This window comes from Actinomadura sp. 9N407, assembly GCF_044326315.1.
In the GTDB taxonomy this organism is placed as follows: domain Bacteria; phylum Actinomycetota; class Actinomycetes; order Streptosporangiales; family Streptosporangiaceae; genus Spirillospora.
On sequence record NZ_JBIRAW010000016.1, the window covers coordinates 56,772 to 112,942 of the forward strand.

Here is a 56,171-nt window from a genome sequence, read left to right on the forward strand (position 1 = left end):
CGAGCATGGTGGCGACGAACCGCTCGTGGCCGGGGACGTCCACGAAGGCGATCCGCTCGCCGGAGGGCAGGCCCGTCCAGGCGAAGCCCAGGTCGAGGGTGAGCCCGCGGCGGCGTTCCTCGGCCAGCCGGTCGGGGTCGGTGCCGGTGAGGGCGCGCACGAGGCTGGACTTGCCGTGGTCCACGTGCCCGGCGGTCGCGACGACCTGCATCAGTTCCCTTCCCGGGAAGCCAGGACCGCGGCGCGGAGCGCGGGGTCGCCGGCCGGGTCGGTGGAGCGCAGGTCCAGCAGGAGGCGGCCGTTCTCGACCCGCCCGATCACGCGCCGGGCGCGCAGCGGGCGCTCGTACGAGGGAGGCAGCGACACCGCCGCGCTGGGCAGGCCCACGCCGGGGGCTCCCCCGCCGCCGACGGTCGCGGTGGAGTCGGCCGCGAGCGCGTCGACTCCGCCGGTGGAGAGTGCCTCGGCCAGGGACTCGGCGCGTTCGCGCAGCCCGGCCGGGTCGGCGTGCAGCATGCGCGCCACCGGTGGACGGGGCCCGCGGAGCGTGGCCTCCAGGGCCGCGAGGGTCATCTTGTCCACCCGCATCGCCCGGTAGAGGGGATGGCGGCGCAGCCGTTCGACGATGCCGCTCTCGCCCAGGATCAGGCCCGCCTGCGGGCCGCCGAGCAGCTTGTCGCCGCTGGCGGTGACGAGGGCGGCTCCGGCGGCGAGCGCGGTGGCCGCGTCGGGCTCGTCCGGCAGTACGGGGTCGGGCGCCAGGAGGCCGGAGCCGATGTCGGCGACGACGGGAACGCCGAGCCCGGCCAGCTCGCCGATGCCGGGGGCCGCGGTGAAGCCCTCGATCCGGAAGTTGGACGGATGGACCTTCAGGATGAAGCCGGTCCCGGGGCCCACGGCGGCGGCGTAGTCGGCGGCGGTGGTCCGGTTGGTGGTACCGACCTCGCGGAGCCGGGCGCCGGTGGAGGCCAGCAGGTCGGGCAGCCGGAACCCGTCGCCGATCTCGACCAGCTCGCCGCGGCCGATGACGATCTCGCGCCCGGCGGCCAGCGCGGTGGCGGCCAGCGCGAGCGCGGCGGCGTTGTTGTTGACCACCTGGACGGCCTGCGCGGCGGGGCAGGCCTCGCGCAGGGCCGCCAGGGCCCCCTCGCCGCGCGGGCCGCGCCGGCCGGTGTCCAGGTCGTACTCGACGTCGGCGCATCCCGACGCGGCGGCCACCGCGTCGCGGGCGGCCTCCGACAGCGGGGCCCGGCCCAGGTTGGTGTGCAGGAGCACGCCGGTCGCGTTCACGACCGGGCCCAGGCGGGACGCGCGCTCGGGCAGGGCGGCCACGGCGGAGTCGGCGACGCGTTCCGGTGGTATCTCGCCGTCCCGGGCGCGCTGCCGCGCCCGGGCCACCGCCGCCTTCACTATCGCCGGGCCGAGCCGGCGGCGGGCCGCCTGCAGGCGCGGGTCGGCCAGGACGGTGTCGGTGCGGGGTACGAGTCGGCGGAGGTCCACGCCGGACAACCCTATGGACGGCCGGGCCTGTAGCGAAAGCGGAACGTGACCGCAGTATGTGATGTGAATCTCTCAGCCGGGACGTGAAGCGATCACCGCCGGGGCGACGGCGGCCGGGACGGCCCCGGCCATCTGCTTCGTTTACTTGAGTAAGTACAATTCTGCACTTCGGGCACGTTTTCCGAATCCCCCCGGCCCAGGAGGTCATGTGACCGGCGCGATCACGACGGCGCCCGGACGGCTCGCGCGGTCCCCCGGTCCCGCGCACCCCGCCCTGATCCTGGTGGCGCTGGCCACCGCCGGGCTCGTCGTCTCCGTCCAGCAGACGCTGGTGATCCCGCTGCTGCCGCAGCTGATGGAGACCTTCCAGGTCTCGGTCACCGCGGTGACCTGGGTCTTCACCGCCTCGCTGCTCGCCGGGGCGGTCGCCACCCCGCTGCTGTCGCGGTTCGGCGACATGTACGGCAAGAAGCGGATGATCCTGCTGGCCATCGCCATGCTGGCGGTGGGCTCGGTCGTCTGCGCCCTGTCGCAATCGCTGGGCGTGCTCATCGTGGGCCGGGCGATCCAGGGCGTGTCGGTGGCACTGATCCCGCTCGCGATCGGAACGATCCGAGACGCGTTCCCCGCGCATCGGGTCACCACCGCGATCGGTGTCATCAGCGCCACCATGGGCATCGGCGGCACGCTGGGCATGATCGTGACCGGGCTCATCGCGGACCGCACCACCAGCCACGCCCCGGTCTTCCTCGTCGCGGCCGGGCTGGCGGTGGCGGGCCTGGTGCTCATCGCGCTGTGCGCGCCCGACGTGGGCGAACGGGCCGGCGGCCGTCCCGACTACGCCGGCGCGCTGCTGCTGGCCGGCTGGCTGGTCTGCCTGCTGCTGGCGATCAGCCAGGGCAACGCCTGGGGCTGGACCTCGCCGGGACTGCTCGGCCTCGCCGGCGCAGCCGCGGTGCTGTTCGTCGCGTGGGTGCTCGCCGAGATGCGGATCCGGCAGCCGCTGGTACGGCTGAACCTGCTGGTGGGCCCGCGCTCGCTGTCGGCCAACCTGGCCTCGATGCTGCTCGGCTTCTCGATGTACGCGGCGTTCACGCTCATCGCCGGGTTCATCCAGACGCCCAGGGACGAGTTCGGGTACGGGCTGAGCGGCTCGGTGCTGGACGTGGGCCTCTACACGCTGCCGAGCACGGTCACCATGCTGGGCTGCTCGGTGCTGGCCGGGCGGATGGCGGGACGGATGGGCCCGGCGTTCACCCTGGCGATCGGCTCGGTCTTCGCCGGCCTGTCCTACCTGTGGCTGGCGCTGTCCAACGCCCACGCCTACGACATGCTCGCGTTCAACGCGATCCAGGGCGTGGGCTTCGGCATCGCGTACGCGGCGCTCGGCACCCTGGCCGTCGAGCACGTCCCGATGAGCGAGAGCGGCATCGCCAGCGGCGTCAACGCCCTCGTCCGCACGACCGGGGGCAGCGTCGCGGGGGCCGCCACCGCCGCCGTGCTCGCCGGCCAGACCATGAGGGGCACCACGACCCCCACCCTGGCCGCGTACGAGCTGTGCTTCTGGATCGTGGCCGCAGGGGCCGGACTGGCGGCGGTGGTCGCCGTCGTGCACGGCCTGTACTACCGCGCGGCCCCGGTGGTGCCCGCCTCGTGACATGGTGACCGCTTCGCAACGCCGATCCGGCGCGGGGCCTTGACGAACGGTGCTTCCGCCATGCCCTATAGGGATGCGCCCCGAACCCGTAATCGAGGCCAGCGAACCGCCGCTCCGGAGGACCACATGGGCGCCTATGCCGCCGCGTACGAACGCAGCATCGCCGACCCGACCCGTTTCTGGGGACTCGCCGCGCGGGACGTCCGCTGGCTCGTACCACCCGACCGGGTCCTGGACGACGGCGCGCCGCCCTTCTACCGCTGGTTCACCGGCGGCGAGCTCAACACCTGCGACAACGCCCTGGACCGGCACGTGGAGGAGGGCCGCGGCGACCAGGCCGCGCTGATCTACGACAGCCCCGTCACCGGGACCGTGCGGACCTACACCTACCGGGAGCTGACCGACCTGGTGGCGCGGTTCGCCGGGGCGCTGCGGGCGCTGGGCGTGCAGCGCGGCGACCGGGTGGTGATCTACCTGCCGATGGTCCCCGAGGCGGTCATCGCGATGCTGGCCTGCGCGCGGCTGGGCGCGGTCCACTCGGTCGTGTTCGGCGGGTTCGCGGCCAAGGAGCTGGCGGTACGGATCGACGACGCCCGGCCCAAGGTCGTGGTCTCGGCGTCCTGCGGCATCGAGGGGACACGCATCGTCCCCTACAAGCCGCTGCTCGACCAGGCCCTCGACCTGGCCTCGCACAAGGTCGACCGCTGCGTGATCCGGCAGCGCCCGCAACTGCACGCCGACCTGGTGCCCGCGCGCGACGTCGAGTGGGACGAGGCCGTCGCCGGCGCCCAGGCCGCCGAGTGCGTCCCGGTCGCGGCGACCGACCCGCTGTACATCCTCTACACCTCCGGCACCACCGGCCGTCCCAAGGGCGTGGTCCGCGACAACGGCGGGCACGCGGTCGCGCTGCGCTGGTCCATGGAGAACGTCTACGGTGTCGGGCCCGGCGACGTGTTCTGGGCCGCCTCCGACGTCGGCTGGGTCGTCGGCCACTCCTACATCGTGTACGCGCCGCTGCTCACCGGCTGCACGACGGTGCTGTACGAGGGCAAGCCCGTCGGCACGCCGGACGCGGGGGCGTTCTGGCGGGTGGCGGCCGAGCACCGGGTGAAGGCGCTGTTCGCCGCGCCCACCGCGATCCGCGCCATCAAGAAGGAGGACCCCGACGGCGCGCTGCTGGCCGGGCACGACCTGTCGGCCCTCGACACCCTGTTCCTGGCCGGCGAGCGGCTGGACCCCGAGACCTACCGGTGGGCATCGGGCCTGCTCGAACGGCCCGTGATCGACCACTGGTGGCAGACCGAGAGCGGCTGGCCGATGGTGGCGAACCCGCGCGGCTTGGAGGCGCTGCCGGTCAAGGCCGGCTCGCCGTCGGTGCCGGTCCCCGGCTACGACGTGCGCGTCCTGGATCCCGGCGGCTCCCCGGCCGCGCCCGGAGCCGACGGCGACATCGTGGTGCGGCTGCCGCTGCCGCCGGGCAACCTGACCACGCTCTGGCAGGACGACGAGCGCTTCGTGGAGTCGTACCTGACCCGCCATCCCGGCCACTACCTCACCGGCGACGGCGGCCACATCGACGACGACGGCTACGTGTGGGTGATGGGCCGGACCGACGACGTGATCAACGTGGCGGGCCACCGGCTGTCCACCGGGACGATGGAAGAGGTGATCGCGGCGCATCCGGCGGTGGCCGAGTGCGCGGTGATCGGCGTCGCCGACCCGCTCAAGGGCCAGGTCCCGCGCGGCTTCGTGGTGCTCAAGACCGGCGCCGAGGCCGATCCGGCGGCGCTGCGGGACGAGCTGGTGCTGATGATCCGCGAGCAGATCGGGCCGGTCGCCGCGGTCAGGGAGATCTCGGTCGTGCCCGCCCTGCCCAAGACCCGTTCCGGCAAGATCCTGCGCGGCGCGATGCGCGGCATCGCCGACGGCCGGGAGGTCCCGGTGCCGTCGACGATCGAGGACCCGGCCGTACTCGAGGAGCTACGGCCCATCCTTCGCGCACGGCCGCGCTAGTGCGTGCCGGTCTTCTTGGGCCACAGTGCGGCCACCAGATAGACGCCGATCACGGCCGCCGCGACCTGGAAGATCGTCTCCCAGAAGTTCCAGCCGTCGGTCTTCAGGTTGAACAGGTGGGCCAGCCCCGTCCCGGCGAAGGCCGCCACGATGCCGACCAGCACGGTCAGCCAGATCGACATGTTCTGCTTGCCGGGTACGAGCAGCCGCCCCAGCGCACCGATGATCGCGCCGAAGATGATGGCGGTGATGATTCCCCCGATGGTCATGTCCGCTCCTTCGGTCATGAGTGCCGGCCCCGCGCGGCCGCGGACCCGTCACCGTCGGGATACCCAGAGATGGATCAATGACACGGCGCGGATCAGGACATGACCTGCGGCGATACGGCGTACATCGGCGGTTTCGGCCGGCCGGCCGGCCGGGGTCGCCGCCCTAGCGGATCATCAGGACGTGCCGGCCGCGCGGCACCAGCTCGCCGATGACGGGGGCGCCGGGGATCTCGCCCGCGACCAGCAGTCCGCCGGAGGTCTGCGCGTCGGCCAGCAGCAGCCGCTCCTCCTCTGCGATCCGGCCGAAGCCGGTGTGCGGGGCGACCCACGCCAGGTTGCGGCGCGTGCCGCCGGGGACGAACCCGTCGCGGACGGCCTGCCGCGCCCCGTCCAGGTACGGGACGGCGGCGGCGTCGACGACCGCCGTGACGCCGCCGGCCCGCGCGAGCTTGTACAGGTGCCCCAGCAGCCCGAAGCCGGTCACGTCGGTGGCGCAGCGGACGCCGCGTTCCAGCGCCTGCCGCGCGGCCGTGGCGTTGAGCTCGGTCATCGTCTCGACGGCCGCGGCGAACACCTCGCCGGTGGCCTTGTGCCGGGCGTTGAGCACGCCGAGCCCGAGCGGCTTGGACAGGGACAGCGGCAGCCCGGGGCGCCCGCCGTCCAGGCGCAGCAGCCGGCCGGGGTCGGCGATCCCGGTGACGGCCAGCCCGTACTTGGGCTCGGGGTCGTCGACGCTGTGCCCGCCGGCGATCGGGCAGCCGGCCGCCATGGCCACGTCGCGGCCGCCGCGCAGCACCTCGCGGGCCAGTTCGGCCGGGAGCGCGTCGCGCGGCCAGCCCAGCAGGTTCAGGGCCATCAGCGGCTCGCCGCCGACGGCGTAGACGTCCGAGAGCGCGTTGGCCGCCGCGATCCGGCCCCAGTCGTACGGGTCGTCCACGACCGGGGTGAAGAAGTCGGCGGTCGAGACGATCGCGCGGCCGCCGTCGATCCGCAGCACCGCCGCGTCGTCGCCGTCCTCGCCGCCGAGGACCAGGGCGCCGTCCGCGGTGTCCCCGGTGAGCCCGGCCACGACCGCCTCCAGCTCGCCCGGCGGGATCTTGCAGGCGCAGCCGCCGCCATGGGCGTACTGGGTGAGCCGTACGCCGGCCGGCGACGCGGGCAGGAGGGTCACCCTGCGAACTATTCCAAACTCCCTGGAAACGATCTAGGTGCCGACCGTACGGGTCCCGTTACTCTGCGGCCACACCGTGCCCCACCTGGCGGGGATCCGGCACGGGATCCGCGCCAGGACTTGCCCGCGGACGTCCGGACATGGTGCGATACCCCCCATGCAAGTGCGCACTTACTGAGGTGCGCGCGATCGAGGCCGGAACGTAAAGGGGCGCGCATGGGCGAGGCGGAGATTCAGCGGGTGCGGGCGGAGCTGGCGCGGGAGCTGGAGGGCCTGACGGTCGCCGGTGCGCTGGCCGCCACCGCGCGCGAGCACGGTGACCGGCCGGCCTACTCCGACCGGGTGGACGGCGAGTGGTCCACGCTGAGCTGGAGCGACGTGCACCGGCGCGCCCGGGAGACGGCGGCCGGGTTCGCCGCGCTCGGGCTCGAGCCCGGCGACGTGGTGGCGCTGATGATGCCCAACCGCTCCGAGCACGTGCTGGCCGACCTCGGCGCCGTGCACGCGGGCGGCACCCCGGCCACGGTCTACGCGACGCTGGCCGCCGACCAGATCGCCTTCGTCGCCGCGGACTGCGCGGCCAGGTACGCGGTGCTGGACGGCCGCGACCAGCTGGACCGCTGGCTGCCCGCGCTGGACCGGCTGCCGGAGCTGCGCCGGATCATCGTGCTGGACGCCGCCGCCTGCCCGGCCGGCGACCGCTTCCTCACCTGGGACGACTTCACCGCGCTCGGCCGCCGGGAGCTGGCCGGCGCGGAGGCCGCCGCCGAGATCGACCGGCGCGTGGCGGCCGTCGCGCCCGGCGACACCGTCACCCTGCTCTACACCTCGGGGACCACCGGCGACCCCAAGGGCGTCCGGATCACCCACTCGATGGTGCTGCACGAGGCCGCGCTGGTGCAGCGCAGCTCGGTGCTGCCCGAGCACCCGAGCGGCGTCTCGTACCTGCCGTTCGCGCACATCGCCGACCGGGTGCTGAGCTACTACCTGCCGATCCGGCTGGCCTCGCACGTCCACTTCTGCTCCGACCCCGCCCAGCTGACCGCCGTGCTCGGCCAGGTGCGCCCGCACTCCTTCTTCGGCGTGCCCCGGGTCTGGGAGAAGATCATGGCGGGCATCCAGGCGGTGCTGGCCGGCGAGCAGGACGAGACCAGGAAGGCCGGGATCGCGCAGGCCCTGGAGACCGGGCGCCGGTACGTCACCAGCCAGGAGTACGGCAACACCACGCCGCCCGAACTGGAAGAGGCGTTCCGGACGATGGACGCGGCCGTGCTGACGCCGATGCGGGCGCTGCTCGGGCTCGACCGGGTCCGGCAGGCCTCCAGCGCCGCCGCGCCGCTGCCCGAGGAGGTGGCCCGGTTCTTCGCCGGCCTCGGACTGAAGATCTTCGACGCGTACGGGATGACCGAGACGACCGGCGCGATCACCGCCAACCTCGCCGACTCGTTCAAGCTCGGCACCGTCGGCCGGCCGTTCCCCGGCGTGGAGCTGAAGCTGGCCGGGGACGGCGAGATCCTCGTCCGGGGCGCCACCTGCACGCCCGGCTACCTCAACCGGCCGGCGGCCACCGCCGAGCTGATCGACGCCGGCGGCTGGGTGAGTACCGGCGACATCGGCGTGCTGGACGAGGACGGCTTCCTGCGGGTGGTGGACCGCAAGAAGGAGCTGATCATCACCGCCGGCGGCGAGAACATCGCGCCCTCGATGATCGAGAACCATCTCAAGGAGCACCCGCTGATCGGCCAGGCGCTGGCCTACGGCGACCGCCGCCCGTACGTGGTCGCGCTGATCACCCTGGACGGCGAGGTGGCCCCCGTCTGGGCCGCCGCGCACGGCCTGGACAGCACCGACCTCGCCGCGCTGGCCGAGCACCCCCTCGTCCTGGAGGAGGTGGGCAAGGCCGTCGAGGACGCCAACGCCCGGCTCGCCCGCGTCCAGCAGGTCAAGAAGTGGCGGCTGCTGCCGGCCGAGTGGACCGCCGAGAGCGAGGAGCTCACGCCCACGCTCAAGCTGAAGCGCCGGATCGTGCACGCCAAGTACACCGACGCCATCGACACCCTCTACGGCGGCTGATCACGGCGGCGACGCGTGGGGCGCTCCCCGGCGGGGCGCGCCCCATGCTCTAGGCTCGCCGCTGGAGGCGGGCGAGCGCCTGGTGGCCTCCCCGGTCTTCAAAACCGCGGGACCCGAGGATCTCGGGTCGGCGGGTTCGATTCCCGTACGCCTCCGCCGGCCTCCGCCCGCCCGCGTCCAGGACCTGCCGGAGTGCCGTCCCATGCGGTACGAGCGCGTGCGGTGCAGGCCCATGGCTTACGAGCGGGGGACGGAGCGGCGGTGAGCGCGCGGTGACGGGCACGGAGGCCGCCGTGCTGCTGGACCTGGCGGGGATCTTCGTGTTCGCGGTGTCGGGCGCGCTGGCCGCCGTCCGCCAGCGGCTGGACGTGGTCGGCATGGTGGTGCTGGCCGAGATCACCGCGCTGGGCGGCGGGATCCTGCGCGACCTGGTGATCGACGACGGGCCGCCCACCGCGTTCACCAGCCTCGGGTACGTGCTGACGCCGCTGGTCGCGGCCGGGCTGGTGTTCTTCTGGCATCCGCAGGTCACCCGGCTGCTGCCCGCCGTGCTGCTGTTCGACGCCGCCGGCCTCGGCCTGTTCTGCGCGACCGGCACGCTCAAGGCCCTCGAGCACGGGCTGTCGCCCCTGCACTCGGCGGTGCTCGGCGTCGTCACCGCGATCGGCGGCGGCATCCTGCGCGACGTGCTCAGCGGCCAGATCCCCAACGTGCTCTACGACCGGGAGCTGTACGCGCTGCCCGCGATGCTGGGCGCCGCCGTGGTCGCGGTCGCCCATGCGATCGGGCCGCGCGGCCCGGCCATCGTCGCCGGGGCCGCCGTACTGGCGTTCGCGCTGCGGGTGCTGGCCATGCGGTACGGCTGGCGGACGCCGCGTCCCCGCGGGGTCGAGGAGCGGCCGCCGACCGGCTGACCCGGTGCTTTTCGCGCGATCGGCCGTTCGCGCGGTACGGTCGCGGTATGGGTCGGATCACCGTGCGCAGGCCGGTCCTCAGGCTGAGCACCGCCGGTGTCCGGGGCACCAGGCCCGACACCCTCGCGGTCGAGGAGCCGCTGGAGATCCGGGTGGCCGGCCGGCCGCTGACGATCACCATGCGCACCCCGGGCGACGACTTCGACCTGGTGGCCGGGTTCCTGGCCGCCGAGGGCATCATCGCCGGCGCGGCCGATCTGGTCGCGATGCGCTACTGCGCCGACACCACCGAGCAGAACACCCTCGACGTCGTCCTGGCCGAGGGCGTGGACCTGCCCGGCCACCTGATGACGCGCGCGTTCACCACCACCAGCGCCTGCGGGGTGTGCGGCAAGTCCAGCATCGAGGCGCTGCGCGCCGACAGGCCGTACGACGTCGCCGCCGACCCGCTCCGGCTGACCCCCGCGACGCTCGCCGCGCTCCCGGACCGGCTGCGCGCGGCGCAGCGGGTGTTCGAGCGCACCGGCGGGCTGCACGCGGCCGGGCTCTTCGACGAGTCCGGCGAGCTGCTGGTCCTGCGCGAGGACGTGGGCCGCCACAACGCCGTCGACAAGGTCGTCGGCTGGGCCCTCGGCAAGGGGCTGCTGCCCCTGACCGGCCGGGTGCTGATGGTCAGCGGGCGCGCCTCGTTCGAGCTGACCCAGAAGGCCATGCAGGCCGGGATCCCGCTGCTCGCGGCGGTGTCGGCGCCCTCGTCGCTGGCCGCCGAGCTGGCCGAGGACGCCGGGATGACACTGGTCGGCTTCCTGCGCGGCGAGACCATGAACGTCTACACCGGCGCCCACCGGATCATCACCCCGTCCTGACATGGACTGTTAGGGCCGATACTCACCCGGGAACGAAAAACCCACCCGAGACTTATCGGTCATCTCTCAAGAAAACCTGCCCTCTGCACGAGTTCACTGTCCCGACACCCACCGCGCGGACATGATCACTCTCCGCCCGGACCGGGAACGCCCGGACGTCGGACGCGAAGGAGCAGGAATGGCCAGGGACCCGGCCCAGGACGGGGCGGCGCTCGGCATCGACGAGCGGCATCCGCCGATCAAGGCGCGCCGCGTCGCGTTCGACTGGACCAAGACGCCGCTGCACTGGATCCCGGGCGATCCCGTCGCGACGCACATCATCAACAGCTTCCACATCGTCCTGCCCGAGGGCGAGAAGTGGTTCGTCCAGTGCGTCAAGGACGCCCGCCCGCACATCAGGGACGAGCGGCTGCGCGCGGAGATCAAGGGCTTCATCGGCCAGGAGATGGTGCACGCCCGCTCCCACCAGGGCGTCCTGGACCAGCTCCTGGCGGCCAACGGATTCGATGTCAGCAAGATCACCGGCCCGGCGGGCCGGGGCAACGCCGAGCGGCCCGCCCGGATGGCGGCCCTCAAGGAGCGCTCGCCGCGCCGCTGGCGCCGGCGGCTGCGCTTCGAACTGGCGGCGGTGGCCTCCATCGAGCACTACACCGCCGTGCTCGGCCAGTGGATCATGGACAACGACCGGCTCGACCGGGCCGGCGTCGACCCCACCATGCTGGACCTGCTGCGCTGGCACGGCGCCGAGGAGGTCGAGCACCGCTCGGTGGTCTTCGACGTCTACCAGGCCATGGGCGGCCGCTACCCGACCCGCGTGCTGGCCTGGGTCGTCTCGCTGTTCTTCCTCTACTGGGCGCTGATCGGCGGCGGCCTCTTCCTGCTCAGGCAGGACCCGCAGATCAAGGGCCGGGTGACCCTGCTCCGGGTGCTGCGCTCGTACCGGCGCTCGGTCCGCAAGGGCCACGTCCCGGGCATCTTCCGGCTGCTGATCGGCGAGGCCCCCGTCTACCTGAAGCCCTCGCACCATCCGTCCCAGATCTGCTCGACCCCGCAGGCACTGGAGTACGTGCTGCGCTCCCCCGCCGCCCAGGCCGCCGGCTACGACCCGTATTGATTTGAAGTCCCGGCTCAGGTGCTCGCCTGGCGGCTCGCACCTGACCGAGCCTTGTGCGAGCGCGGCATCGCTTCGCGATCTGCCCGGGTGAGGCTTGCCTTCGGCTTCGCCTCACCCGGACAGGTCACGCGCTCGCACGGTGGTGGGGCTATGCGGTTGCTGGGCTTGTGCGGTCGCTGGGGTTATTTCTGGACATAGCTTGGTCCTGGTGGCGAGGGTCACGTTGTGGGCGGCTTGACCGGGGACCCCCGCGGGCGGTTAATTAACAGCGTGTCCAATAACGTGACGCTCGCCCGTACCGACGATCCAGCGCAACTGGACCGGTTCCGCGAGGTCCAGCGCCTCAGCTACCAGTGCGCCGACGAGGTGGCCGCCGGGCTCGAGCCCGGCGTCACCGAACGCGAGGCCTGCCGCCGGATGCGGCGGTGGCTGCGCGAGCGCGGCGTCGACGACTGGCTGCACACCCCGTTCGCCTGGTTCGGCGACCGGACCGCGTTCCGCGGCTTCCGGGTGCCCGTGCAGTTCCTGCCGAGCCACCGGCGGCTCGAGGAGGGCATGCCCTACATCCTGGACATGGCGCCCGTGAAGCGCGGCTACTCGGCCGACATCGGCTACGCCGGCGTCCTGGGCGCGAACCGGATCTGGGACCAGGTCGACGCCGACCTCGCCGCGTACCGGACGCTCATCCTGGACCTGGTCCGCGAGCGGCGGACGTTCGCCGGCATCTACGCCGAGGTGGACGCGCTCATCGAGCGGCAGGGCTACGACAACCGGCACCGCAAGTACCCCGGCCGCGTCATCGGCCACCAGGTCGGCGTCATCGGCGGGTTCCTGCCCAAGGGCGTCGGCTTCCCGTTCGGCGTCCGGTTCCTGCAGACCATGGGCCGCGAACTGGTCAAGGAGCGGCTCGAGGGCCGTTCGCCACTCTGGAACGGCGCGAAGCAGTCCGCGCACCCACCGACCCCGGGCCTGTGGGCCGTCGAGCCGCACATCGCCTTCCGGGGCGTGGGCGTGAAGTTCGAGGAGATCCTCGTCGTCACCGAGGACGACGCCCACTGGCTCGACGACGACCTGCCACACGTGAAGCGCTGGAGGAGTTCATGACCGTATCGGGGCGGCGGGTTCGGGGGGACGGGGTCGACCTCGCGGTCTACGAGCAGGGCGACCCTTCGCGGCCCACGGTGCTGCTCGTGCACGGCTACCCGGACACGCACGCGGTGTGGGACGAGGTGGCCGAGCGCCTCGCGGCGCGCTTCCACGTGGTGCGGTACGACGTGCGCGGGGCGGGGGCGTCCTCGCGGCCTTTCGGGCGGCGGCGGTACGGCCTCGACTACCTGATGGCCGACATGCAGGCCGTCCTGGACGCCACGGCCCCCGACCGCAAGGTCCATCTGGTGGGGCACGACTGGGGGTCCATCCAGTCGTGGGAGGCGGCCTGCACCATGCCGGAGCGGTTCGCCTCGTTCACCTCCATCTCGGGGCCGTGCCTGGACCACGTGGCGCACTGGACGCGCCGCAACATCACCCGGCCGACCCCGCGCAACCTCAAGCACGCGGCGGGGCAGGGCGTGCGCTCCTGGTACATCTACTTCTTCCAGACGCCGCTGCTGCCCGAGACGCTGTGGCGGGCGGGGCTGGCCAAGCCGTTCAGCCGGGTACTGGAGATCGGCGAGGGCGTTCGGCCCCGGCCCGGGCATCCGGCCCGCACGCTGTCGCGCGACGGGGCCGCCGGAGTAGGCCTCTACCGCGCGAACATGCTGGAGCGGCTGCGCAAGCCGCGCGACCGGCGTACTGACGTACCGACGCAGGTCATCGTGCCGACCCGTGACCTGTTCGTCTCGCCCCATCTGGTCGGGAGCCTGGGCGACCGGGTCCCGAACCTGTCGCTGCGGCCGATCGACGCGGGCCACTGGGTCCCGCGCAGCCATCCCGACGTGGTCGCCCGGTGGATCGCCGAGCACGTCACCGGGGTCGAGGGCGGCCCGCTCAGCGCGGCCGAGTCCCGGGCGCTGCACCGGGCCCGGGTACGGCGCGACCGGCGCCCCTTCGAGGGCTCGCTGGTGGCGATCACGGGGGCCGGCAGCGGCATCGGCCGGGCCACCGCGCTGGCGTTCGCCGAGCGCGGCGCCGAGGTGGTCGCCGCCGACATCGACCTGGCGGCCGCGCAGCGTACGGCCGAGCTGGCGTGCCTGGTGGGGCCCGCGGGGCACGCGTACGCGGTGGACGTGGCCGATCCGAACGCGATGGAGGACTTCGCCAAGTCGGTCCTGCACGAGCTGGGCGTGCCCGACGTGGTGGTCAACAACGCCGGGATCGGCATGGCCGGGGCGTTCCTGGACCACTCGGCCGACGACTGGCGCCGGGTCCTGGACGTCAACCTGTGGGGCGTCATCCACGGATCGCGGCTGTTCGCCGCGCAGATGGTCGAGCGGGGCCAGGGCGGGCACATCGTCAACACCGCGTCCGCGGCGGCGTTCACGCCCTCGCGCACGCTCCCCGCGTACGCCACCAGCAAGGCGGCCGTGCTGATGCTGTCGGAGTGCCTGCGCGCCGATCTGGCGGGGCAGGGCATCGGGGTCAGCGCGATCTGCCCGGGCGTGGTGAACACCAACATCACCCGCACCTCGTCGTTCGTCGGGGCGGGCGCGGAGGAGCAGGAGCAGAGCCGGCAGCGGGCCGCCCGCGCCTACGCGCTGCGCGGCTTCGGGCCGGAGGGCGTCGCCAAGCAGATCGTGGCCGCCGTCCAGAAGGACAAGGCGCTGGTGCCGGTCACCGCCGAGGCGCGGCTGGGGTACGCGGCGTCCCGGCTGTCACCGCGCGTGATGCGCCTGCTGGCGCGGCTGGACATCGGCTGACCCGGCCGGGCGGGAGATCGAGGCGCTCGTTTACCGCCAAGGGGTTTTCCCGCCCGCCGGAACATGCGACCTTTGCAGCAAGAGCCCGGCGCACGGCCCACCGCGGCCCTTCCCGGGCGGCGTCCGAGCACCGGAGTGTGAGCACATGCGCATTCGCGACATCCTGCGGAGAAAAGGGGCGGCGGTGGCCACCGTGCGCCCCGACTCGACCGTACGGGACCTGCTGGCGGTCCTGTCCGAGCACAACGTCGGGGCGATCGTCGTCTCCCCCGACGGCGAGACCATCGCCGGGATCGCGTCCGAACGGGACGTGGTCCGCAAGCTGCACGAGCACGGCGCCGGGCTGCTCGGCCGGCCGGTCTCGGAGATCATGACCGCGGAGGTCCGCACCTGCGAGCCGAGCGCGGACGTGGACGACCTGCGCCGCACCATGACCGAGCACCGGATCCGGCACCTGCCGGTCGTCGACGCGGCCGGCCGGCTCGCCGGGATCGTCAGCATCGGCGACGTGGTCAAGAGCACGATCGACGAGCTGGTGAGCGAGCGCGAGCACCTGGTGGAGTACATCCAGCGCGCCCCCTGACGCCGTTCAGCGCCCTCACCACCGACCTTCCCTCACACGTAGGCGGGCAGCGGCCGGGAGACCGGCGCCGCCTCCACCTCCCGGTAGGCCAGGGCCAGCCGGTCGACCGCGTCGCGCAGCGTCTCGGGAGGCAGCACGTACGGCAGGCGCACGTAGTCCTCCAGCACGCCGTCGGCCCCGAACACCGGCCCCGGCACGACCCGTACACCCCGCCGCTCGGCCGCCTCGGACAGCAGCGTCGCCACCGGGGCGCCCAGCCTCACCCACAGCGACATGCCGCCCTCGGGCGGCTCGAACTCCCAGCCGGGCAGCCGCTCGCGCAGCGCGGCCGCGAGCGCGTCGCGGCCGCGCAGCAGGGACGCGGCCCGTTCGGCCCGTACCTCCTCCACCCGCAGCAGCAGCTCCCGGACGATCAGCTGGTCCAGCACCGGGCTGGCCATGTCCATCGGCTCGCGCGCCACGATCAGCCGGCGGGCCAGCGGCGCGGTGGCGCGGATCCAGCCGATCCGCAGCCCGCCCCACAGCAGCTTGGACGCCGAGCCGACGCTGATCACCCGCCCGCCGGTGTCGAAGGCGGCCAGCGGCGGCACCCGGGGCGCGGCCGGGTCGTGCGCCAGCTCGGCGAACGTCTCGTCGGCGACCAGCAGCGCGTCGGCGCGGCGGGCGGCGGCCACCAGCGCGGCCCGGTCGTCCGCGCCCATCAGCCGCCCGGTGGGGTTCTGGAAGTCGGGAACGGTGTAGGCCAGCCCCACCGCGGCCTGCCGCATGCTTCCGGCGATCAGCTCGATGTCCCAGCCCTCGTTGATCCCGGCCGGGACGAGCCGCGCGCCCATCCTGCGCAGCGCGCCGAGCGCGTGCGGGTAGGTGGGGCGCTCGACCAGCACCGAGGCGCCCGGCTCCACCATGGTCTGCAGCAGCAGCGTGAAGGCCTGCTGCGCCCCCGTGGTGACGACGATCTGGTCCGCGCGGGTCGGGACGCCGCGCTCGGCGTACCGGGCGGCGATGACCTCCCGCAGCACGGCCAGCCCGGCGGGCTCGTACCCGGGCCCGCTGCTGTAACGGGGCAGCTCGGCGACCGCAGCGGCGACCGCCTCCTCGAAGAGCGCGGGCGCGCCCGGCGTCGCGCAGCCCAGATCGATGAACTCGGCTCCCTCCGGGGCGTGCGCCATCCCGAACCGGCCCCCGGCCGTCCCGGCGCGGGGGCCGCCCGCCGAGCGGGCCCCGAACGATGCCATATTGGTCGGCGGCAGTGCCGTCCAGCTCCCCGCGCCCTGGCGGCTCTCCACATAGCCCTCGTCGCGGAGCCGGTCGTAGGCGGCGGTCACCGTCGTACGGCTGACCCCCAGGGCGGCGGCCAGATCGCGTTCGGCGGGCAGGCGGGTGCGCGGCGCCACCCGCCCGTCCAGCACCAGCGCGCACACGGCCCGGGCGAGGGCGGCGTTGTACGGCCGTTCCTGCGGCACGTCGCCCAGCAGCCGGGCCAGCTGCGGGCCGCTCACGTAGTGCGTACTCATACAGACCACTTTTCCATATTGGCCCTACAACTACCAGGCCACTTGGCGGCAGAGTGGAGCACACTGCCCAAGAACTCGGAGAAAGAGCACTCGAATGGCCTTGATGGCACGCAGGCTCGTCCAGCTGTACACGGGATTGGCCCTGTACGGTCTGGGCATCGCCCTGCAGGTGACGTCCACGCTCGGCAACGACCCCTGGGACGTGTTCCACGAGGGCCTGGCCCGGCGGTTCGGGCTGTCGATCGGCCTGTGGATCATCATCGCCGGCGCCGTGGTGATGCTGGCCTGGATCCCGCTGCGGCAGCGCCCGGGCATCGGCACGATCAGCAACGCCCTCCTGGTCGGTGTGTTCGCCGACCTGTTCCTGTGGCTGCTGCCCGATCCCGGTTCGGCCGCCGCCCGCTGGGCCTACCTGATCACCGCGATCGTGGTGGGCGGGTTCGCCACCGGCTGCTACATCGGCGCCGGGCTCGGCCCCGGGCCGCGCGACGGGCTGATGACCGGCCTGGCGGCGCGCGGCCACTCGATCCGGGTGGTCCGCACCGGCATCGAGCTGGCCGTGCTGGGCGTCGGCTGGCTGCTGGGCGGCACGGTCGGCATCGGCACCCTGCTGTACGCGCTGGCGATCGGCCCTCTCGCGCACGTCTTCCTGCCGATCCTGCAGATCACCGAGCCGGAGCCCGCGCCCGAGCCGGTGCTCCTATCCGAGCCTGACCCTGACCCTGAGCCCACGCCCACGTCGGCCGGCATCTGACACCGACGACGCGGCGACGACGCGGGGGGCCGGGGCGGCCCTCCGCGTCAGGGCTCGGCGGTCAGCGTGGTCAGCACCGACGCCAGCTCGGCCGGCAGCACCAGCGCGTCGTCCTCGTAGCGGGTCTCCAGCAGTGTCAGCTCGCCGCCCCGCCACCAGTACAGGTAGGGGCTGAGCGACCCGGGACCGTCCTCGTAGGCGTGGTACGCCTGGCCCTGCAACTCCCGGGCGGCGGCGGCCGCGGCCCGGTAGCGGGCCCGGGGGCCGCCCCCCACGGGCTGGATCGGGTGCGCCACGATGAGGCTGCGGTTGGGGGCGATCACCAGCGCCCCGTACGGCCCGATCGGCAGGTACTCCTCCAGCCAGGCCAGATGGGTGACGGCGTAGAACGTCCAGCCGTGCAGGACGGCCATCCGGACGCCGCCGACGTCCTGCTCGTCCATCTGCAGGGGCCCGTCGGCCCGGACGTTGGCGCGGCCGAGCATGAACAGCGCGTCGCCCGAGACCGGCCAGCCCGCCATCTCGTCGGTGGTGACCGTCCGCACCGTGGTGGGCGTGTCGACCACCACGACCTCGATCAGGCCGGGCGCGAACGGGCGCGCGGCCAGGATGCCGTTGTCGGCCTCGGCCGGGTAGATGCGGGTGCGCAGCAGGTGCTGGGCGAGATCGAAGTCGCTGAGGTCCAGCGGCTCCTCCATCGCGGTGATGATCGTGGTGACATGGTCGGAGACCAGCGCGGGCCAGTCGTCGCGCGGCACCAGCCGGGCGAGCTGGCGCAGCAGCCGCATGCTGACGGGCACCAGGCTGGCGCCCTCCAGGAGCATGCTGTCGGGATCGACGGGCCGGGCCGAGTAGCCGAGGCTCTCGGCGACCAGGACCAGCAGCGAATCCAGGGTCCCGTCGTCGACATCGTCGGGTCGCGCGTGCCGCCCGCTCATCGCACCCCTTCCGTGGGCTCGTCCAGAGGCGATGCGGTCAGGGTCAGCGCATCGGTGTCGAGCCGGTACGGGGCGCCCAGCTCCAGCGTGAGCTGCCGTGGCCCGTGCCCGACGGGCAGTCCCGCCAGGATCGGCACGCCGAGCGGCCCGAGCCGCCCGGCGACGATCGAATCGATCTCGGCCGGGTCGCCGCAGTCGTGCCAGGGGCCGAGGACCACCCCGGCCGCCCCGTCGAACCAGCCCGCTTGGACGAGCTGGGTCAGCATGCGGTCGATCCGGTACGGGGCCTCGGAGACGTCCTCCAGGAAGACGATCCGGCCGGCGGCGGGCGGCGGCGCGTCGGGCGTTCCGAGCAGCGCGGCCAGCAGCGCCAGCGTGCCGCCCGCCAGCAGGCCCTCAGCGCTCCCGGAACGCAGTACGCGCGCCCCGGTGACCTGGGAGGCCCGTCCCGGCTCGCGCGGCCCGAACAGGACCGCCTGGAGGTGCTCCAGGGCCTGGTCGCTCTCGCCCTTGCCCTCGGTGAGCAGCTCGCCGGCGGCCATCGGCCCGAACGACGTGGTGATGCCGAGCCGCGTCCCGAAGGCCACGTGCAGGGCGGTGACGTCGCTGGAGCCGTGCAGGATCTTTGGAGCGGTCCCGCGCGAGGCCTCGGCGATCCGGTCCCAGTCGATCAGCCCGAGCAGCCGGGTGGCGCCGTACCCGCCGCGGGCGCACAGCACGGCGCGGACCCGCGGGTCGCACCACGCCTCGACCAGGTCGGCGGCCCGGTCGGCGTCACGGCCCGCCAGGCGCTGCCAGCCGTGGCGCGCACCGTCCGGGGCGGGGCCGAGCGGGACGCGGTCGAGCGCGTGCTCGCCGACCGTCACCTCGAGCCCCAGGTCGCGCAGGATCGCGCAGCCGGCCGTCAGCCGCGCGGGCTCCACGGGACCACTGGGCGCGATCACGGCCACCCGGTCGCCCGGCCGCAGCCGGGCGAACCCGCGGGGCCGGGAGAATTCCGGGGATCCGGACAGGCGCGCGGGCGTACGGTCAAGCAGCCGGTCGGACACGCTCCGGCGGTCGTCCTCAGCCCCCGCGCGGGCGACCCCGCTCACCAACCCGATCCCTCCTCGCACCGCAACGGATAGAGCTTGTCAGGATTGCGGCCGCAAAGGAAGGGGGCGCCGGTCACGACCCGCCAACGAACGGTTACCTCGAGCATGGGAACCTCAGGCACGTCGATCCTCGGCATGGCCACCCCCCAGTGCGGTGACCAGTAGTACGGGGCGGCCCCGGGAAAGGATCACCGCCGCGACCCGAGCGCCAGATCGACCAGCCGGGGCAGCGCCGTCCCGATCGGCTCGCGCAGGACCGCGTCGGCCAGCCCGTCGTACGGCGTGGGCTCGGCATTGATGATCACCAGCCGGGCACCGGCCTCGACCGCGTCCAGGCAGAGCCCGGCGACCGGCTGGACGCCCAGCGAGGTGCCCACGGCCAGGAAGAGCTCGCACGACCGCGCCGCGCGGAGCGCCGCGTCCAGCACGTCCTCCTTGAGCGCCTGCCCGAACGAGATCGTCGCCGACTTCTGGATGCCGCCGCACGCGGCGCACGGCGGGTCCTGCTCGCCGGCCTCGACCCGGGCCAGCACCTCGGCCATCGGGGTGCGCAGCCCGCAGGCCAGGCACTCGGCCTCGCGCACGGTGCCGTGGACCTCGATCACCAGGCCGGCGCCCGATCCGGCCCGCTGGTGCAGCCCGTCGACGTTCTGGGTGATCAGCGCGCGCAGCCGGCCGGCCCGTTCCAGTTCCACCAGGGCGGCGTGGCCGGCGTTGGGCTCGGCCGCCAGGGCCGCGTGGTCGAGCCGGGACTGCCAGGCCCGCCGCCGCACGTCGGGATCGGCCAGGTAGGAGCCGATCGTGGCCCTCGCCTCGGCCGCCGGGTCCTTGGTCCACACGCCCTGCGGGCCGCGGAAGTCGGGGATCCCGCTGTCGGTGCTGATCCCGGCGCCGGTCAGCACGGTGAACGTTTCCACCTCGGGCAGCAGTCCCGCCAGCGTTGTCGCGCTCATGGTCACAGGCTAGGTCCGGAACGCCCTGCTCTGCTCCGGTTAACCTGGGGTGGCGTGGGCGGTCACAGGGAACTCCCACCGGCACGGATAGTGAGAGACTGGCGGTGGTATGAAGGCAACGCCGCACATCCTGGTGATCAACGGTACCAAGGTCCGCCGGCCGGTGTTCGTTCTGGGTTCCCCGCATTCCGGCGCGGATCTGCTGGCACGCGCCGTGAAACGGTCCGCCGGATTCCACCTGACCATCGGGCGGCCCGGCGTGCTCCAGATGGTCTACGCGTTCGCGCAGCGGCCGTCGATCGCCACCGACAGCGGCCGGGGCGCGGCCCGGGTGCTGCGCGACGCGTACGCCGAGGCCTGGCAGATCTCCGGTGCCGGCTGCGCCGGGTGCCGCGCCGACTGCTGGGAGGCGGCCGGGCTGCGGCCGCCCGAGGACGGCGCGCGCGACCCCGGTTCCTGCGTGGAGCCGCGCGGCGTCGACCGCTTCGGCGACGCCTCCCCCGACCTGATCTACAGCGCCGACGTGCTGCTGGACGCCTTTCCCGACGCGCAGCTGCTGCAGGTGATCAGGGACGGCCGGGACGTGGTCGCCGACATGCTCGACGACGAGCGCTGCCTGGCCTGGTTCAAGCCGGGCCTGACGAACCTCGACCAGGTGTTCCCCAACCCGTTCCTGGGCGTCGAGGAGGTCATGGAGCGGGCCCGCTGGCCGCGGGCGGCGGCCGCCGTCAAGTGCGCGCTGCGCTGGCGCGGCTCGGTCCGCCTCAGTGCCCGGCTGCGGGCGCAGACGCCCGAGGAGCAGCTGCTGACCGTCCGATACGAGGACCTGGTGCGGCGGCCGGGCGCGATCGCCGACGAGGTCTCGGGCTATCTCGGGTCGCAGCTGTCCAAGCTGGCCCTGACCAGCCTGGTCCGCGAGGCCGGTGGCACGCGCCAGGAGGAGCTGCGCAGACCCGACGCGCGCCGGCCGGAGCCGCGGCGTCCCGAGCTGCGCCTGCCCGAGCTCAGGCGTCCCGACCCCCGCAAGGGCGAGTCCCGCAGGGGCGACCGGGACGAGGACCGGCGGCGGCCGGGCGGCCGGCTCACCCCGCGCCAGATCCAGCAGGTCGAACGGATCGCCGGCACCGAGCTGTCCCGGCTGGGCTATCCCCTCAGCGGCGGCGGATGAGCCCGGACGACGAGGCCGCGACCTGGGGGCCGAGCCAGCCGATGGCGATTCCGGCGGCCCCCAGCCCCACCAGCAGCACGGTGTAGCGGGCCGGCCCGCTCCGGACGGCCCGCGCCGCCTGCGGCACCGGGGTGATCGTCATCACGCGCATCGTTGCTCCCTACTCCTCCGGCTCCTCCGGCCTCGGCCCCCGAAAGGGCCTCCATCGACTCTGACGCGCGCGAGTGGCCGCCGGGTTGACATCGGGCACGCGCGGAGGGAAGACAAGGAAACCGCATCCCGTGCCACGGGGACCGGCGATTCGGGAGAAACCGGCGATCAGTTCAGCTGGTGCTCCTGCGCGCCGGAGTCACTCTGCCGGGCGAACTGGGTGCGGTAGAGCTCGGCGTACAGGCCGCCCCGCAGCAGCAGTTCCTCGTGCCGGCCGCGCTCGGCGACCCGGCCGTCCTCGATCACCAGGATCTGGTCGGCCTCCCGGATCGTCGACAGCCGGTGCGCGATCACCAGCGACGTACGGCCCGCCAGCGCGGTCCGCAGCGCCCGCTGGACGGCCGCCTCGGACTCGGAGTCCAGATGCGCGGTCGCCTCGTCCAGGACCACCACCGACGGGGCCTTCAGCAGCAGCCGGGCGATCGCCAGCCGCTGCTTCTCCCCGCCCGACAGCCGGTAGCCGCGGTCGCCCACGATCGTGTCCAGGCCCTCGGGCATGTCCGCGACCAGGCCGCCGATCTGGGCGGCCTCCAGCGCGGCGAAGATCTCCTCGTCGGTGGCCTCGGGGCGGGCGAAGCGCATGTTGACCCGGATCGAGTCATGGAACAGGTGGGCGTCCTGGCTCACCACGCCGACCTGGTCGCGCAGCGACTCCATGGTGACGTCGCGCACGTCCTGGCCGCCGATCCGGATGGCGCCGCCGCTCACGTCGTACAGCCGGGAGACCAGATGGGTGATCGTGGACTTGCCCGCGCCGGAGGGGCCGACCAGCGCGATCAGCGAGCCGGGCTCGGCGGTGAAGTCGACCCCGTGCAGGACCTCCTTGCCGGGCGCGGTGTCGGGACGGGCGATCGACTCCAGCGAGGCCAGCGAGACCTCCTCGGCGGAGGGGTAGGCGAACATGACGTCGTCGAACTCCACCGCCGGGGCCTCGGCGCCGCCGACCCGATCATCCTTGTCCAGGCTGACCCGGCCGCCGTCCTTGTCCAGGCTGACCCGGCCGCCGTCCTTGTCGAGGCTGACCCGGCCGCCGTTGGCGCGGGCCCCGCCGAGGATCTGGGCGCCGTCCTTGTCGCGGATGAGGGGCTTGAGGTCCAGGACCTCGAACACCCGGTCGAAGCTGACCAGGGCGGTCATGATGTCGACGTGCACGTTGGACAGCGCGGTCAGCGGGCCGTACATCCGGGTCAGCAGGGTCGCCAGCGCGACCAGCGTGCCGAGCTGGAGGCCGCCGTCCACGACCAGGAGGCCGCCCACGCCGAAGACCATGGCCGTGGCCAGCGCCGCGACGAGGGTGAGCGCCGTGAAGAAGATCCGGCCGTACATCGCCGCGATGACGCCGATGTCGCGGACCCGGGCGGCGCGCTGGGAGAAGTTCTCCTCCTCCTCGGCGGGACGCCCGTACAGCTTGGAGAGCATCGCCCCGGCCACGTTGAACCGCTCGGTCATCAGCGAGCTCATCTCGGCGTCCAGCACCATCTGCTCGCGGCTGATCCGCGACAGCCGCTTGCCCACCCACTTGGCCGGCAGGACGAACACCGGCAGGAGCAGCAGCGCGATCAGCGTGACCTGCCACGACAGCACCATCATGGTGACCAGCACCAGGACCAGGCTGATCACGTTGGAGACCACCGAGGACAGCGTGGTGGTCAGCGCGCGCTGGGCACCGATCACGTCGTTGTTCAGCCGGCTCACCAGCGAGCCGGTCTGCGCCCGCATGAAGAACGCGACCGGCTGGCGCTGCACGTGCGCGAACACCTGGGTGCGCAGGTCGTAGATCAGGCCCTCGCCGACCCGCGCCGAGTACCAGCGCTGCGCCAGGCCGAGCACGGCCTCCACCAGGGCCAGCACGGCCACCGCGACGGCGAGCCAGATCACCAGGCTCTGCCGGCCCGGGACGATGCCCCGGTCGATGATCCCCTTGAGCAGCAGCGGGTTGGCGACCACGGTCAGCGCGGCGAGCGAGTTCAGCGCCAGGAAGATCCCGAGCTCGCGCGTGTAGGGGCGGGCGTAGCCCGCGATCCGCTTGACGGTCCCGGGCTTGAGCTTCTGGTGGGTGACCGACCCGTCCCGGCGGAACGAGGCCATCACCTGCCAGCCGTTGCCCGGCATTCCCGGCATCCCCACGTACAGCCTCCGTGTCGCACATGATCGCGGTAGCGCGTGATCTCAACGGTGCCCGATCGGAGCAGCGCGTGATCCAACCGCGTAATCAAGTAAGCATCTCAGTATCCGAGGGCTGCAACGCACCGTGCCCCCGCCCGCTTCCCCGCTCCGCTCACGGCGTAACGCCCTGGTCGCCACCCCGCGTCCGGCCGGTTCCGGCGTCCGTCTGGACGGGCCCGCGGTCCGGGGGTACAAGAGATCAACATCATCAGGCCCGCCATCCGGGAGACCCTCGTGATCCGACGTCTCACGCGAGGCGGTGCCGGCGCGACCACCCTCGCCGCCGCACCGCTCGCCACCGCGCTGCTCGCCGCGCTCCTCGCCACCACGGCGCTCCCCGCCGGAGCGGCCCCCGCCCCACCGGCCGCCCGGCCGCCCTCGCAGATCAAGGTGGCGGGAGGTGAGACACAGCCGGTCTTCTCGCGCGCGGACGCCGTCACCCAGGTGGTCAGCATCGAGACCACGGCCGACAGCGACCGCGACGGGATCCGCGACCGGGTCCAGATGCGGATCATGCGGCCCAAGGAGACCGACCAGGGCCTGCGGGTGCCCACCATCCTGGAGCCGAGCCCGTACTGGGCGGGAACGCACGACATCCCGCTCTACCCGGTCGACATCGACGGCGCCCAGACCCGCAAGGACCGCGCCGTCCAGCGGAACCTGGCCGAGATCTTCCCCGGCTACTACGACAACTACTTCCTGCCCCGCGGCTACGCGATCGCCAACCTCGACAGCATCGGCACCGGCGGCTCCACCGGCTGCCCGACCTCCGGCGACCGCGACGAGCAGGCCGGGACCAAGGCGGCGGTCGACTGGCTGAACGGCCGGGCCCGCGGCTGGGCCCCGGACGGCAGCCCGGTCAAGGCCGGCTGGTCCACCGGCAAGGTCGGCATGATCGGCCAGTCGTACAACGGCACGCTGCCCAACATGGCGGCGGCCAGCGGCGTCGAGGGCCTGGAGGCCATCGTGCCGGTCGCGGCGATCTCCAGCTGGTACGACTACTACCGCGCCAACGGCGGGGTCGTGGCGCCCGGCGGCTTCCAGGGCGAGGACCTGGACATCCTGGCCAAGGTGGTCCTCACCCGGCGGAACCCCGAGGTCTGCAAGCAGGTGATCGACGACATCACCGCGGTCCAGGATCGCGAGACCGGTGACTACAGCCGGATCTGGGCCGAGCGCGACTACGTCAAGGACGCCCGCAATGTCAAGGCCGCGGTGATGGTCGTGCACGGGCTCAACGACTGGAACGTCAAGGTCAAGAACTCCGTCCAGTGGTGGAACGCCCTGAAGCAGGCGGGAGTGCCGCGCAAGCTGTGGCTGCACCAGGCCAACCACGCCACCCCGTTCCGCTGGCGGCTCGAGGAGTGGCTGCGGCAGACGCACCACTGGTTCGACCACTGGCTGTACGGCATCGACAACGGCATCACCAAGGAGCCGCGGGTCGACGTCGAGCGCGCCCCCGGCCAGTGGGAGACCGCGCGCGACTGGCCCGTCCCCGGGACGCGGCACGTACCGCTGAGCCTGAACGCCGGCTCGGGCGCCGGCCAGCCGGGCACCCTGTCGCTCCGGCCGCGGCCGGGACCCGTCCAGTCGCTGATCGACGCCGGGCGGACCCGTACCGCCGAGCAGCTCCTGGTGAACGAGGACCAGGCCGATCCGGGCCGGCTGGCCTACCTGACCCCGGCGCTGAAGAGGGCCGTCCGGGTCAACGGCATCCCGAAGGCGGCGTTCCGCGCGTCCCTGGACGGACGGTCGCCGTACGTGACCGCGCTCCTGGTCGACTACGGCACCGACACCCGGCCCACCGGCGCCCGCTCCGACACCGGTGAACGGGTCTGCTACGGGCAGGGCGTGCCGGGCGACGACGGCTGCACGACCCGGCAGGCGCACCGCACCGAGACCGCCCCTTACAAGATCATCACGCGCGGCTGGCTCGATGCCCGCAACCGGCACGGCGCGAGCCGCAGCGAGCCGATCAGGCCCGGGAAGATGTACGACCTGCGATGGGACTTCGAGCCCACCGACTACGTCGTCAAGCCCGGCCACCGCCTCGGCGTGATCGTCCTGTCCACCGACTACGACTACACGCTGCGCTACCCGGCGGGTACCGAGCTGGCGCTCAAGCCGGGCGCGAGCAAGGTCTGGCTGCCGATCGCGGGCGGCGGGCGCGAGGCCCTGGGCTGAGCCGAGACGAGCAATCCGGGCGCCCGCCCGTTCCCTTGAACGGACGGGCGCCCGGGGGGGCGTCACGTCTTGGGCCGTGTCAGAACGTGGCCTGCGTCAGGACCTGGCGCCGAACATCTCGCGGAGGCGGCCGGTCTGCTCGTGGCGCTCGGCCGCGCACTGCTCCTCAAGGGTGTTGTTCGGGGCCTGCAGCAGCAGCCGCTTGGTCGCGACGGCGGCCCCGGCGTTCACCGCCAGCAGGGACTGGGTGAGCCCGCGCACGGCCTCGTCCAGGCCCTCGCGCGGCACCACGATCTCCGCCAGGCCCAGCCGGGCGGCCTCCTCGGCTCCGACCGTACGGGCCGTCAGGCACAGCTCCAGGGCGCGCGCGAGGCCGACGGCCTCGACCAGCGGCTTGGTGCCGGTCAGGTCGGGGACCAGGCCCAGCGCGGACTCCTTCATGCAGAACTTGGTGTCATCGGCGATCACCCGCATGTCGCAGGCCAGGGCCAGCTGGAAGCCGCCGCCGATCGCGTGCCCGTGCACGGCCGCGATCGTCACGATGTCGGGCCGGCGCAGCCAGGTGTAGCCCTCCTGCAACTCGGCGATGAAGCGGTCGGTGGCCGCCGGGTCCGAGCCGTCGGAGAAGCCCTCTCCGCCGCCGGAGAACATGCCGAGATCGATCCCGGCGGAGAACGAGGGGCCCGCACCGCGCAGCACGACCACCCGCACGTCCGCGGGCAGGCCGCGCCCGATGGCCGCCAGGCCGCGCCAGGTGGCGAACGTCATGGCGTTGCGGCGCTCGGGACGGTTCAGCGTGACGGTCGCCACGGGACCGTCGAGGTCCAGGCGGAGCCCCGCCTCCTCCAGGTCGGGCTCCGGTCCGGACCTCCGGCCGGGCTCGCGCCCGGACGGTCCCTGGGCCGGCCCCTCCCCGGCAGGCCCGTCGACCTGCTCCGTGACCGGTTCCGGCCGCGGCTCCTCGGCCCGCACGTCCGCCATTCCCGCTCCCCTTCCGCCTGCACGTGACCGGCGCGTTCGCGCCGGCCGCGCGGCGGAGCGGAAGGGGGTCCTCCCCGCGGCCCGCCCGCCGCCGCGACCGAACCTTACTCGGCCGGCCGGGGCGGCGGGTCAGGCGGTGCGCTCTACCGGGGGTCGACGTCCGTTCAGGACTTCTTGCCGCGGGTCGCGCCGCCGCGACCGCGCAGGTTGACACCGGATTCGGTCAGAATCCGGTGGATGAACCCATATGAGCGGCCGGTGGCGGCTGCCAGGGCGCGGATGCTCTCGCCGGAGTCGTACCTCTTCTTCAGTTCCGTCGCCAGCTTGTCGCGCTCGGCACCGGTCACGCGGGTGCCCTTCTTCAGGGTCTCGGCCACGAGTACCTCCCGTAGTGATGTGGTGACCGCTGCGTTAATCCCCCGCCATGATCAGTCATTCCCGCTCGTTCGGCTACCCACTCCGCCAGAAAAGATCTGTCTGGGCCATGGCACTGGTCACGCAAGTGCCACCAGATCGGCAAACTCATCACTCCAGATGTCTTCCACACCATCCGGCAGCAAAATCACTCTTTCCGGTCGAAGCGCGGTGACCGCGCCCTCATCATGGGTCACCATCACGATCGCGCCGGAGAAGGTGCGCAGCGCGTCCAGGATCTCGGCGCGGCTGGCCGGGTCCAGGTTGTTGGTCGGCTCGTCCAGCAGCAGCACGTTGGCGCTGGAGACCACCAGCATGGCCAGCGCCAGCCGGGTCTTCTCGCCGCCCGACAGCACGCCGGCGGGCTTGTCGACGTCGTCGCCGGAGAACAGGAACGAGCCGAGGATCTTGCGGACCTCGACCGGGGCCATGCCGGGCGCCGCCGACTGCATGTTCTCCAGCACCGAGCGCTCGACCTCCAGCGTCTCGTGCTCCTGGGCGTAGTAGCCGAGCCGCAGGCCGTGCCCGGCCAGCACCGAGCCGGTGTCGGGCTTGTCGACCCCGGCCAGCATCCGCAGCAGGGTCGTCTTGCCTGCGCCGTTCAGGCCCAGCACCACGACCCGGCTGCCCCGGTCGATGGCCAGGTCCACGTCGGTGAAGATCTCCAGCGAGCCGTACGACTTGGACAGGCCCTCGGCGGTCAGCGGGGTCTTGCCGCAGGGCGCCGGCTCCGGGAAGCGGATCTTGGCGACCTTGTCGGCCCGCCGCACGCCCTCCGCCTCGGCCAGCAGCCGGCGGGCCCGCTTGTCCATCTGCTGGGCGGCCTTGGCCTTGGTCGCCTTGGCCCGCATCTTGTCGGCCTGCGACAGCAGCGCGGTGGCCTGCCGCTGCGCGTTGGCCGACTCGCGCTTGCGCCGCCGCTCGTCGGTCTCGCGCTGCTCCAGGTACTTCTTCCAGCCGACGTTGTAGATGTCGATCGCGGCGCGGTTGGCGTCCAGGTGGAACACCCGGTTGATCACCGCGTCCAGCACCTCCACATCGTGGCTGATCACGACCAGGCCGCCCTGGTGGCCCTTGAGGAAGTCGCGCAGCCAGACGACCGAGTCGGCGTCCAGGTGGTTGGTGGGCTCGTCCAGCAGCAGCGTGTCGGCGCCGGAGAACAGGATCCTGGCCAGCTCCACCCGGCGACGCTGGCCGCCGGACAGGGTGCCGAGGGGCTGGGTCATCACCCGGTCGGGCAGGCCCAGGCTGGAGGCGATGGAGGACGCCTCGGCCTCGGCGGAGTAGCCGCCGAGCACGTGCAGGCGCTCCTCCGCGCGGCCGTACCGGCGGACGGCCTTGTCGCGCTCGCTCCCCGTGGCGGTGGCCATCCGCTCCTCGGCCGCCCGCAGGTCGCGGATGACCTCGTCGAGACCGCGCGACGACAGGATCCGGTCGCGGGCCAGCTCCTCCAGATCGACTCCGCGCGGGTCCTGCGGCAGGTAGCCGACCGTCCCGGAGCTGGTCACGCCGCCCTGCGCGGGCTGCGCCTCGCCGGCCAGGACCTTGGTGAGGGTGGTCTTGCCGGCGCCGTTGCGGCCGACGAAGCCGACCCGGTCGCCGGGGTTGACCCGGAAGGAGGTGGCTTCGATCAGCAGCCGGGATCCGGCGCGCAGCTCGATGTCATGGGCAATGATCACGGTGACGGGCTTCCCTGACGAGGATCGGAACGGACAGGCGGCGTCCCGGACGGGCGGGGGGCGGATCCAAGCGGACGCGAAACAGCGCGTCACGGTCCGTGACCACGACGCGCTTAAGGGCCTGTCAGCTCGGGAACGAAACCATCCGATCAGTGTACGTGACGCCGGGGGCCGGTCCCGGCCATGCCGGCATGCGCCAGGACGTGCGACACGCAGGCACCACACGAAGGAGTGTGCGTCCCATGACCCATCTCACAGGCAACGCCCCGGCCGGTACCCCCAATTGGCTGGATCTCGGAATCCCGGATATGGAACGGGCCAAAGCGTTCTACCGAAGCCTATTCGGTTGGGAATTCCAGGACTACGGCCCGGAGGCCGGGCATTACCACGCGTGCCTGTTGCGGGGCGCGCCCATCGCCGGAATGATGCGGAATCCCGAGCCCGCCGACGATTATTGGTGGGGGGTCTATTTCTCCACCGACGACATCGACGGCACCACCGAGCGCGTGACCGCCGCGGGCGGCGCGATCGTCGACCCGCCCGACGACGTGATGGACCAGGGCCGGCTGGCGATCCTCACCGACGCGGTCGGCGCCCAGTTCGGGCTCTGGCAGGGCCGGGAGCACATCGGCTCGCAGATCGTGAACGAGCCGGGCTCGTTCGTCTGGAACGAACTGGTCACCACCGACAGGGCCGGGGCCGCCGGTTTCTACGCCGCGGTGTTCGACCACACGGCCGAGGACATGCCCGGGGACTTCGCCTACACCGTGCTCAACCGGCCGGACGGCCGGGCGATCGGCGGGATCCTGGAGGAGCCGGGGGCCGCCGGGCCCGCCTGGATGACCTACTTCGAGGTCGAGGACCCGGACGCGTCGGTGCGGACCGTCCGCGAGAACGGGGGCGCGGTCGTCACCGAGCCCCAGGACAGCCCGTACGGCCGGATAGCGACGGTACGGGACCCGTTCGGGGCGGAGTTCCACCTGATGCGGCCCGCGCCCGCGGAGACGCCCTGAGGGACGGACAGGGGCCCGGCCGCCGGGCCGGGCCCCCGCACTCCGTCAGCGGGCACGGTCACTGCTGGCGTTCGGCCGCCAGCCGCTGGCCGACGGTCTGGTGGAGGCGCTGCAGGCCGCTGCTGCCCAGCATGCCGACCTGCCCCTCCAGGTCGCGCAGCAGCGTGTCCTCGTTGGTGACGGCCTCCGAGGACTGCATCAGCACCATGCCCTCGCCGGTGAAGTCGAACTGGTGCTCCTCGCCCGACGTACCGCCGATACCGAGCACCGACCTCGCCGCGCCCAGCACGCCGCGCATGTAGGAGTGGTCGTAGTGGTGGCAGGGCGAGGGGCAGTCGGCCCAGCCGAGCAGCGCCTGCGGGTCGACCCGGATCGGCGGCTCGACGAAGTGCACCGGGCCGTTGGAGGCGGCCACGAACCGGCCGGTCCCGATCAGCGTCAGGAACCCCGGGATGATCGACTGCTTGAGCTCCAGGCCCGGCTCGAACGCCAGCAGGTTGCCGGCCCGGATGGTCAGGTTGCCCTGGTCCAGGTCGAACGAGTTGACGTCGAAGCCCCGGTCGGACAGCACCAGCTTGCCCTGGCCCTGCGCGACGATCCAGTCCTGCGCGTACAGCGGCGAGTGGAACGAGGACGCCACCAGCGCGTCCAGCGGGCCCGCCGACAGCGCCTCGAACTTGATCTGCCCGTAGTAGGCGATCATCTTGCCGCGCTGGGCGAACCACTGGCCGTTGAGGTCCACGCTGAAGGCGTAGGGGTTGACGTTGTCGTTGGACGGCAGCGTCATCGCGTTGAACGTCGGGATCGCCACGGTCAGATCTTCCTCTCGCTGGCCTGGACGTAGACGACGCCGGAGCCGCTCAGCTCGAGCTGGAAGCCCTCGCCGGAGCCGCGGCCGATCAGGTCCCGCAGCCCGACCGCGGTGGTGAGCTTGTTCTGCACCTGGCCGCGGTGCGCCACGTACGCCTGCGGGTCCACGTGCACGGGACGCTGCGGCGTGATCGGCATCTCCATGACGCCGCCGTGCGACAGCAGCGCGCACGAGCCGTGCCCGGTGAGCGTGGTGGTGAACAGGCCCTGGCCGCTGACCGCGCCGCGCACCACGCCGCCGATCCCGCCCTGCTCGCCCATGAACATGGTGCCGACCTGGAGGGACGCGTCGTGCACCAGCAGCCGGTCGGCCTCCACCACCAGCATGTCGCCGGCCAGCTCGACGACCTGGACGTGCAGCCCGGCATGGCCGAACATCGCGGTGCCCTGGCCGGTCACGTGCATCATCACGGTCCGCTCCCCCGCGACCGCGCGGCCGAGGGTGCCGCCGATGCCCTGCCCGGCGGTCGCGGACGGCGCGAACGCCACCCGCCCGCTGTAGGCCAGCATCGCGCCGCGCCTGCTGTAGATCTCCCGGCCCGGCGCGATCGCGACCTGGAGCATCTTGGAGTTGATCGATTCGTATCCCGGCATCAGATCTCCAGCATTCCGCCGCGTTCGGCCGGCTGGACGTAGACCAGCCCGTGTCCCTGGTACCGGAACTGCACGCTCTCCCCCGAGCCCTGCCCGAGCACGGTGCGCCAGTTGACGTCGGTCACGACGTCCTGCTGGAGCTGGCCGTGATGGGCCACGTACGCGTGGGGATCGACGCACAGTGGCATCTGGGGTGTCACCTCCAGTGCGATCGCGGGCCCGTCGGAAAGGATCGCGACCAGGCCGTGACCCTCCACCTTGGTGGTGGCCAGGCCCTGGCCGGTGCCCATCCCGCGCAGCCCGACGAAGTGCACCCCGGTCTGCAGGCCGCCCTCGATGGCCAGCAGGCTCTCCGACTCCACGAACAGCGTGTCGCCGTTCAAGGGGACGAGGGTGACCTCGGTCGCCTGGCTGGCCAGGTAGACGGTGCCCTGGCCGCTGATCTCCATGAGGGTGATGCCCTCGCCGGCGATGCGGCGCTTGAGCGCCCCGCGCAGGCCCTCGCCGCCGGTCATCCCCTGCCGCTTGAACGCCATCTGGCCCTCGTAGGCGACCATGGACCCGTTCAGGGCCCTGATCGTCTCCCCGGCGAGATCGACGGCCAGCATCCTCGAGCCGTTCATTCGAAATTGCGCCACGCCGCCACAAGATACCGGCCCGGGCGAGTCCCGGCGCGTTGCCCGGCGTTCCCCGGCCGGATCGGGGAAGATGGCGGTCATGTGGATCGCCCCCGAGAATCGCGGCGCAGGCCGTTGGATCGTGCCCGCGATCGTGCTCGGTGCCGGAGCGGTGGTCGCGGCCGTGCTGGCCGCCGACGACCGGGGCGGCACGGGGCTCGTCGCGCTGGTGGTGCTGGCCGGCTACGCCCTGGCCCTGGCCTACCGGCGCAACGAGCCGGCCCTGACGATCAGCGAGAGCTTCGGCAGCGGGCACCGCGCCCGCGCCCATCTGCGCGCGGCGGCCATGACCGGTGACGTGCTCACCGGCGCGCTGGTCGCCGCGGTGGTGGTGCAGGGGCTGCGCGGCGCGGACATCATGCCGTACGTGTGGCTCGCCGCCGTGGCGGGCGGGACGTACACGGTGTCGGCGCTGGCCGCCGGCCGTGCGCTCTGACCGTCCCGGCGCCTCCCGCGCGCGCTGTCAAGATCGTCCGTCCGGACGGGCATGACCTGGCCGATCACAGGAGAATACTGCGTTAACAGTTCCTAACAAGTCCGGTTTCGACCGATTTCAAGCGGCATGATGCGGGCTGTGCCTGCCGTTGAAGTCCTGCTTCCCGCCCGGGCGGTGTTCCAGCCGGTGATCGACCTCGACACCGGCCGGGTCGTCGCCGTGGAGACGCACGCGGGCCCCCCGGCGGCCCACGTGCCCGAGACCGGCCGGTTCTCGAGCGCGCATCCGGTCGCGGCGCACGCCGACCCGGCCCTGGCCCGCGCGGACCCGGCCACGGAGGACGTGCGCCGCGCGGTCGCCGCCGCCCGCGCCGCCGCGGACCTGCGTACTCCGCTGCCCCTCCAGATCGGGCTGCGGACCGAGACCCTCGCCCAGGGCGAGGATCTCCTGGCCGAACTGCACCGCGGGCTGGGCGGGGCCGGCCGCCACCCGCACGAGGTCATCCTGTGCGTCGGCGGCGGCTTCCCGCCGGCCCGGCGGCCCGCGCTCCAGTCCGCGCTCGGCCGGCTGCGCCAGGCCGGCTACCTGATCGGGCTGACCGGCGTCGGCGCCGCGCACGCCCCGCTGGACCTGGTGGTGGACGCCTCCCCGTACCTGGTCAAGATCGACCCGGAGCTGGCCCGCCGGACCGGGACCGATCCCCGCCGCGCCGCGCTGGTGACCGCGCTGGTCGAGCTGGCGCACCGGCTCGGAACCCACGTCCAGGCCCCGGGCCTGTCCACCGAGGAACAGGTCCTGAACCAGCGCGACCTGGGCGTACGGCTCGTCCAGGGACCCGCGCTGGCACCGCCGGAGTGGCGGCCCGGCATGCGCGTCACGGTGCCGGTGACCGCCCGCGAGGAGCCGCGCCGCGCCCGCCCCGAAGCCTCGCTCGGGCCGCGGGTCGCGGAGTTCACGCTACCGGCGGTGACCATGCCGCACACCGCCACCGCCGGTGAGGTACTCGACGTCCTGAACGCCGAGTCCGGCACCACCAGCGTGGTGCTGGTCGACGAGCGCAGGCGGCCGTGGGCCACCGTGGACCGCACCCGGTTCCTGCTGCGGCTGTCGGGGGCGTACGGGCACGCCCTGTACGCGCACAAGCCCGCCGCCAACCTCGCCGACACGCCCCGCCTGGTGCCCCGGACCGTCCCGGCCGTCGCCGCGCTGCGGGCGGCGGGCCGCGAGGACGACCGCGTCTACGACGACCTGGTCGTCACCGACGAGATCGGGCGCTGCCTGGGCATCGTGCGGGTGGCCGACCTGATCCGCGGCCTGTCACCCTGACCCCGCCGTCTCCTGGGCCAGGATCGCGGCCTGGACCCGGCTGCGCAGGCCGAGCTTGGCCAGGATCCGGCTGACATGGGTCTTGGTCGTGGTCTCGGCCATGTCCAGCCGCGCCGCGATCTCGCCGTTCGACAGGCCCTCGCCCAGGCAGCCGAAGACCTCCCGCTCGCGCGGCGTGAGCTCCGCCAGCCCCGGCGCCGGCAGGGGCCCCGGCGCGGGCCGGGACGCGAAGGCGCCGATCAGCCGGCGGGTCACCCGCGGGGCGATGATCCCCTCTCCCGACGCCACCGTGCGCACCGCCTCCACCAGATGGTCGGCGTCGACGTCCTTCAGCAGGAACCCGGCCGCCCCGGCCCGCAGCGCGCCGAACACGTACTCGTCCACGTCGAACGTGGTCAGCACCAGCACGTCGGTGATCCCGGCGATCTCCCGGGTCGCCGAGACGCCGTCCAGCCGGGGCATCCGGATGTCCATCAGCACCACGTCGGGACGCAGCTCGCGGGCCAGCGCCACCGCCTCCTCGCCGTCGACGGCCTCGCCGGCCACCTCGATCCCCGGCGCGGCGCGCAGGATCAGCACCAGCCCGGCCCGTACCGCCGCCTGGTCGTCGGCCACCAGAACCCTGATCACGCGCTCTCCCTTCCCACGCCGCCCCTGGCCAGGCCGACCGGCAGCTCGGCGCGGACCCGCCAGCCGCCCTCCTCGGGACCCGCCTCGAACGTCCCGTCCAGCATCGTGGCGCGCTCGCGCATCCCGATCAGCCCCGCTCCCGAGCCGGGCAGCCGCGGGGCGTCCGGCCCGAGCGGGCTGCGCACGTCGATCACCACCCGGTCGCGCAGGTAGCGCAGCCGTACCCGGGCCCTCCCGGGACCGCCGTGCTTGAGCGCGTTGGTCAGCGACTCCTGCACGATCCGGTACGCGGCCAGCTCGACCGCCGCCGGCAGCTCCGGCGCGTCGCCCTCCACCTCCAGCGCGGCGCTCAGGTCCGACCGCGCCGAACTTCCCACCAGCCGGTCGAGCCCGTCCAGCCGGGGCGCGGCAGGCGAATCGGTGTCCTCCTCCTCGCGCAGCAGGCCGATCATGCGGCGCATCTCCGCCAGCCCCTGGACGCTGTTCTCCCGGATGATCTCCATCGACCGGTCGAGGTCCTCCCGGGTCAGATCCCGGACCTTCAGCACCGCCGAGGAGTGCAGCGCCACCGCGCTCAGATGGTTGGCGATCACGTCGTGCAGCTCGCGGGCCATCCGGGCCCGTTCGGCGTTGATCGCGCTGCGCCGGTCCATCTCGGCCAGCCGCGTCACCTGCTCGGCGCGCAGCCGCTCGGCCTGCGCGGTGAACCGGTGCTCCCGGACGGCCATCGCGGTCATCACGGGGAAGACCCACGTCACCGCCGCCACCGCCGCCGCGACGACGGCCACGCTGAGGGTGTGCAGCAGCATCCCGACGGAGACCAGCACCACCAGGGTGGTCACGCTGGTCACCACCAGCAGCCGCTCGGCGGTACGGCGCCGCCCGTACAGGCCCGCCGCGTACAGCAGATCGCCGTAGATCATCATCGATGCGAAGTTCGGGCCCATGATCACGTCGGCGGCGTTGAACGGGGTGGCGAACAGCAGCGCGGTCCGCGGCGCCGTCCGCCGGAACGGGATCGCCGCCACCTGCCCGAGCAGCGGCACCAGCCGCCAGCCGAGCGCCGGATCCCAGACCGACGACCACGTGGCGTACCCCTGCACGGCGAGCATCAGGAGCCCGCCCGCCAGCGCGGCCACGGCGATCAGCAGATCCGTGCGGGTGATGCGAGGACGCGGGGTCGAGAGCACGGTCCCATTCCAGCACCCCCCGGACACCACTCGGCTCCGCCTTCCGGCACCCCGCGTACATCGTTAGGAGGACCCCCGGTTCCCCATCCGCGACGACGCCCCCGCCCCCTCGCTCCGCGAGCATTGAAGGGACGCCATGCGGAAGGGAAACAATGCTGCTCGCGCTGATCGCGGCCTGCGAGATCGGCTTCTGGCTGGTCCTCGCGGCCGGGCTCTCGGTCCGCTACCTGCTGCGCCGCCCCCGGCTGGGCGGCGCGCTGCTGGTCTGCGTCCCGCTCCTGGACGTGGTGCTGCTGACCGCGACCGTGGTCGACCTGCAGGGCGGCGCCACCGCGGACTTCACCCACGGGCTGTCGGCCGCCTACCTCGGCTACTCGGTGGCGTTCGGGCACAGCATGATCTGCTGGGCCGACGAGCGCTTCGCCCACCGCTTCGCCGGCGGCCCGCCGCCGAAGGGCAGGCCCAAGTACGGCCGGGCCCGTATCCGCTACGAGTGGCGCGAGTTCGGCAAGGCCGCCCTCGCCACCGCCATCGCCTGCGCCGTCCTGCTCACGATGGTCGCCGTCGTGGACGACACGTCCCGTACCGAGGCCCTGCTCGGCTGGACGGTTCGGCTGGGAACGATCCTGGCCATCTGGTCCCTCTGGCCCATCACCCACACCCTCTGGCCCGCCAAGCCCGAACCCGGCCGGACCTCGGCCCCGGCCGAGGCCGAGCCGATCTCCCGCCGCTGACACCGGACTCCCTCCGGTCCACCTGCGCGAACGCGAAAGAGCCCGCTCCGGAAGGGAGCGGGCTCTTTTCGGTCGTGCGGGCCGGTCGGGTCAGACGTTGAAGCCGAGGGCGCGCAGCTGGTCGCGGCCGTCCTCGGTGATCTTGTCCGGGCCCCACGGCGGCAGCCAGACCCAGTTGATCTTGACTTCCTTGGCCAGGCCCTCCAGCGCGCTGTTGGCCTGGTCCTCGATCACGTCGGTGAGCGGGCAGGCGGCGCTGGTCAGCGTCATGTCCAGGGTGGCGATCTCGTCGGCCAGGCTGACCCCGTAGATCAGGCCGAGATCGACCACGTTGATCCCCAGTTCGGGGTCGACGACATCGTGCAGGGCCTCGAGGATCTCCTCCTCGGCCTCGGTCATGGCGACCTTGGCCGTCTCCTCGGAGGCCTCGGTCTCGGGGGTCTCGGTCTCAGTGGTCTCGCTCATGATGCCTCTCCGAGTGCTCGGGCGGTCGCGTCCTTCCACGCCATCCAGGCGAGCAGGGCGCACTTGATCCTGGCTGGGTACTGGGAGACACCGGCGAAGGCGATGGCGTCCTCCAGGACGTCCTCGTCGGGCTCGCCCTGGCCGCGCGACTGCATCAGCGCCAGGAACTCCTCGCCGACCGCCATCGCCTCCTTGACGGACTTGCCGATGATCAGGTCGGTCATCACCGACGCGCTCGCCTGGCTGATCGAGCAGCCCATGGCGTCGTACGAGACGTCCGCGACACGGGCGTCCTCCCCGTCGCCGTCGAGGTGCACGCGCAGCGTGACCTCGTCACCGCAGGTGGGGTTGACGTGGTGCGCCTCGCCCTCGTACGGCTCCCGCAGCCCCTTGTGATGGGGGTTGCGGTAATGATCCAGGATGACCTCCTGGTACATCGCCTCAAGCATGTCGTCCTTTTCCCTGAGGGGCCTTCCCCGGCTACAACCCGTGCGTCGCGCAGCGTGTTCCAACCACGGGGCGTCTAGTGGGTGCCGAAGAACTTCTGTGCGTGCCTTACCCCGTCGGTGAGCGCGTCCACGTCCGCCAGGGTGTTGTACAGGTAGAACGTCGCGCGGGTCGTGGCGGGGATCCCGAACCGGCGGCAGATCGGCCAGGCGCAATGGTGCCCGACCCGGATCGCCACGCCCAGCTCGTCCAGGACCTGCCCGACGTCGTGCGGGTGGATGTCGTCCACGGTGAACGACACCGCGCCGCCGCGCGCGTCGGTGCTGAGCGGGCCGATCACCCGGACGCCGGCGATCTCGCCGAGCCGTTCCAGCGAGTAGGCGGTCAGCGCCTCCTCGTGCGCGTGCACGCGGTCCATGCCCAGCTCGGACAGGTAGTCGCAGGCCGCGCCGAGGCCGATCGCCTGGGCGGTCATCGGCACTCCGGCCTCGAACCGCTGCGGCGCCGGCATGAAGGTGGACTCCTCCATCCGGACCTGCTCGATCATGGATCCGCCGGTGATGAACGGCGGCATGATGTCCAGCAGCTCGCGGCGGCCCCACAGCACGCCGATCCCGGTCGGGCCGAGCATCTTGTGCCCGGAGAAGACCAGGAAGTCGGCGCCGAGCGCGGTGACGTCCACCGGCTGGTGCGGTACGGACTGCGCCGCGTCCAGCAGCACCAGCGCGCCCACCTGGCGGGCCCGCGCGGTGATGAGGTCGATCGGCGGAACGGTCCCGAGCACGTTCGACTGGTGGGTGAGCGCGACCAGCTTGGTGCGCTCGTTCACGATCGTGTCGAGGTGCTCCAGGTCGAGTCGGCCCTCGTCGGTGAGGCCGAACCAGCGCAGCGTGGCGCCGGTCCGCAGGCACAGCTGCTGCCACGGCACGAGGTTGGCGTGGTGCTCCATCTCGGAGACCACGATCTCGTCGCCGGGGCCGACCTTGAACCGCTCGGCCTCGGGGCCGCCGGTCGCGGCGTTGCTCATCGCGTACGCGACCGAGGTTGATGCCCTCGGTCGCGTTCTTGGTGAACACGATCTCGCCCGGGACCGCGCCGACGAACGAGGCGATCTTGGCGCGGGCGTCCTCGTACGCGCCGGTGGCCTCCTCGGCCAGCAGGTGCGCCCCCCGGTGCGGCGCCGCGTTGTGGCGCTCGTAGAACTCCCGCTCGGCGTCCAGCACCCGGACGGGCTTCTGCGAGGTCGCCCCGGAGTCGAGGTAGACCAGCTCGCGCCCGCCCCGCACCGTACGCGACAGCAGCGGGAAGTCCTTCTTGAGCTCCTCGGGCAGCAACGCTCCAGTCACGCTGATTCCCCCGCTCGCTTCCAGGCCGCCTCGAGGCGACGCCTTCCCTCGTCGCTCGTACCTCGCTCCTCAGTCCAGGCGCCGCCGCGGCCTTCCAGCTCGCTCACGCCGACGCGCCTGCCTTCACGTACTTCTCGTAGCCCTCGTTCTCGAGCTCGTCGGCCAGCTCGGGGCCGCCCTGGGCGACGACGCGGCCGGCGGAGAAGACGTGCACGAAGTCGGGCTTCACGTACCGCAGGATGCGGGTGTAGTGCGTGATCAGCAGCACGCCGGTCTCGCCGGAGGCGCCGAAGCGGTTGACGCCCTCGGAGACGACCTTGAGGGCGTCCACGTCGAGGCCGGAGTCGGTCTCGTCCAGGATCGCCATCTTCGGCTTGAGCAGCTCCAGCTGCAGGATCTCGTGCCGCTTCTTCTCGCCGCCGGAGAAGCCCTCGTTCAGCGAGCGCTGGGCGAAGACGGGGTCGATGGACAGTGCCTCCATCGCCGCCTTCATCTCCTTGGTGAACGCGCGCAGCTTGGGCGCCTCGCCGCGGACGGCGGTGACCGCCGAGCGCAGGAAGTTCGACACCGAGACGCCGGGCACCTCGACGGGGTACTGCATCGCCAGGAACAGCCCGGCGCGCGCACGCTCGTCGACGGTCATCTCCAGGACGTCCTCGCCGTCGAGCGTGACGGAGCCGGAGGTGATCTCGTACTTGGGGTGGCCCGCGACGGCGTACGCCAGGGTCGACTTGCCGGAGCCGTTGGGGCCCATCAGGGCGTGGGTCTCGCCGGCCTTCACGGTCAGGTCGACCCCGCGCAGGATCTCCTTGGTCCCGTCCGCGCCGCTGGCGACGGAGACATGGAGGTCGCGGATATCTAGGGTGGCCATAGTCCTTCGTTCTCTCAGGTTCTCAGTCGTCGGAGCCGAGCGAGACGTACACGTCGCCGTCCTCGACCTTCACCTTGTACGTGGCGACCGGCTGGGTCGCCGGCGGGTTGGTGGGCTTGCCGGTGCGCAGATCGAAACAGGACCCGTGCAGCCAGCACTCGATCGTGCCGTCGTAGACCTCGCCCTCGGAGAGCGAGACCTCGGCGTGCGAGCAGATGTCGTTGAGCGCGAACACCCCGTCGCCGGCGCGTGCCAGCGCCACCGGGGTGTCGCCGACCTCGACACCGAGGACGCCGTCGGCCGGGATGTCGTTCAGGGAGCAGACCTTCACGAAGCTCATCGCCCGCGGGCCCCCCTGTCGAGCTCGGCCTCGATCGCCTCGGACACCTTCTCGCGGACCTCGTCGACCTCGATCCGCTGGATCAGCTGGCCGAGGAAGCCGCGGACGACCATGCGCCGGGCCTCGTCGTAGCTGATGCCGCGGGCCTGCAGGTAGAACAGGTGCTCGTCGTCCAGCCGGCCGGACGCCGAGGCGTGCCCCGCGCCGGCGACCTCGCCGGTGAGGATCTCCAGGTTGGGCACCGAGTCGACCCGGGTGCCGTCGGTCAGCACCAGGTTGCGGTTGAGCTCGTAGGTGTCGGTGCCCTCGGCCTCGGCCCGGATGATCACGTCGCCGATCCAGATGGCGTGCGCGTCCCGGCCCTGCAGCGCGCCGCGGTAGTCGACGCGGCTGCGGCAGTTCGGCACGGTGTGGTCGACCAGGAGGCGGTGCTCCAGGTGCTGGCCGCCGTCGGCGAAGTAGACCCCGTACAGCTCGGCGTCGCCGCCGGGCTGGTCGTAGGAGACCGACGGCGCGATCCGCACCAGGTCGCCGCCCAGCGTCACGTTGTGCGAGACGAACCGGGCGTCGCGGCCGAGCCGGGCGTGCTGGTGGGACACGTGGACGGTGTCGTCGGCCCAGTCCTGCAGGCTGATCACCGAGAGCCGGGCGCCGTCGCCGACGACGAACTCGACGTTGTCGGCGTAGGTCGCCGAGCCGCGGTGGCTGAGCACCACGGTGGCCTCGGCGAACGGCTCCAGGATCACGGTGGTGTGCCCGTAGGCGGCCGCCGAGGCGTCCTCGCCGCGCAGCCGCAGGATCGTCGGCCCGGAGGCCACGGCCTCCTTGGGCACGGTGACGACCGTCGCCTCCGCGAACGAGGCCCAGGCCTGGGCGCTCACCCGGTCGGCCGGCACGTAGGCCTTGCCGAGCCGGGCGTCGTCGCGTCCGACGGTCTCGATCGTGACCTCGGGGGCCGCGTCCACCTCCACGATGACCTTGCCGACGGCCTCGGCGGTGCCGTTGTGCAGGCCGCGCAGGCGGCGCAGCGGGGTGAACCGCCACTCCTCCTCGCGCCCCGTCGGCACCTCGAAGTCGGCGACCTCGTAGGAGGCCTTGTCATGCAAGGTCGAAAGAGGCCTTTGGTCAAGCCCCATCAGCCGACCGCTCCTTCCATCTGCAGTTCGATCAGCCGGTTGAGCTCCAGGGCGTACTCCATCGGCAGCTCACGGGCGATCGGCTCGACGAAACCGCGCACGATCATCGCCATCGCCTCGTCCTCGTTGAGGCCGCGGCTCATCAGGTAGAACAGCTGGCTCTCGGACACCTTGGAGACGGTCGCCTCGTGCCCCATCTCCGCGTCGTCCTCGCGGACGTCCACGTAGGGGTAGGTGTCGGAACGGCTGATCTGGTCGACCAGCAGCGCGTCGCACTTGACCGTGGACTTGCTGTGCTTGGCGCCTTCCTGGATCTGCACCAGGCCGCGGTAGGACGTGCGCCCGCCGCCGCGCGCCACCGACTTGGAGACGATGGTGCTGGAGGTGTTGGGCGCCGCGTGCACCATCTTGGCGCCGGCGTCCTGGTGCTGGCCCTCGCCGGAGAACGCGATCGACAGCGTCTCGCCCTTGGCGTGCTCGCCGAGCAGGTAGACCGCCGGGTACTTCATGGTGACCTTGGAGCCGATGTTGCCGTCGACCCACTCCATCGTCGCGCCCTCGTAGGCGACGGCGCGCTTGGTCACCAGGTTGTAGACGTTGTTCGACCAGTTCTGGATGGTGGTGTAGCGGACGCGGGCGTCCTTCTTCACCACGATCTCCACGACGGCCGAGTGCAGCGAGTCCGACTTGTAGATCGGTGCCGTACAGCCCTCGACGTAGTGGATGTACGAGCCCTCGTCGGCGATGATCAGCGTCCGCTCGAACTGGCCCATGTTCTCGGTGTTGATCCGGAAGTAGGCCTGCAGCGGGATGTCGACGTGCACGCCGGGCGGCACGTAGATGAACGATCCGCCCGACCACACCGAGGTGTTGAGCGCGGCGAACTTGTTGTCGCCGACCGGGATCACCGAGGCGAAGTACTCCTGGAAGATCTCCGGGTGCTCGCGCAGCGCGGTGTCGGTGTCCAGGAACAGCACGCCCTTCTCCTCAAGGTCCTCGCGGATCTTGTGGTAGACGACCTCGGACTCGTACTGAGCCGCGACGCCGGCGACCAGGCGCTGCTTCTCGGCCTCGGGGATGCCGAGCCGGTCATAGGTGTTCTTGATGTCGTCGGGCAGGTCCTCCCAGGAGGTCGCCTGCTTCTCGGTGGACCGGACGAAGTACTTGATGTTGTCGAAGTCGATCTCCGACAGATCCGAGCCCCAGTTGGGCATCGGCTTCTTGTCGAAAAGGCGCAGCCCCTTGAGGCGAAGCTCGAGCATCCATTCGGGCTCGTTCTTCTTCTCGGAGATGTCGCGTACGACCTCTTCGTTCAGGCCTCGACGGGCCGTCGATCCGGCCGCGTCAGAGTCGGCCCAACCGAACTTGTACTTGTCGAGCCCTTCCAGTTCCGGGTGGGCTGCCGTCGTCATAGGGAGGTCCTCCCGGACTCCTCGTCACGGATGTGGTCGATCGATACGCCGTCCGCGCCGTCCGCCGCTCCGGGATCTCCCGCGTCCTCGCCGTCGTCCCCTCCGCAGAGGGAACGGGGGCTGACGTGGGTGGTGCAGATCCCGTCGCCGTGGGCGATGGTCGCCAGCCGCTGGACAGGAGTGCCCAGGAGCCGGCTGAACGCCTCGGTCTCGGCCTCGCACAGCTGCGGGAACTCCGCCGCCACGTGCGCGACCGGGCAGTGGTGCTGGCACAACTCCTCGCCGCCACCGGGCCGTGGGCCCTTGGCGGCGGCGGCCGCGTAGCCGTCACCTGACAGCGCCTCGGCCAGTTTACGGACCCGCTGGTGGGGCGGGGCCTGCTGGACGACGGGCAGGTAGCGGCGCTCGAGATCGGCGATCTGCCGCCGCGCGAACTCCGTCACCGCCCGCTCGCCGGCCGTCTCGGCGAGGAAGCGCAGCGCGCCGCTCGCCAGGTCGTCGTAGGCGTGCACGAAGGCATTGCGCCCGGCGTCGGTGATGGCGAACCACTTGGCCGGCCGCCCCCGCCCGCGCCGCGTCTGCGGCCGGGCCTCCCGGATCTCGATCATGCCCTCCGCCAGGAGGGCGTCCAGATGGCGCCGGATGGCGGCCGGCGTGAGGCCGACCAGATCACCCAGCGCGGAGGCGGTGATGGGACCGTGCTCGAGGACGAGACGGGCCACCCGGGCGCGGGTGTCGCGCTCGGTCACCCCGATCGTCGTCTTCTCGCTCACGTATTTCACAACATCAGTGTGCCGTAATTCCTTCCCGGCCACCAACCGTTCCGGAATGTCATGCCTCACGTAGGTAAGGCTTACCTAAGCTGGGAAGACATCCCGCCGGAGCCGTGTCCGGAACCTGGTCCGGAGAAAGACCGGAACCCCGAGCGCCAGCGCCAGGAGGCCGGGCGCCACCGCGTCCAGGCCGGAACCGTACAGGAGCGCGGAAATGAACAGCAGCGCCGCCATCCCCACCCCGGCATCGCCGGCGAGCCGCGCCTTTTTGATCTTTTCCGCCCCGGCATTTCCCGCTCGGCTCCGCTGCGCTCCCCAGGCCGCCACGGAGAAGAGGTACGGGACGGCCATCGTGAACGAGACGTACAGCAGGATCGCGTCGAAGGCGTTCCCCGAGAGGCCGGCCGCCAGCAGCATCAGCGAGGTCAGGGCGGCGCCGGCCACGATGCCGGTCACGGACGCGCCGCGCCGCGACGTCCGGGCGAAGCCCTCCGGGAACGCGCCGTCCCGGGCGGCCGCGCGGGCCATCTCGGCGGCCGTCATCGTCCAGCCGTTGAGGGCACCGATCCCGGCGACGATCGCGCAGCCGGCGATCACCGCGCCCCAGGGCCCTGCCCCGAACAGCACGCTGAGCGCGGCGGCGAACGGGGCACTGGAGGCGGCCAGCGCGTCATGCGGGACCGTTCCGAAGAGTGCGATGGTGACCAGCAGGTAAAGGGCACCGCAGGCGAGCACGCCGTAGAGGCCGGCACGCCCGGCGTCGCGGACCGGACGGGAGATCCGCCCGGCGGCGACGGCGGCGCTCTCGAGACCCGCGAACACCAGCACGACGAGCCCCGCCGCCGGCCAGATCGCCTGCCAGGCCGAGCCGCCGGAGTCCGAGCCCCCGGTTGAACCGGGGCCGCCCGTGGCGTCGAAGGGACCGAGGCTCGCGCCCGTGACGTTCAGGAAGATCAGCCCGGCCACGCCCACCACCAGCAGCGGCAGGCATTTCAGCACTGCCGTCACCAGCTGGAATCGCCCGGCATTGCGGAATCCGGTCACGTTGATCAGTGCGGCGATCCAGATCCCGGCCAGCGCGATCGCGATCCTGGCTGCCGTGCCGTCCCGCCCGAGGAGACCGTCCCAGCCGAGGAAGTAGTTCACGTAACCGGCCCAGGCCATCGCGATCCCGGCGGCGACGCCCCAGGCGGTGAGCCAGAACGACCAGGCCACCAGGAAGGCGGGGAACGCGCCGAACGCGTCCCGGGTGTAGGCGTACGGGCCGCCGGGCGACGGGCCGCGGCCGTTCAGCCGCCGGAACACCAGGGCCAGCGCGACGGCGCCGAGCCAGGCGGCCGCCAGTGCCCAGATGCCGGCGGTGCCGACACCCGCGAGCGAGGCGGGCAGCAGGAAGATCCCGGTTCCGACGATGTTGCCGGCGACCAGCGCGGTCGCCGAGGCGAGCCCGAGCGTGCCGGTGGCGTCCGGCCGGCGGGCCGCCGGCGCGGGCTCTCCCATTCGGTCCCCCACCAGGCGAGAAGGCACATGCGTCACCGGCCGTACGCGAGTGACAGGCTGGGGCTACCCGGGGCCTACTTGGTGAAACGCCATCGGGCGGCGGCGGTCAGGGCTGGAGGCGGGCGTTGGGGCCGTCCGGCCGTACGTGGGCGGTGTCGGCGCTGTTCATGGCGACCAGGGACGAGCCCACGACGCCGGCGATCAGGACGATGCCCACCAGCAGGAGGGGCACCAGGGCGCGGGCTGACCGCAGGCTCCACAGCAGGTCGCGGAACGTGGGAACGCGCCGCGGGCGGCGGGGCGTACCGGCGCCGCGCCTGCTCCCCCCGTACGTCATCAGGCGCCGGACGTAGTCGGGATCCTCCTGTGCGGTCTCCCGGGCGATCTCGTTCAGCATCCAGATCTCGTTCGCCGACAGCGGCATCTCATCCCCCCAAGCATGGGCCGAGCGACAGAAAGAAGAAGTCGCACACGCCGGCGGCACCGGGCGGTACGACTCCGTTTCAAACATTGGTTTATGCGCTTTTGTGCCTTGTGTCCAAATTCTTGACCCATTCCTTACCGTGACCTGGATCACTGCAGGTCAGCGGCGCCCGCGCCGTACACCCCGGGAACGGCCGTCCCCGGGGAGAAGGCGTCCCGGCGCGGACCTAAACTCGGAGCCATGGCAGCAGCACCCCCGGGAGACAGCGCGGTCGAGCTGGCGGACCTGGTCAAGCGTTACGGCACCACGACCGCCGCGGACGGGCTCTCCTTCCGCGCCGCCCGGGGCGCCGTCACCGCGCTGCTCGGGCCCAACGGCGCGGGCAAGACCACCACGATCGAGATCTGCGAGGGCTTCCGCCGCGCCGACGCCGGAACGGTTCGGGTGCTCGGCCTCGACCCGATCGCGGACGCCAGGGCGCTCAAGCCGAGGGTGGGCGTGATGCCGCAGTCGGGCGGTGTGCCCGGTACGGCGCGCGCCGGAGAGTTCCTCCGGCTGGTCGCCTCGTTCCACACGGCTCCACTCGATCCCGCCGCGCTGCTCGCACGGCTCGGCCTCACCGAGCACGCGCGCACCCCGTACCGGCGCCTGTCGGGGGGCCAGCAGCAGCGGCTCTCGCTCGCGGTCGCCCTGGTGGGACGGCCCGAGCTGGTCTTCCTGGACGAGCCCACCACCGGCCTCGACCCCCAGGCCAGGCACTCCACCTGGGAGCTGATCGAGGAACTGCGCACCGCCGGAGCGGCGGTCGTGCTCACCACCCACTACATGGAGGAGGCCGAACGCTTGGCCGACCATGTCGTCATCGTCGACCACGGCGCGGTCGTGGCCGAGGGCAGCCCGGCCGAGCTCACCGGCGCCGAGCGCCAGCTGCGCTTCCGGGCACGGCCCGGCCTCGGGCTGGAGGAGCTGCTGACCGCGCTCCCCGCGGGCAGCGCCGCCAAGGAGTCGCCGGCGGGGCACTACCTCGTCGAGGGGGACGTCCGTCCCGAACTGCTCGCCACCGTCACCGCCTGGTGCGCCTCGCACGGCGTCATGGCCGAGGAGCTCCGGATCGAACGCCGCACGCTGGAGGACGTCTTCCTGGAGCTGACCGGTAAGGAGCTGCGCGCATGACCGAGCGGAGCGAGGGCATGCGCGCAGGTTGTTCCGGGGGGTGTGGGGGGTCGTCCCCCCACAAGGAGGCAGCATGACCGCGCTCGATCTCACGCCGGCGCCCGGCGCGGTCTCGCCGATCCGGATGGTCCTGTCGCAGGCCTCGTACGAGCTGCGCGCCACGCTGCGCAACGGCGAGCAGCTGCTCCTCACGCTGATCATCCCGGTGGTCCTGCTGGCGCTGTTCGGCGGGACGTCGCTGCTCGACCTCGGCCCGGGGTCGCGGGTGGACTTCCTCACGCCCGGCATCCTGGCGCTGGCGGTGATGTCGACCGCGTTCACCGGCCAGGCCATCGGCACCGGCTTCGAGCGCCGCTACGGCGTGCTCAAGCGGCTGGGCGCCACCCCGCTGTCGCGGTCCGGGCTGATCATCGGCAAGACCCTGGCCGTGCTGGCGGTCGAGGCGCTGCAGGCCGTGGTGATCTGCGCGGTCGCGCTGGCCATGGGCTGGCGCCCGGACGGCGACCCGCTGTCGGTGCTGGCGCTGATCCTGTTGGGCACGGCCGCGTTCAGCGGCTTCGGCCTGCTCATGGCCGGGACGCTGCGCGCGGAGGCGACGCTGGCCGCCGCCAATCTGGTGTACGTGCTGCTGCTCGCGGTCGGCGGTGTGGTCTTCCCGCTGGAACGGTTCCCGTCCGGGGTCGCGTCCGCGCTGGAACTGCTGCCCATCTCGGCGCTCGCCGAGGGGCTGCGTCAGGTCCTGCAGGACGGCGCCGCGTTCCCCGGCGGACCATTGCTGGTCCTGGCCGTCTGGGCGGTCGCCGGGCTCGCCCTCGCCGCCCGGTTCTTCCGGTGGGAGTGATCGATGGCGCTCGCTGAGGCCCCCGGCTCCTACGGCGGTACGGGCGGTTTCGCGGCACGGCTGAACGCGCTGTCGCTCGGCGCCGTGCCGCCGCCCGCCCTGATCCTGCTGGGCATCCTGTCGCTGCAGATCGGCGCCGGGATGGCCAAGCACATGTTCGACAAGATGCCGCCCAGCGCGATGGTGCTGATGCGGCTGCTCACCTCGGCCGTCGTGCTGGGTTTCCTGGCCCGCAAGGCGCTGCGCGGGGTACTGCGCGACCACTCCCGCAAGAGCCTGCTGGTCGCCACCGGCTTCGGGCTGTCGCTGGCGCTGATGAACTTCTCCATCTACCAGTCGTTCGCCCGGATCCCGCTGGGCATGGCGGTGACGATCGAGTTCCTGGGGCCGCTGCTGATCTCGATCGTGGCCTCCCGGCGCCCCCGCGACCTGCTGTGGGCGCTGCTGGCGGGCGCGGGCGTGGTGATGCTGGCGCGCGGCGGTGGTGAGGTCGATCCCGTCGGCATCGGCTTCGCCCTGCTGGCCGGGGCCTGCTGGGCCGCGTACATCCTGTTCAGCGCCTCGACCGGGCAGCGCTTCTCGGGCTCCACCGGCCTGGCCGTGGCCAGCATCGTCGGGACGTTCGCAATCCTGCCGATGGGCGTGCACGCCGGCGGCGCCGCGCTGCTCGACCCGCAACTGCTGGCGCTGGGCATCGGCGTGGGCGTGCTGTCCTCGGTGATCCCGTACTCGCTGGAGCTGGAGGCGCTGCGCCGGATGCCCGCCCGGGTGTTCGGGATCCTGATGAGCCTGGAGCCCGCCGTGGCCGCCATGGTCGGCGTCGTGGTGCTGGGCGAGATCCTGACCGGCCGCCAGTGGGCGGCGATCGTCTGCGTCATGATCGCCTGCGCCGGCGCCACCCTCGGCTCGCAGCGGCCGGCGGCTCCCGCACCCGACTGACCCGGCCCCCGGCCGGGCCCCGGCGCCGCGTTGTGCGGAGGGCGCGCCGGCGTGGAAGGATCGGGAACGACGGAGTCCGCGGACGCTGAAAGGGGTCACCGTGACCGGCTGGGCAGATGATCAGGGACTGCCGCCCGAGTACTTCGATACGGGAACGGCGTCGTTCGTCGACTTCCTGCGCGCCCACTCCCCCGAGATGCTCCCGGTCAACCGGGTCCCGGAGGGGGACGCCGCACCGCTCGAGCTGCCGCACGGGACGACCATCCTGGCGCTGACGTTCCCGGGCGGCGTCATGATGGCCGGCGACCGCCGCGCCACCCGCGGCCACCAGATCGCCTACCGCGAGCTGGAGAAGGTCCAGCGCGCCGACGACCACTCGGTGGTGGCCTTCGCCGGTACCGTCGGCCTGGCCCTGGAGATGGTCCGGCTCTTCCAGGTCGAGCTCGAGCACTACGAGAAGATGGAGACCGTACCGCTGTCGCTGCCGGGCAAGGCCCGCCGGCTCGGTGCCGTGATCCAGGCCAACCTCGCCCAGGCGCTGCAGGGCCTGGCCGTCGTCCCGCTGTTCGCCGGGTACGAGCCGGGCTCCGGCGAGGGGAAGATCTACACCTACGACATCACCGGCTCCCCGCAGGAGGCGCGCGACTTCCACGCCGACGGCTCGGGCTCCCCGTACGCCCTCGGCGCCCTGAAGAAGCTCTACCGCCGCGACCTGTCGCTGGAGGACGCCGCCACGGTCTGCGTCCAGGCCCTGTACGACGCGGCCGACGACGACTCGGCCACCGGCGGGCCCGACCGCTCCCGGCGGCTGTACCCGGTGGTGTCGGTGGTCACCGACGACGGTTACCGGCGGCTGCCCGAGGCGCAGGTCGCGGGCATCGCCGAGGCCGTGATCGAGGGCCGCCACGCCAGCCCCGGCGGTCCGATCGCGCCGCTCCGCTGACCTGCCGCCCGGCCCGGGCCGACCCCGTCGCCGGTCGCGGCGGGCCGGCTCCGGGCCCTCGGTCGGCTGTCGTACCCGCGGCCTAGACTCGCCGTATGGCACGGGCGAACGACGAGGCCGCGGCACTCGTCCAGGAACTTGCGGATCTGCTGTCGATCACGGGCGGCGACGCGTTCAAGATCAGGGCGTACGAGAAGGCGGCCCGCGCCGTCGCGGGGCATCCCGACGACATCGCGGAGATGGACCTGGCCGGGCTGCGGGCGATCCCCACCGTCGGCGACGCGATCGCCAAGAAGCTGCTCGACTACAACACCAGCGGCACCATCCGGCAGGTCGAGGAGCTGCGCGCCCAGATCCCCGCCGGGGTCCGGGCCCTGACCTCGATCCCCACCCTCGGCCCCAAGAAGGCCCTCACGCTCTATGAGGAGCTGGGCATCTCCTCGGTCACCGAGCTGGCCGGCGCCATCGGCGAGGGCCGGCTGAAGGGCCTCAAGGGCTTCGGCGCCAAGACCGAGCAGAACATCCTGCACGGCATCGAGCTGATGGAGCAGTCGGGCGAGCGGGTTTTGCTCGACGCGGCGTCCGACCTCGCCGAGGAGATCGTCGCCGCACTGTCGGCGGTCACCGGCTGCGAGCGCTGCACGTACGCGGGCTCGCTGCGCCGGATGCGCGAGACGATCGGCGACATCGACGTCCTCGTCGCCGCCACCGAGCCCCGCCCGATCATGGACGCCTTCACCGCCCTGCCGTTCGTGGCCGAGGTGATCGCCAGCGGCGACAAGAAGACCTCGATCCGTACGGCCAAGAGCCTCCAGGTCGACCTGCGCGTCGTCCCGCCCGAGTCGTGGGGCGCCGCGCTGCAGTACTTCACCGGCTCGCAGGCCCACAACATCCGTACCCGCGAGATCGCCGTCCGGGCGGGCCTGAAGCTGTCGGAGTACGGCCTGTTCGACGCCGAATCGGGCGCGCTGATCGTCTCCGAGACCGAGGAGGAGGTCTACGCCCGGCTCGGCCTGCCGTGGATCCCGCCGGTGCTGCGCGAGGACCAGGGCGAGATCGAGGCCGCGCTCAAGGGTGCCCTCCCCCGCCTGGTCACCGTCGAGGACCTCCGGGGCGACCTGCACTCGCACACCGACCTCACCGACGGCATCGCCACCCTCGAGGAGATGGTCGCCGCCGCCGAGGCCCGCGGCCTCGACTACTACGCGATCACCGACCACGCGCCCAACCTGTTCATGCAGCGGATGACCGACGAGAAGATGCTCGCCCAGCGCGAGCAGGTCCGCGCGCTGCAGAAGGAGCACCCCGGCCTCACCCTGCTGCACGGCACCGAGCTCAACATCGACCCCGACGGCGGTGTCGACTGGGACGCCGAGTTCCTCTCGGGCTTCGACGTCTGCGTGGCCTCGATCCACTCGCACTTCACCCAGGACCAGGCCGCGATGACCCGCCGCCTGGTCCGCGCCTGCGAGAACCCGCACGTCCACGTCATCGGCCACCCCACCGCCCGTTCCATCGGCCGGCGCCGCCCCGTGGACGCCGACTGGGACGAGGTCTTCCGTACCGCCGCCCGCACCGGCACCGCGATGGAGATCGACTCGTTCCCCGACCGCCTCGACCTGCCCGCCGACCTGATCCGCCGGGCCCTGCACCACGGCGTCAAGTTCTCCGTCGACACCGACGCCCACTCCCTGGGCCACCACCGCAACATCCGCTACGGCGTCGGCACCGCCCAGCGCGGCTGGCTGACCCCCGACGACGTCATCAACACCTGGCCCCTGGACCGCCTCCGCGCCTTCCTCAAGAAGCGCTGAACGGCCTCAGGAAGCGCTGAACGGCTCACCTCGCATCGCGGCCCGGCAGGCACCGAGCAGGTCGCGATCGGCCACCGACTTCAGCACGTATCCGGACGCCCCGGCCTCGAACGACTCCACCCGGTACTGCTCGCTGTCGTACATCGACAGCATCAGGACCCGTACGTCCGGGGCGCTCCGGGCGATCTCCCGCGCCGCCTCGATACCGGTCATCCCCGGCATCGCGATGTCCAGCACCGCCAGATCGATCCCGGCGCCGGCGCAGGCCCGGACGGCCTCGGCCCCGTCCGCCGCCTCGGCGACCACCGCCAGATCCGGCTCCGCGTCCAGCAGCAGCCGCAGCCCGCGACGGACCAGCGCGTGATCGTCGGCCAGCAGGATCCGTGTTCGCACCGTCGTACCTCCGCCGACGAGCCTATGCGTGACGGGGCCCCGTCATGGGCTCTGATCTGCGGCTACATGGTGCCTCAGCCGAATATGGGTGCCACTCCCGATACATCCGGGCGCCAAGCCGATCATTCGCGCGGCATCCGCCGACGGCCGGGCTCGCGGGCCCGGGCCGGCGGGGCTCAGACGGGCTGGGGCTCGCGGGAAGTGTCCGTCTCGGCCGGGGTGTGCACGGGGACGGGACCGCGCTCGCGGGTGGCGAAGACCACGCGGAGGGTGGCGATCCACATGACGGCGGCGACGAGCATGTGCAGGACGACCAGGGTCCCGGGGACGCCGTTGAAGTACTGCACGTACCCGATGAGGCCCTGGACCAGCTCGACGGCGAAGAGGAACAGCAGGCGGCGCCGGAACAGCGCCGGTGCCTTGGTACGGTACGCGGCGGCCAGGAGGACGACCGTCAGGGCGACGGTGACCCAGGCCAGCAGGCTGTGGACGCGGGTGACGTCCTCGATGTTGAAGCCGTAGCGGCGGGACTCGGTGTCGCCGGAGTGCGGGCCGGTGCCGGTGACGACCGTCCCCGCGACCAGGACGACGGCCGTGGCCGCGCACAGGGCGAGGCTGAGGCCGCGCAGGACCGGGCCGGTCAGCCTGCGCGGCGGGTCGTCGCCCTCGCCGGCGCGCATCCACAGGGCCACGCAGAAGATCAGCAGGGCCGGCGAGACCAGGAAGTGCAGGGACACCGAGGTGGGGTGGAGCTCGGTGAGCACCACGATGCCGCCGATGATCGCCTGGGCGAACACGCTGGCGGGCTGCGCGGCGGCCAGCAGCACGAGGCTGCGGCGCCGCGGGCGCAGCCGCAGGGCGGCGACGAACACCAGCACGCCCACGGCCAGGACGAGGAACGTGAGCATCCGGTTCCCGAACTCGATCGCCATGTTCATGGCGGGATGCTCGGGGCTGTGGACCGGGACGAGGCTGTCCCCCGTGCACTTGGGCCACGTGGGGCAGCCCAGGCCGGACTCGGTGACGCGGACGGCGCCGCCGGTGCCGATGATGCCCGCGTTGCCGAGCACGCCGAGCAGCGCCAGCAGCCGCAGCGACGCGGGCGTGGGACGCCAGACGGAGTCACGCACGCGGATCAGGGGATTTCTGTCAGCCACGGCATCAATCGTATGGGCGGGCCCCGGTGATCCCGACCCGGCCCCCGCTCAGTGGCGCGGCGGCGGCATGAAGCCGGAGGGACCCTGCGGAGCCCAGGGTGGCGGGACCCGGGGCGGCGTGCGCAGGAACGCCTGCCGGGCGATGCCCATCAGGCCCAGCAGCGCCTCCCTGCGGGTCTCGAACCAGCGGGGATCGGCGACGCCGCGTTCGGCGCGGGTGTGCAGCAGGGCCAGCTCCGTGGCGGCGAGCTGGTAGTCGCCCATGGCGCGGGCCGCGCCGGGACCGCCCGACAGCCGGGCCCAGCGGCGGGCGGCGCGGCGCGCGTGCATGCCGCGCAGCATCTGGATGTCGGCGGGGGTCACCAGGCCGGTCGAGGCGTACATCGGCAGGTACGTCTCGATCCGCCGGACGACGGAGCGGCGCTCCAGGAAGACCATGATGATCAGCACGATCAGGATGGCGAAGTCCAGCACGTACACGACCGCGAGCCCGCCCAGCCCGAACGTGGTGGCGCCGTTCCACAGCCCGTGCAGCACCATCGCCGCCAGCAGGCCGGCGACGGGCATCACGAACCGCAGGTGCCGGCGGGTGGCGGCCCAGGCCACGCCGAGGCCGGTCATCGAGGTGAACAGCGGGTGGCTCAGCGGCGCGACGACGCCGCGCAGGATGAAGACGGCCTGCAGACCCTGCGTGCCGCCCTCCTCGTAGGCGCGCATGTAGTACGTGACGTTCTCCATCATGGCGAAGCCGAAGCCCACCATGGCGGCGTAGATGATCCCGTCGACGAAGCCGTCGATCTCGTTGCGGCGGAACCACAGGATGCCGAACAGCACCGCGCCCTTGAGCGGTTCCTCGACGAGCGGGGCACCGAACGTGGCGCTGACGAAGTGGGCCTTGTCCTCACCGAAGGCGGGCACCGTGACGTACAGCATCCCGAGGGTGTTGAAGACCAGCGCGCCGAGGATGGCCACGCCGGCGCCCCACATGAAGGTGAACAGCAGCAGCCGGGGCGGCTCGGGCTCCATCCGGTCCAGCGCCAGCACCAGCGCGATCAGCAGCGGGATCGGCAGGATGGCCAGCAGCAGGCCCACCCAGAAGCCGGCGCCGCCGCCGAACAGCAGGTCCACGCCCAGGGCCAGCAGCGCGCACGCCGACGTGATCACGAGCCCGATGATCAGTGCGATGGGCGGGCGGCCGGGAACGCGCCCTTCGAGCACCGCCTTCGGATCCACACGCGCCATCCGGCGAGCGTAACCGGCCCGGGGACGTTCCGCTAAGGCTCAGGGGCCCGGCGGCGTGGCCGCCGGGCCCCTGGCACTGCTTCCGGGCGCGCGTCCGTCCCGGACGCGCGTCCGTCTAGGTGAAGAGCGGGTCGAGCGCCACCGCGGTGAACAGCAGCGCGAGATAGACGTTGGAGAGGTGGAAGAACCGCATCGGCCGCAGGTGGACGCCGGTCAGCCCGCGCATCGAGTCGCGGAGCAGGCGGTGCCCCTCCAGCAGGAACACGGCGCCGAGCACGACCGCGAGCGCCCCGTACACCAGGCTCATCCCGGCCACCGGCCACAGGACCAGCGAGCAGGCCACGGTCGCCCAGGTGTAGATCAGGCTCTCCACGATCACCCGGCGCTCGGTGGCCACCACCGGGAGCATCGGGACGTTGGCGATCGCGTAGTCCTCGCGGTAGCGCATGGCCAGCGTCCAGGTGTGCGGCGGCGTCCACAGGAACACCACGCCGAACAGGACGAACGGCGTCCAGGCCAGGCTGCCGGTGATCGCGGTCCAGCCGATCAGGACGGGCATGCAGCCGGCGATGCCGCCCCACACGACGTTCTGCGAGGTCCGCCGCTTGAGCAGCAGCGAGTAGACGAAGATGTAGAACAGGATCGCGAACAGCGACATCGAGGCGGCCAGCAGGTTGACCGTGAGGCCGAACCCGACCGTGGAGGCCGTGGCCAGCACCACGCCGAAGACCAGCGCCTCGGTGGGCGTCACCTGGTCCCGGGCCAGCGGGCGGCGGCGGGTCCGGCGCATCTTGGCGTCGATGTCGCGGTCGATGTAGCAGTTGATGGCGTTCGCGGCGCCGGCCGACAGGGTCCCGAAGGCCAGCGTGGCCAGCGCGGTACCGAGCGGCGGCACTCCCCCGGCCGCCAGGAACATCACCGGCAGCGTCGTGATCAGGAGCAGTTCGATCACGCGCGGCTTGGTCAGCGCCACGTAGGCGCGGACGAGCCCGGCGAGCGGCCGCCGGGCGGCAGGCCGCTCCGGTCCCGGGGGGGGCGGCGGCGGTACCGCCGGCACCGCGTCGTCGAGCTCGATGGCGAGCTTGTTGCTGAGCACCGTCACAATCGGGTCCACGTCCAACTAGGCATGAGAAATCACGTCCACCTCGGCGGTGCCCCCGCGCGATTTGGCCGCGCCTCGGATCGGCGTAACTGCTGCGGCCACTAGGTGTCGAACCGCGGCTTCACTGTAGTCCGCCCCCTCCCGAGGTCACGCACCGGGGCACCGGGACGCGCCGCGCCCCGGCCGGGACGCGCCGGCGGGTGGGCGCCGGTTCCCCCGGCGGTTCACCCGGGCGGGGGGTTAGCCGCGAAATCGTTCGGGCAAGGGTCGACAAGGGCCGGTGAAGGCCCAGGGCAGAGCGCGGCGATCGGCTCGTCGGTCGATGGAGGCGCGCGCCTCGTTCGATAGGGTCGGGAAGGGCAGGTCATGATCTTCACCGGGCCGCGCATCGCGCCCGGCACGGGGCGATCGGGGACGACCGCGCGGACGGGCGACCGTACGTGCGGCTGAACCGCGACCTGACCCGCGTACGTAGCTGAACGGTACGTGGCTCGAACGGTACGTAGCCGGAACACATGCGGTTCGAAGGATCCGGCCGAACACGTGGCCGGACGCACTGAACCGGCTGGACACAATGACGAGAATGCGATTCCGAGGATTCGGTCCGAGAGGAGCCTGGCGTCCGTGAGTGGGGACATCAGCACGTTTGAATGGTCCGATCTGGACCGGCGGGCGGTGGACGTTGTCCGCGCCCTCGCCATGGACTCGGTGGAGGAGGCCGGCTCGGGGCACCCCGGTACGGCGATGAGCCTGGCGCCCGCCGCCTACCTGCTCTTCCAGCGCTTCCTGCGGCATGACCCGACCGACCCGTCCTGGGCCGGCCGCGACCGGTTCGTGCTGTCCTGCGGGCACTCGAGCCTGACGCTCTACATCCAGTTGTACCTGTCGGGTTACCCGCTGACGCTGGACGACCTCAAGTCGCTGCGCAAGTGGGGCAGCCTCACCCCGGGTCACCCCGAGCACGGGCACACCGCGGGTGTGGAGACCACGACGGGGCCGCTGGGGCAGGGCGTCGCCAACGCCGTGGGCATGGCGATGGCGGCCCGCCGCGAGCGCGGCCTGTTCGACCCGGACGCGGCGCCGGGCGAGTCCCCCTTCGACCACACCATCTGGTCGTTCTGCTCCGACGGCGACATCGAAGAGGGCATCAGCCACGAGGCGAGTTCGCTGGCCGGGCACCAGAAGCTGGGCAACCTGGTGCTGCTGTACGACGACAACCACATCTCGATCGAGGACGACACCGCGATCGCGCTGTCGGAGGACGTGCGCGCCCGCTACGCCGCCTACGGCTGGGACGTGCACGAGGTCGACTG

At 72.4% G+C, this 56,171-nt stretch carries 53 protein-coding genes, 1 tRNA gene and 1 pseudogene (2 of these 55 cut by a window edge); 23 read left to right on the forward strand and 32 right to left on the reverse strand.

Annotated elements, in window-relative coordinates; all coding sequences use genetic code 11:
• Both selB and selA read right to left on the reverse strand, forming a co-directional pair.
• Positions 1-211 carry the beginning of a selenocysteine-specific translation elongation factor gene (selB, locus tag ACH34Q_RS24785; protein WP_395985436.1) on the reverse strand. Its footprint begins 1,538 nt before the window's first position, so only the first 211 of its 1,749 coding nucleotides appear in the window; its start codon is at positions 209-211; the stop codon falls past the left edge of the window.
• Entirely contained in the window at positions 211-1,500 is a 1,290-nt protein-coding gene (gene selA, locus ACH34Q_RS24790; protein WP_395985437.1) for an L-seryl-tRNA(Sec) selenium transferase, read from the reverse strand. The genes selB and selA overlap by 1 nt, the downstream gene beginning before the upstream one ends.
• Before the next feature lie 208 nt (positions 1,501-1,708).
• Between selA and ACH34Q_RS24795 the strand changes: the two genes are divergently transcribed.
• Positions 1,709-3,157, forward strand: a complete 1,449-nt coding sequence (locus tag ACH34Q_RS24795) for an MFS transporter (RefSeq protein WP_395985438.1) — start codon at positions 1,709-1,711, stop codon at positions 3,155-3,157.
• A gap of 126 nt (positions 3,158-3,283) precedes the next feature.
• Positions 3,284-5,170: a propionyl-CoA synthetase gene (locus ACH34Q_RS24800; protein WP_395985439.1), complete on the forward strand. Its 1,887-nt coding sequence runs from the start codon at positions 3,284-3,286 to the stop codon at positions 5,168-5,170.
• Here the strand turns inward: ACH34Q_RS24800 and ACH34Q_RS24805 are convergent.
• The gene (locus tag ACH34Q_RS24805) at positions 5,167-5,439 is read right to left on the reverse strand and encodes a GlsB/YeaQ/YmgE family stress response membrane protein (RefSeq protein WP_395985440.1); all 273 of its coding nucleotides are present in this window, start codon (positions 5,437-5,439) and stop codon (positions 5,167-5,169) included. The two genes, ACH34Q_RS24800 and ACH34Q_RS24805, sit on opposite strands and share 4 nt — an antisense overlap.
• Before the next feature lie 163 nt (positions 5,440-5,602).
• Entirely contained in the window at positions 5,603-6,601 is a 999-nt protein-coding gene (gene selD / locus ACH34Q_RS24810; RefSeq protein ID WP_395985545.1) for a selenide, water dikinase SelD, read from the reverse strand.
• A gap of 225 nt (positions 6,602-6,826) precedes the next feature.
• On the opposite strand from selD, the gene ACH34Q_RS24815 reads away from it, so the two are divergent.
• The 8 genes from ACH34Q_RS24815 (at position 6,827) to ACH34Q_RS24850 (ending at position 15,015) form a co-directional block, all read left to right on the forward strand.
• Complete coding sequence (locus tag ACH34Q_RS24815) at positions 6,827-8,683, forward strand: AMP-dependent synthetase/ligase (protein ID WP_395985441.1); 1,857 nt, start codon at positions 6,827-6,829, stop codon at positions 8,681-8,683.
• A gap of 63 nt (positions 8,684-8,746) precedes the next feature.
• Positions 8,747-8,839 (forward strand) — tRNA-Sec (locus ACH34Q_RS24820).
• Positions 8,840-8,955: 116 nt separating this feature from the next.
• Complete coding sequence (locus tag ACH34Q_RS24825) at positions 8,956-9,597, forward strand: trimeric intracellular cation channel family protein (protein ID WP_395985442.1); 642 nt, start codon at positions 8,956-8,958, stop codon at positions 9,595-9,597.
• A 47-nt stretch (positions 9,598-9,644) separates the two neighbouring features.
• Positions 9,645-10,463, forward strand: coding sequence for a formate dehydrogenase accessory sulfurtransferase FdhD (gene fdhD / locus ACH34Q_RS24830; protein ID WP_395985443.1), 819 nt, complete (start codon positions 9,645-9,647; stop codon positions 10,461-10,463).
• A gap of 178 nt (positions 10,464-10,641) precedes the next feature.
• Complete coding sequence (locus tag ACH34Q_RS24835; protein ID WP_395985444.1) at positions 10,642-11,577, forward strand: metal-dependent hydrolase; 936 nt, start codon at positions 10,642-10,644, stop codon at positions 11,575-11,577.
• Between the two features lie 270 nt (positions 11,578-11,847).
• Positions 11,848-12,681 carry a M24 family metallopeptidase gene (locus tag ACH34Q_RS24840; protein ID WP_395985445.1) on the forward strand — a complete coding sequence of 278 codons (834 nt, stop codon included), beginning with the start codon at positions 11,848-11,850 and terminating at the stop codon, positions 12,679-12,681.
• Complete coding sequence (locus ACH34Q_RS24845; RefSeq protein ID WP_395985446.1) at positions 12,678-14,432, forward strand: SDR family oxidoreductase; 1,755 nt, start codon at positions 12,678-12,680, stop codon at positions 14,430-14,432. Before ACH34Q_RS24840 ends, ACH34Q_RS24845 begins: the two co-directional genes overlap by 4 nt.
• Positions 14,433-14,577: 145 nt before the next feature.
• Positions 14,578-15,015 carry a CBS domain-containing protein gene (locus tag ACH34Q_RS24850; protein WP_395985447.1) on the forward strand — a complete coding sequence of 146 codons (438 nt, stop codon included), beginning with the start codon at positions 14,578-14,580 and terminating at the stop codon, positions 15,013-15,015.
• A gap of 32 nt (positions 15,016-15,047) precedes the next feature.
• Here ACH34Q_RS24850 and ACH34Q_RS24855 read toward each other — a convergent pair whose 3' ends face one another.
• The gene (locus ACH34Q_RS24855) at positions 15,048-16,529 is read right to left on the reverse strand and encodes a PLP-dependent aminotransferase family protein (protein WP_395985448.1); all 1,482 of its coding nucleotides are present in this window, start codon (positions 16,527-16,529) and stop codon (positions 15,048-15,050) included.
• A 94-nt stretch (positions 16,530-16,623) separates the two neighbouring features.
• Here ACH34Q_RS24855 and ACH34Q_RS24860 point away from each other — a divergent pair, with 94 nt between their 5' ends.
• Entirely contained in the window at positions 16,624-17,283 is a 660-nt protein-coding gene (locus tag ACH34Q_RS24860; RefSeq protein WP_395985449.1) for a YitT family protein, read from the forward strand.
• Positions 17,284-17,330: 47 nt separating this feature from the next.
• Here ACH34Q_RS24860 and ACH34Q_RS24865 read toward each other — a convergent pair whose 3' ends face one another.
• From ACH34Q_RS24865 to ACH34Q_RS24875, 3 genes are all read right to left on the reverse strand, one after another.
• Positions 17,331-18,221, reverse strand: coding sequence for a hypothetical protein (locus tag ACH34Q_RS24865; protein WP_395985450.1), 891 nt, complete (start codon positions 18,219-18,221; stop codon positions 17,331-17,333).
• Positions 18,218-19,315, reverse strand: a complete 1,098-nt coding sequence (locus ACH34Q_RS24870; RefSeq protein ID WP_395985451.1) for an LD-carboxypeptidase — start codon at positions 19,313-19,315, stop codon at positions 18,218-18,220. The genes ACH34Q_RS24865 and ACH34Q_RS24870 overlap by 4 nt, the downstream gene beginning before the upstream one ends.
• Before the next feature lie 188 nt (positions 19,316-19,503).
• Complete coding sequence (locus ACH34Q_RS24875) at positions 19,504-20,268, reverse strand: SIR2 family NAD-dependent protein deacylase (RefSeq protein ID WP_395985452.1); 765 nt, start codon at positions 20,266-20,268, stop codon at positions 19,504-19,506.
• A gap of 109 nt (positions 20,269-20,377) precedes the next feature.
• On the opposite strand from ACH34Q_RS24875, the gene ACH34Q_RS24880 reads away from it, so the two are divergent.
• Positions 20,378-21,436 carry a sulfotransferase family protein gene (locus tag ACH34Q_RS24880; RefSeq protein WP_395985453.1) on the forward strand — a complete coding sequence of 353 codons (1,059 nt, stop codon included), beginning with the start codon at positions 20,378-20,380 and terminating at the stop codon, positions 21,434-21,436.
• Here ACH34Q_RS24880 and ACH34Q_RS24885 read toward each other — a convergent pair.
• Together ACH34Q_RS24885 and ACH34Q_RS24890 are read right to left on the reverse strand one after the other, a co-directional pair.
• Complete coding sequence (locus ACH34Q_RS24885; protein WP_395985454.1) at positions 21,420-21,587, reverse strand: hypothetical protein; 168 nt, start codon at positions 21,585-21,587, stop codon at positions 21,420-21,422. The genes ACH34Q_RS24880 and ACH34Q_RS24885 overlap by 17 nt on opposite strands.
• Positions 21,588-21,754: 167 nt before the next feature.
• On the reverse strand, positions 21,755-23,767 hold the full coding sequence (locus ACH34Q_RS24890) for an ABC transporter ATP-binding protein (RefSeq protein WP_395985546.1): 2,013 nt from the start codon (positions 23,765-23,767) through the stop codon (positions 21,755-21,757).
• A 279-nt stretch (positions 23,768-24,046) separates the two neighbouring features.
• On the opposite strand from ACH34Q_RS24890, the gene ACH34Q_RS24895 reads away from it, so the two are divergent.
• Positions 24,047-25,996 carry a Xaa-Pro dipeptidyl-peptidase gene (locus ACH34Q_RS24895; protein WP_395985455.1) on the forward strand — a complete coding sequence of 650 codons (1,950 nt, stop codon included), beginning with the start codon at positions 24,047-24,049 and terminating at the stop codon, positions 25,994-25,996.
• Positions 25,997-26,092: 96 nt separating this feature from the next.
• Here ACH34Q_RS24895 and ACH34Q_RS24900 read toward each other — a convergent pair whose 3' ends face one another.
• The 3 genes from ACH34Q_RS24900 to ACH34Q_RS24910 form a co-directional block, all read right to left on the reverse strand.
• Positions 26,093-26,977 (reverse strand): enoyl-CoA hydratase/isomerase family protein, encoded by an 885-nt coding sequence (locus tag ACH34Q_RS24900; protein WP_395985456.1) that lies wholly within the window; start codon positions 26,975-26,977, stop codon positions 26,093-26,095.
• A gap of 164 nt (positions 26,978-27,141) precedes the next feature.
• On the reverse strand, positions 27,142-27,354 hold the full coding sequence (locus ACH34Q_RS24905) for a helix-turn-helix domain-containing protein (protein WP_018656527.1): 213 nt from the start codon (positions 27,352-27,354) through the stop codon (positions 27,142-27,144).
• A gap of 117 nt (positions 27,355-27,471) precedes the next feature.
• Entirely contained in the window at positions 27,472-29,070 is a 1,599-nt protein-coding gene (locus ACH34Q_RS24910; RefSeq protein WP_395985457.1) for an ABC-F family ATP-binding cassette domain-containing protein, read from the reverse strand.
• A 242-nt stretch (positions 29,071-29,312) separates the two neighbouring features.
• Here ACH34Q_RS24910 and ACH34Q_RS24915 point away from each other — a divergent pair, with 242 nt between their 5' ends.
• Complete coding sequence (locus ACH34Q_RS24915) at positions 29,313-30,083, forward strand: VOC family protein (RefSeq protein WP_395985458.1); 771 nt, start codon at positions 29,313-29,315, stop codon at positions 30,081-30,083.
• Between the two features lie 58 nt (positions 30,084-30,141).
• Here the strand turns inward: ACH34Q_RS24915 and ACH34Q_RS24920 are convergent, their stop codons facing one another.
• From ACH34Q_RS24920 to ACH34Q_RS24930, 3 genes are read right to left on the reverse strand one after another with little or no spacing between them, the layout of a single operon-like run.
• Positions 30,142-30,894 (reverse strand): AIM24 family protein, encoded by a 753-nt coding sequence (locus tag ACH34Q_RS24920; protein WP_395985459.1) that lies wholly within the window; start codon positions 30,892-30,894, stop codon positions 30,142-30,144.
• A 2-nt stretch (positions 30,895-30,896) separates the two neighbouring features.
• Positions 30,897-31,547, reverse strand: a complete 651-nt coding sequence (locus tag ACH34Q_RS24925; RefSeq protein WP_395985460.1) for an AIM24 family protein — start codon at positions 31,545-31,547, stop codon at positions 30,897-30,899.
• On the reverse strand, positions 31,547-32,185 hold the full coding sequence (locus tag ACH34Q_RS24930) for an AIM24 family protein (protein ID WP_395985461.1): 639 nt from the start codon (positions 32,183-32,185) through the stop codon (positions 31,547-31,549). Before ACH34Q_RS24930 ends, ACH34Q_RS24925 begins: the two co-directional genes overlap by 1 nt.
• Before the next feature lie 79 nt (positions 32,186-32,264).
• Between ACH34Q_RS24930 and ACH34Q_RS24935 the strand changes: the two genes are divergently transcribed.
• Positions 32,265-32,660 carry an ABC transporter permease gene (locus tag ACH34Q_RS24935; RefSeq protein ID WP_395985462.1) on the forward strand — a complete coding sequence of 132 codons (396 nt, stop codon included), beginning with the start codon at positions 32,265-32,267 and terminating at the stop codon, positions 32,658-32,660.
• Positions 32,661-32,798: 138 nt separating this feature from the next.
• The gene (locus ACH34Q_RS24940) at positions 32,799-33,986 is read left to right on the forward strand and encodes an EAL domain-containing protein (protein ID WP_395985463.1); all 1,188 of its coding nucleotides are present in this window, start codon (positions 32,799-32,801) and stop codon (positions 33,984-33,986) included.
• Here ACH34Q_RS24940 and ACH34Q_RS24945 read toward each other — a convergent pair.
• Both ACH34Q_RS24945 and ACH34Q_RS24950 read right to left on the reverse strand, forming a co-directional pair.
• Positions 33,978-34,616 (reverse strand): response regulator, encoded by a 639-nt coding sequence (locus tag ACH34Q_RS24945; protein ID WP_395985464.1) that lies wholly within the window; start codon positions 34,614-34,616, stop codon positions 33,978-33,980. The two genes, ACH34Q_RS24940 and ACH34Q_RS24945, sit on opposite strands and share 9 nt — an antisense overlap.
• Positions 34,613-35,806: a sensor histidine kinase gene (locus ACH34Q_RS24950; protein ID WP_395985465.1), complete on the reverse strand. Its 1,194-nt coding sequence runs from the start codon at positions 35,804-35,806 to the stop codon at positions 34,613-34,615. Before ACH34Q_RS24950 ends, ACH34Q_RS24945 begins: the two co-directional genes overlap by 4 nt.
• Before the next feature lie 152 nt (positions 35,807-35,958).
• Here ACH34Q_RS24950 and ACH34Q_RS24955 point away from each other — a divergent pair, with 152 nt between their 5' ends.
• Entirely contained in the window at positions 35,959-36,540 is a 582-nt protein-coding gene (locus tag ACH34Q_RS24955) for a hypothetical protein (protein WP_395985466.1), read from the forward strand.
• Positions 36,541-36,630: 90 nt separating this feature from the next.
• Here the strand turns inward: ACH34Q_RS24955 and ACH34Q_RS24960 are convergent, their stop codons facing one another.
• The 10 genes and pseudogenes from ACH34Q_RS24960 to ACH34Q_RS25005 form a co-directional block, all read right to left on the reverse strand.
• Complete coding sequence (locus ACH34Q_RS24960) at positions 36,631-37,005, reverse strand: metal-sulfur cluster assembly factor (protein ID WP_395985467.1); 375 nt, start codon at positions 37,003-37,005, stop codon at positions 36,631-36,633.
• Entirely contained in the window at positions 37,002-37,454 is a 453-nt protein-coding gene (gene sufU / locus ACH34Q_RS24965; protein WP_395985468.1) for a Fe-S cluster assembly sulfur transfer protein SufU, read from the reverse strand. Before sufU ends, ACH34Q_RS24960 begins: the two co-directional genes overlap by 4 nt.
• A 74-nt stretch (positions 37,455-37,528) precedes the next feature.
• Positions 37,529-38,804: pseudogene (locus ACH34Q_RS24970) on the reverse strand (cysteine desulfurase).
• A 97-nt stretch (positions 38,805-38,901) separates the two neighbouring features.
• Positions 38,902-39,669, reverse strand: coding sequence for a Fe-S cluster assembly ATPase SufC (sufC, locus tag ACH34Q_RS24975; RefSeq protein WP_395985469.1), 768 nt, complete (start codon positions 39,667-39,669; stop codon positions 38,902-38,904).
• A 22-nt stretch (positions 39,670-39,691) separates the two neighbouring features.
• On the reverse strand, positions 39,692-40,009 hold the full coding sequence (locus ACH34Q_RS24980) for a non-heme iron oxygenase ferredoxin subunit (RefSeq protein ID WP_395985470.1): 318 nt from the start codon (positions 40,007-40,009) through the stop codon (positions 39,692-39,694).
• A complete protein-coding gene (sufD, locus tag ACH34Q_RS24985; protein WP_395985471.1) occupies positions 40,006-41,145 on the reverse strand; it encodes a Fe-S cluster assembly protein SufD in 1,140 nt (379 codons plus the stop codon). Before sufD ends, ACH34Q_RS24980 begins: the two co-directional genes overlap by 4 nt.
• Positions 41,145-42,557 (reverse strand): Fe-S cluster assembly protein SufB, encoded by a 1,413-nt coding sequence (gene sufB / locus ACH34Q_RS24990; RefSeq protein WP_395985472.1) that lies wholly within the window; start codon positions 42,555-42,557, stop codon positions 41,145-41,147. Before sufB ends, sufD begins: the two co-directional genes overlap by 1 nt.
• Positions 42,554-43,339, reverse strand: coding sequence for a helix-turn-helix transcriptional regulator (locus ACH34Q_RS24995; protein WP_395985473.1), 786 nt, complete (start codon positions 43,337-43,339; stop codon positions 42,554-42,556). Before ACH34Q_RS24995 ends, sufB begins: the two co-directional genes overlap by 4 nt.
• Before the next feature lie 75 nt (positions 43,340-43,414).
• Positions 43,415-44,830, reverse strand: coding sequence for an amino acid permease (locus tag ACH34Q_RS25000; RefSeq protein ID WP_395985474.1), 1,416 nt, complete (start codon positions 44,828-44,830; stop codon positions 43,415-43,417).
• A gap of 106 nt (positions 44,831-44,936) precedes the next feature.
• Positions 44,937-45,254, reverse strand: coding sequence for a hypothetical protein (locus ACH34Q_RS25005; protein ID WP_395985475.1), 318 nt, complete (start codon positions 45,252-45,254; stop codon positions 44,937-44,939).
• A gap of 240 nt (positions 45,255-45,494) precedes the next feature.
• On the opposite strand from ACH34Q_RS25005, the gene ACH34Q_RS25010 reads away from it, so the two are divergent.
• The 5 genes from ACH34Q_RS25010 to polX all read left to right on the forward strand — a co-directional run bounded on the left by ACH34Q_RS25010 (position 45,495) and on the right by polX (position 50,964).
• Entirely contained in the window at positions 45,495-46,427 is a 933-nt protein-coding gene (locus ACH34Q_RS25010; protein WP_395985476.1) for an ABC transporter ATP-binding protein, read from the forward strand.
• 73 nt (positions 46,428-46,500) lie between these two features.
• Entirely contained in the window at positions 46,501-47,268 is a 768-nt protein-coding gene (locus ACH34Q_RS25015; protein WP_395985477.1) for an ABC transporter permease, read from the forward strand.
• Positions 47,269-47,271: 3 nt separating this feature from the next.
• A complete protein-coding gene (locus ACH34Q_RS25020; RefSeq protein WP_395985478.1) occupies positions 47,272-48,207 on the forward strand; it encodes an EamA family transporter in 936 nt (311 codons plus the stop codon).
• Between the two features lie 100 nt (positions 48,208-48,307).
• Positions 48,308-49,150, forward strand: coding sequence for a proteasome subunit beta (prcB, locus tag ACH34Q_RS25025; protein ID WP_395985479.1), 843 nt, complete (start codon positions 48,308-48,310; stop codon positions 49,148-49,150).
• Between the two features lie 95 nt (positions 49,151-49,245).
• A complete protein-coding gene (gene polX / locus ACH34Q_RS25030) occupies positions 49,246-50,964 on the forward strand; it encodes a DNA polymerase/3'-5' exonuclease PolX (RefSeq protein WP_395985480.1) in 1,719 nt (572 codons plus the stop codon).
• Between the two features lie 6 nt (positions 50,965-50,970).
• Here the strand turns inward: polX and ACH34Q_RS25035 are convergent, their stop codons facing one another.
• The 4 genes from ACH34Q_RS25035 to ACH34Q_RS25050 form a co-directional block, all read right to left on the reverse strand.
• Positions 50,971-51,357, reverse strand: a complete 387-nt coding sequence (locus ACH34Q_RS25035; RefSeq protein WP_395985481.1) for a response regulator transcription factor — start codon at positions 51,355-51,357, stop codon at positions 50,971-50,973.
• 176 nt (positions 51,358-51,533) lie between these two features.
• Positions 51,534-52,514 carry a heme A synthase gene (locus ACH34Q_RS25040; protein WP_395985482.1) on the reverse strand — a complete coding sequence of 327 codons (981 nt, stop codon included), beginning with the start codon at positions 52,512-52,514 and terminating at the stop codon, positions 51,534-51,536.
• A 48-nt stretch (positions 52,515-52,562) separates the two neighbouring features.
• Positions 52,563-53,756, reverse strand: coding sequence for a PrsW family intramembrane metalloprotease (locus ACH34Q_RS25045; protein WP_395985483.1), 1,194 nt, complete (start codon positions 53,754-53,756; stop codon positions 52,563-52,565).
• A 115-nt stretch (positions 53,757-53,871) separates the two neighbouring features.
• Complete coding sequence (locus ACH34Q_RS25050; protein ID WP_395985547.1) at positions 53,872-54,858, reverse strand: heme o synthase; 987 nt, start codon at positions 54,856-54,858, stop codon at positions 53,872-53,874.
• Between the two features lie 699 nt (positions 54,859-55,557).
• Between ACH34Q_RS25050 and tkt the strand changes: the two genes are divergently transcribed.
• Positions 55,558-56,171: the 5' end (the start) of a transketolase gene (gene tkt / locus ACH34Q_RS25055; RefSeq protein WP_395985548.1), read on the forward strand. The gene runs 1,438 nt beyond the window's last position; 614 of the gene's 2,052 nt are visible here — the first part of the coding sequence; it begins with the start codon at positions 55,558-55,560; its stop codon lies off the right edge, out of view.

Excerpts from the sequence above, each read along its gene's own strand:
- ACH34Q_RS24800 (WP_395985439.1), top strand. The coding sequence starts at position 3,284 with ATGGGCGCCTATGCCGCCGCGTACGAACGCAGCATCGCCGACCCGACC.
- ACH34Q_RS24805 (WP_395985440.1), bottom strand. The coding sequence starts at position 5,439 with ATGACCATCGGGGGAATCATCACCGCCATCATCTTCGGCGCGATCATC.
- ACH34Q_RS24815 (WP_395985441.1), top strand. The coding sequence starts at position 6,827 with ATGGGCGAGGCGGAGATTCAGCGGGTGCGGGCGGAGCTGGCGCGGGAG.
- fdhD (WP_395985443.1), top strand. The coding sequence starts at position 9,645 with ATGGGTCGGATCACCGTGCGCAGGCCGGTCCTCAGGCTGAGCACCGCC.
- ACH34Q_RS24835 (WP_395985444.1), top strand. The coding sequence starts at position 10,642 with ATGGCCAGGGACCCGGCCCAGGACGGGGCGGCGCTCGGCATCGACGAG.
- ACH34Q_RS24845 (WP_395985446.1), top strand. The coding sequence starts at position 12,678 with ATGACCGTATCGGGGCGGCGGGTTCGGGGGGACGGGGTCGACCTCGCG.
- ACH34Q_RS24850 (WP_395985447.1), top strand. The coding sequence starts at position 14,578 with ATGCGCATTCGCGACATCCTGCGGAGAAAAGGGGCGGCGGTGGCCACC.
- ACH34Q_RS24855 (WP_395985448.1), bottom strand. The coding sequence starts at position 16,529 with ATGAGTACGCACTACGTGAGCGGCCCGCAGCTGGCCCGGCTGCTGGGC.
- ACH34Q_RS24860 (WP_395985449.1), top strand. The coding sequence starts at position 16,624 with ATGGCCTTGATGGCACGCAGGCTCGTCCAGCTGTACACGGGATTGGCC.
- ACH34Q_RS24865 (WP_395985450.1), bottom strand. The coding sequence starts at position 18,221 with ATGAGCGGGCGGCACGCGCGACCCGACGATGTCGACGACGGGACCCTG.
- ACH34Q_RS24875 (WP_395985452.1), bottom strand. The coding sequence starts at position 20,268 with ATGAGCGCGACAACGCTGGCGGGACTGCTGCCCGAGGTGGAAACGTTC.
- ACH34Q_RS24880 (WP_395985453.1), top strand. The coding sequence starts at position 20,378 with ATGAAGGCAACGCCGCACATCCTGGTGATCAACGGTACCAAGGTCCGC.
- ACH34Q_RS24885 (WP_395985454.1), bottom strand. The coding sequence starts at position 21,587 with ATGCGCGTGATGACGATCACCCCGGTGCCGCAGGCGGCGCGGGCCGTC.
- ACH34Q_RS24890 (WP_395985546.1), bottom strand. The coding sequence starts at position 23,767 with ATGCCGGGAATGCCGGGCAACGGCTGGCAGGTGATGGCCTCGTTCCGC.
- ACH34Q_RS24900 (WP_395985456.1), bottom strand. The coding sequence starts at position 26,977 with ATGGCGGACGTGCGGGCCGAGGAGCCGCGGCCGGAACCGGTCACGGAG.
- ACH34Q_RS24915 (WP_395985458.1), top strand. The coding sequence starts at position 29,313 with ATGACCCATCTCACAGGCAACGCCCCGGCCGGTACCCCCAATTGGCTG.
- ACH34Q_RS24925 (WP_395985460.1), bottom strand. The coding sequence starts at position 31,547 with ATGCCGGGATACGAATCGATCAACTCCAAGATGCTCCAGGTCGCGATC.
- ACH34Q_RS24935 (WP_395985462.1), top strand. The coding sequence starts at position 32,265 with ATGTGGATCGCCCCCGAGAATCGCGGCGCAGGCCGTTGGATCGTGCCC.
- ACH34Q_RS24955 (WP_395985466.1), top strand. The coding sequence starts at position 35,959 with ATGCTGCTCGCGCTGATCGCGGCCTGCGAGATCGGCTTCTGGCTGGTC.
- ACH34Q_RS24960 (WP_395985467.1), bottom strand. The coding sequence starts at position 37,005 with ATGAGCGAGACCACTGAGACCGAGACCCCCGAGACCGAGGCCTCCGAG.
- sufU (WP_395985468.1), bottom strand. The coding sequence starts at position 37,454 with ATGCTTGAGGCGATGTACCAGGAGGTCATCCTGGATCATTACCGCAAC.
- sufC (WP_395985469.1), bottom strand. The coding sequence starts at position 39,669 with ATGGCCACCCTAGATATCCGCGACCTCCATGTCTCCGTCGCCAGCGGC.
- ACH34Q_RS24980 (WP_395985470.1), bottom strand. The coding sequence starts at position 40,009 with ATGAGCTTCGTGAAGGTCTGCTCCCTGAACGACATCCCGGCCGACGGC.
- sufD (WP_395985471.1), bottom strand. The coding sequence starts at position 41,145 with ATGGGGCTTGACCAAAGGCCTCTTTCGACCTTGCATGACAAGGCCTCC.
- sufB (WP_395985472.1), bottom strand. The coding sequence starts at position 42,557 with ATGACGACGGCAGCCCACCCGGAACTGGAAGGGCTCGACAAGTACAAG.
- ACH34Q_RS25000 (WP_395985474.1), bottom strand. The coding sequence starts at position 44,830 with ATGGGAGAGCCCGCGCCGGCGGCCCGCCGGCCGGACGCCACCGGCACG.
- ACH34Q_RS25005 (WP_395985475.1), bottom strand. The coding sequence starts at position 45,254 with ATGCCGCTGTCGGCGAACGAGATCTGGATGCTGAACGAGATCGCCCGG.
- ACH34Q_RS25010 (WP_395985476.1), top strand. The coding sequence starts at position 45,495 with ATGGCAGCAGCACCCCCGGGAGACAGCGCGGTCGAGCTGGCGGACCTG.
- ACH34Q_RS25015 (WP_395985477.1), top strand. The coding sequence starts at position 46,501 with ATGACCGCGCTCGATCTCACGCCGGCGCCCGGCGCGGTCTCGCCGATC.
- ACH34Q_RS25020 (WP_395985478.1), top strand. The coding sequence starts at position 47,272 with ATGGCGCTCGCTGAGGCCCCCGGCTCCTACGGCGGTACGGGCGGTTTC.
- polX (WP_395985480.1), top strand. The coding sequence starts at position 49,246 with ATGGCACGGGCGAACGACGAGGCCGCGGCACTCGTCCAGGAACTTGCG.
- ACH34Q_RS25045 (WP_395985483.1), bottom strand. The coding sequence starts at position 53,756 with ATGGCGCGTGTGGATCCGAAGGCGGTGCTCGAAGGGCGCGTTCCCGGC.